Origin of the sequence: Streptomyces sp. CA-250714 (assembly GCF_050936705.1) — a bacterium.
In the GTDB taxonomy this organism is placed as follows: Bacteria; Actinomycetota; Actinomycetes; order Streptomycetales; family Streptomycetaceae; genus Streptomyces.
Genome location: NZ_JBNJMI010000001.1, coordinates 1,991,790 through 2,049,460, shown reverse-complemented (window position 1 = coordinate 2,049,460; position 57,671 = coordinate 1,991,790). Strand labels below are relative to the sequence as shown.

The window sequence follows — 57,671 nt, the reverse complement described above, 5'->3', positions numbered from 1 at the left end:
GGGCCGCCATGGACATGAAGTTGATAATAAACCGCGTGAACGGTTTCTAACAGGTCGAGGGTGTGGGTGCCCAACAGCCCACGACTGAAGGCAGGTTGCCACTCCGGGTAGGTGAATGGCCACCCAGGGGAGCGGTTATTGGCCGCTACGTGAACGCACCGTGAGGGGCGGGTGCCTTCGGCTGCCCCCGGCGCCCTTTCGAACACCTTTCGGGATACCTAAAAACAAACCCGCCGCTTGGTATGTTTTTGACAGTCCGCAGAAACGAGGGGAGCCGTAACGTGGACGTGCAGCAGTGGAACGACTTCTGCCTGGTGGGGAACGACTTCCGCCTGGCGACGGCGCACGAGGGCGACACCGGCGCGATGAGCGGAGCTCATGCGGCAGTCCGTACCCGGACCAGAGGGCTCCGCTCGTGAGCCGGCGATCGGCGATCGCGGCGCGGCGCGACAGGGAACCGGACGAACGGCCTGTCGGCCCGCTGGCCGCAGTCGCCCTCGATGAGCTGCTGGCCTCCGACTCCCCCCGTCTCAACGGCGAGGACACCGCGCACATCAGAGCGCTGGCCGCACTGGAAGCCCCGTTGCCGCCGATCCTGGTGCACCGCGGGACCATGCGCATCATCGACGGTATGCACCGGATGCGCGCGGCCCGGCTGCGTGGCGAGAACCGGATCCAGGTGGAGTTCTTCGAGGGTGGCGAGGACGAAGTGTTCGCGCTGTCCGTGAAGCTCAACATCACCCACGGGCTGCCGCTCTCCCAGGCCGACCGCAAGGCCGCGGCGAAGCGCATCATCGAGGCCCACCCGTACTGGTCGGACCGGCGGATCGCCGCCAACGCGGGGCTCGCCGCGAGCACCGTCGCAACCATCAGACGCCGTTCAACCGGCCGGAACGCACAGTTGAACGTCCGCGTCGGCCGCGACGGACGGGTCCGGCCCCTCCACGCGACCGAGGGGCGGCTGCGGGCCAGCAAGATACTGGCCGCCAACCCCGAAGCATCCCTGCGGCAGATCGCGGAGGAGGCCGGGATCGCAACGGCCACCGCCAAGGACGTACGTGACCGGATACGGCAGGGACAGGACCCGGTCCCGCCCCGGCTCCAGGCCGCGGCACTCGCGCGTCGCGGAGCGGTGGCGTCCGTGACCGCCGACCAGGGCGGGAGCGCCGGAACGACGGCGGGTGCGGGAGCCGGGGCCGCCGCGGGTACGGGCACAGCCACGGGGTCGGCTCCCAGGCTCGGCCTCGGGCCGGGCGCGGGCGCTGTCGCCGATGCGATGGCCCGGCTCGGTGCCGGAGTTGCTGCTCCCCGTACGTCTCCCGCGGCCCTGGACGCCGTACTGGCCAACATGCGCCGGGACCCCGCCCTGCGTACGGACGCCGGGCGGCTGCTGCTGCAACTGCTCAGCGCACACGCCATCGGTGACGAGGTGACATGGCAGCGGCTGGCGCGCAGCGTTCCGGTACACCGCGCGGAGACCCTGGCACAGGCAGCACGCCGGTGCGCCGACCACTGGTTGCGCTTCGCCAAGTGGGTCGAGACGAGGAGCCCGTGACCACCTCGAACAGGGGCGGTGTCCACCTCGGACGGGAGGCGGTGACCACACCGGAGGGGAGCCCGTGACTACGCGAGCGGCAGCCGGCGGCCCTCACGGGCGGATCCGGCCGGCTCTCGTCCGTGACCACGGGGAGCGGCAGTCGGTGGCCCCCACGGGCGGATCCGGTCGGCCGGCGCTGTGCGGCCGTGGCCCGGCCCACGTATCCCCTGGCCGGATATCACTCCGGTAAGTGCGGCCAATTGCGGCGCGGTGATTGACAGATTCCGTAAAGAATTCCGCGCGCCCGTCACCTCCGGCGTTGCCGCAATTCCCGGTGCACTGCCCGCTGTTCAACCCGGAGAACGGCAGTACAACTGGTGGCCCCGGGCCTTGCGTCGTTACGCTCGATTTCCGTCGAGGGCGGCTGCGAAATTCTCCGGAGGCGGCGACCCGGCTCGATCACTGACCGATCCCTTCACTAAGGATGTGCGTGCCTTGTTCGTTCCCGAGCAGTACCGTGAGCCGGACGGCTCATGGATGGTCGATTTGATCCGGCGGAATCCGCTGGCGCTGCTGTCGGCCAACGGGCCCGCGGACGGCCCTCCGTACGCCACTCATCTGCCCGCACTCGCCGACCCGGAGTGGGAGGGCGAGTGGGGCCAGGACCTGTCCGGCGGGCGCCTGATCGGCCATATGAACAGGGCCAACCCGCACTGGGAAGCGCTGCGTTCCGGAGCCAGGGTCGTGCTCGTCTTCACCGGGCCGCACGCCTACGTCTCACCCACCCTGTACGGGACCACGCCGGCCGCGCCGACCTGGGACTTCACCTCCGTGCATGTCCAGGGCGTGCTGCGGAAGATCGAGCCCGCGGAGGCGGGCGCGCGGACCCTGGAGGTGTGCAAGGCGACGGTGCGGGCCCTGGAGGGGGAGTTCGGCGCCGGCTGGGACATGACCGAGTCGGTCGACTACTTCCGCCGGATCGTGCCCGCCGTGGGCGCCTTCGGCATCGAAGTGCTCCGCGCCGACGGCATGTTCAAGCTCAGCCAGGAGCAGCGGCCCGACATCCGGGAGCGGGTCCGGCGGGACTTCGCGGAGCGCGACTCGACCCGGCACCGCGAGACAGCAGCGCTGATGAGCCGGCTCGCTTCGGCCGGCGCCTGCCCCGTACCACAGGGAAACGGCCACAAGGTCAGGGAAAACGGCCGAGTGGCCGAGGAAAACGACCACGCGGCGGAGGCCGCGGCGGCGGACGGTATGCACTGACGGCACGAACAGCACACCAACGGTTCTCAATACCTCAGGACGGGGAGACCTTTCATGAAGCAACACGACGATTACGCGGTCGTGGGCGTCGGATTCGGGCCGTCAAATCTGTCCCTCGCCGTGGCGCTGGACGAGCACAACAAGGCCGGCGGAAATCACCTCTCCGCCACATTCGTCGAGCGTCAGCCCGCGTTCGGATGGCATCGCAACATGCTGCTCCCGTCGGCGAAGATGCAGGTCTCCTTTCTCAAGGACCTGGCCACGTTCCGCAATCCGACCTCCCGGCACAGCTTCGTCTCCTATCTGCACGAGGCGGGGCGACTGGCGCAGTTCGTGAACAACCAGGACTTCTTCCCGACGCGGCAGGAGTTCCACGACTATCTGGAGTGGGCCGGTTCCCACTTCGCGGACCGCGTCCGCTACAACGCCGAGGTGACGGCCTTCCGGCTGCCCCCGCGCCGGCGTGGTGGGCCGGCGGACACGGTGCAGGTGGAGGTGCGTGACAAGGGCGAGGGTGGTGGCGCACGGCTGCTCAGCGGTCGCAACGTCGTCGTCTCCACCGGCCTGGTGCCCAAGATGCCGCCGGGCATCGACCGGGACGAACGCGTCTGGCACAGCTCAGAGTTCCTGGGCCGGTTCCGTACGGTGGACCCGGTGACCGTCCGCCGGGTCGCGGTGGTCGGCGGCGGACAGAGCGCGGCGGAGATCGTCCGGTACGTCTACGACGAGCTGCCGCATGCGGAGGTCTCGGCGGTGCTGCCGTCGTACGGCTACGCGATCGCGGACGACACCCCGTTCGCCAACCAGATCTTCGACGCCGACGCAGTGGACGACTACTACCACGGCAGCGACCGCGCGCGGGACGCCTTCTGGCGCTACCACCGCAACACCAACTACGGCGTCGCGGACACCGACACCATCAAGGACCTCTACCAGCGCGTCTACGCCGACGAGGTGGCCGGCAACACGCGGCTGTCCTTCCGCAACCTCTCCAGGATCGACGCCGTCAAGCAGATCGGCGACGAGGTGCGGGCCACCGTCTTCTCGGCGCGCAGCGGTGAGACGTACGAGCTCGATGTGGACGTGCTGATCTTCGCCACCGGTTACGACCCGATGGACCCCGCGGACTTCCTCGGCGATCTGGCGGAGCACTGTCTGCGCGACGACAGCGGCAGGCTCCGCGTCGGCCGGGACTACCGCGTCCTGACCAGCCCCGAGGTGACCGCCGGAATCTATCTGCAGGGCGGCACCGAGCACACCCACGGGCTGGCGTCCTCGCTGCTGTCCAACATCGCCATCCGCAGCGGCGAGATCGTCGACTCCATCGCCGCGCGTCGGCCTGTGGTACAGCGCAGCGCCGCCTGACGCTCCAGCGGCCTGGGGGCACCTCCCGGCCGGAGGCTGGGGGACTCCCCTGACGCGGGGCCCGGCAGTGGCCTGTACGGCCGCTGCGGGGCCCCGTTGTCGTGTCCGGGCCCGGGTACGGGGGCCGGGGGCTGGTTGGCCTGACGTATCCGCCCGCGCCTGCCAGGCGTACGCGGCGCACGGCGCACAGCAGCTCCGCACAGGCCGTGTGGGCCGCGCGAGCGGTGCGGGGCCGTGCGGGCCGCGTCTCGCCGTGCGAGCCGCGCAAGCCGCGTCGAGTCGTGCGAGCCAGCCCGAGCCGCGCAAGCCGTGCGGGGCCTCGCTGAGCCGTGCGAGCCGCGAGAACTGTGGGGCCGATGTGAGCAGTTGAAAACCCGCGCGTCGGTTTGTTCTGCGCTTCGTGCGGGGCCTCGTCAAGTGCTCGAAGCGGGGCAGGGTGATCCAGTGCGGTGGCGGACGGCTCTGCGAGTTGTCTTTCCTTAGTGCGGCCGGGAGATCAATTGGATCTCTGATATATGGCTTAAGCTGCGCATTCTTTGATCGTTTACGCTCGCCCCCGGTATCCCGCGCATCGATTCCGCATGGCGGCGGCGCGTCCGGGCCTTGATCCAGGGGCAGTTGAGCGAGCGGCGAGTGGCGTCCTCTTGGTGTCAGGGGCTCGGAAACAAACCCGACCACTGGTATGTTTCTTTTCAAGCGCCAGGGCCCCAGGCCCACGCGCTGCCCCGCGCTGTTTTCAGCGGACCGTGGGCACAACGGGGAGGAGATGGTCTGCCGTGAACGTTCTTGCTTCCTGCGCCGGAACAGGCGCCCATGAACGGCGCTGCCCCGCGTAGCAGGGCCTTCCGTTTCAGGTACCGAGACCCGCAGCCGCAGCATTCTCCAAGCGAGCCCCGGGTTTTCCGCACGCCTGCGTATTCAGGAGCTGCACCACAAGTCTGCCCTGATGAACCCGAGCTGCTATGAAATTCGGAGTGCACATGACCTCGCAAGTGGCGAACCGGCACAACACAGCGAGCACAGCGAACAAAGCAATGAACAAGGAGGTGCAGCTGCTGAGATGGCCCGTGCAGCGGGAACTCCGCGAGGAATGCCGAAAACGCGGCGTGCCCCGCATTCTCGTCGTAGAAGCTGGCCTGGAGGCCCCCGTCTGCGAGGACATCTACGAGGACTGGGTGCGCGCCCCCGTCACCTCGCCGGACCTGAAGGCACGCGCTGACGCGCTCGCCCAGCGCTACTACCGCAACCGCTCGCCGCAACTGGACGAGAACGGTGTGCTGTGGTTCGCCTCCCGCTCCGTGACGCTCTCCCCGAAGCAGGCCGAACTGCTGGTGCTGCTGGTGGCCAGGTTCGGCAAGGTCGTCCCCAGAGAGGCGCTGCGCTTCCAACTCGGCCAGGACGAGGGCCCGATGACCCGCAACGCCCTGGACCTGCACATGATGCGCATTCGGCACCGGATCAGCGCCATCGGCCTGACCGTGCGAACCGTCTGGGGCCGGGGCTACGTCCTGGACGCCCACCCCCAGCTGGCGTCGTGAGCACCCCGATGACGAAGCCGCCCGGCACACCCCGCATCCCGGACTGTCCGCTGGCCAGGGCCGCCGGTTTCATCGGCGACTGGTCCACCCTCGAACTGCTCCATGAGGTGTTCGACGGGCATACGCACGTCGAGGAGATCCGCGGCAACCTGCGCACCGACGCCGACGTGCTCGCCGCCCGGCTCGACGCACTCGTCGCCCGTGGCGTGCTGAAACGTCCCGCCGGGCGGCGGGACCACTACGAGCCCACCCCGCTCGGCCACTCCCTGCGGCCCGTGCTGCTGACCCTGGCGGCCTGGGGCAACCGTGAACTGGCGGCAGCGGAACGGGGCATGATCCTGGTCGACACCCGCACCGGCGAGGAGGTCGAACCGGTCGTGGTCGACCGGGCGACGGGTCGGCGCGTCGACACCGAGGCGTACGCCTTCGCACCCGGCCCCGCCGCGAGCGGGGCGATGCGCGCCCGCTTCGGCAGGCGGAGCGACTGAGTCCGAACGTCGTCTTGCGGCCGTCGGCCATTCCGCCGGGATCGCCGCGATCGCCGTACCGCCGGAATTTCCGCCTCTCCCAGCTTCCGGCCGGGAGGTATCCCCGGCTGCTCGCCGTCGCGGCGGGCTCGTTCTGGGAGCTTCACCGGGCCCGCTGCGACGGAGCCTGTCGGTGGCTTCGGCCCAAGGCCCTGATTCTCGCTTTCCGGTCTCTGTCGTAGCCGTTCGGCAGCTCGGGTGGCGGCGGGAGACTGGGCGAACTGCGCGCTATTCGAGTCTTTCCTGCGAGAGGAATGGTTGTCGTGAATTCTCTGGGCCTTTCGTCGGCGCAGCAAGGAATGTGGCTGGCTCAGAAACTCGCCCCCGGAGCTTCCAACAATGTGGCGGCGCTCTGGCAGCTGGAGGGCGGTATCGACACCTCGGTCATGGGCGCCACGTTCGACAGGGTCTTCGGCGAGGTCGGCACCCTGCTCGTCAACTTCCACGAGGACGAGCAGGGCCGGGTACGGCAGACCGTCCGCGACGGGCTGGGGGAGTGGGAGCCCACCTTCGCCGACGTCAGCGGTGAGGCGAACCCGGAAGCCGCGGCGCACGCGCTGGTGTCCGAGCTGGTCGGCCGCCCCTTCGACCTCTCCCGGGATGCGCTCTTCCGCGCCGGGGCCGTGAGGGTCGGCTCCCGCACGATGGTCTTCCTGATCTTCCATCACATCGTGACCGACGCCTTCGGCCTGATCACCCTCATCTCGCAGCGGCTCGGCCAGGTCTACACCGCGCTGCTGCGCGACGAGCCGGTGCCGGACTGGCAGGTCTCCTCGGCGCAGCGCGTCCACGAAAAAGACGTCGCCTACCGGGAGTCGGCACGGTTCGCCAAGGACGCCGCGTTCTGGCGCGACTATCTGGCCGAGGCACCCGACCCGGTACGCCTGCCCGGCACCGGAGACCGGACGGGCACCGGGACCGGCACCAGCCCTGACGTCCGGGCCGGCACCGGCGACCGGCCGGCCGGGGACGAGCCGGGAGCCGCGGACGGCCCGGTGAACTGGGGCCGGGTCTCCCGCTCGCTCGGCATGGTGAACCACACCGTGACCGTCCCCCGCGCCGAGGCCGACGCGCTGGAGCGCGCCGCCGAGGCCGCGGACATGACCATGCCGAGCCTGCTCACCTCGACCGCCGCCGTTTTCTTCCGCCACACCTGCGACCTGGCTGAGCTCCTCTTCTCCGTGACGGTCAACCACCGCTTCGGCGCCGAGAAGACCACCCCCGGACTGATGTCGAACGTGCTGCCGCTGCGCGTGGACGTCCCCATGACGGCGCGGCTGGCCGAGGTGTCCGCCGCCGTCGCCGCCGCGAAGAGCACCGTCTTCCGGCATGCGGCCCACCAGGTCTCCGAGATCCAGAGCGGCACCGGAATGACCGGCACCAACCGCAGCCCCTTCGGGGTCATCCTCAACGTCATCCCCTTTGTCCAGGCGGTCGACTTCGCGGGCTGCCGGGCCCACTTCGTCGGCGGGTCCTTCGGCATCGTCGACGAGCTGATGATCTCGACGTACCAGGACGGCCGCGCCGACAGCGACCTCTACATCCGCTTCGACGCCCCCGCAGCCCTCTACAGCCCCACCGAACTCGCCGGGCTCGTCGAACGCTTCGTCGACTACCTCCGCGCCGTCGCTGCCGACCCGCAGCGACGCGTCGGCAGCCTCGACGTCCTCGCCCCCGCCGAACGTGACCGACTGCTGCACGACTTCAACTCCGCCACGGCCCCCGTCCCGCACACCACCATCCCCGAACTGTTCGAGCAGCACGCCGAGCGCACCCCCGACGCCGTAGCCGTCGTCTTCGACGGCGTCCCGCACACCTACCGGGACGTCAACACACGCGCCAACCGGCTCGCCCACCAGCTCATCCGGCGAGGCATCGGCCCCGAGGACCTGGTGGCCGTGGCACTGCCGCGCTCCGCCGAGCTCGTCATCGCGCTGCTCGCCGTCCTCAAGTCCGGCGCCGGCTATCTGCCCGTCGACCCCGAACACTCCAGTGGCCGCCTGGCGTTCGTCCTCGCCGACGGCGCCCCGCAGCTCGTCGTCACCGACGAGGCCACCCGCGCACTGCTGCCCGACTCCGACACCCCGCCCATCCCGCACCTGGACCTGACCGCCGTCGAAGCGGCGACCGACGGCCGCGACGACAACCCCCGCAACGCCGACCGGGTACGTCCGCTCCACCCGTCCAACACGGCGTACGTCATCTACACCTCAGGGTCCACCGGCACGCCAAAGGGCGTCACCATCCCGCACCGCAACGTCGTCTCACTGCTCACCGGAACCGACGAGTGGTGCCGTTTCGGGCCCGACGACGTGTGGTCCATGTGTCACTCGCAGGCGTTCGACTTCTCCGTATGGGAGCTGTGGGGCCCGCTGACCACCGGCGGCCGGGTGGTGGTCGTCCCCTGGGATGTGGTCCGGTCACCGGAGGCGCTGTGGCAGCTTCTGATGGACGAGCGCGTCACCGTCCTCAACCAGACACCCACCGCGTTCTACGAGCTGTCGGCCTCCCACGACCCCGGCCGGCGCACCGAGGCCGCGCTGCGCATGGTGGTCTTCGGCGGCGAGGCCCTCGACCCCTCCCGGCTGCACGGCTGGTACCCGCGGGACTTCGCACAGGCCCCAGCGCTGGTCAATATGTTCGGCATCACCGAGACGACGGTGCACGTCACCCATCTGACGCTGACCGGTCCCCCCGACGAGCCCGGCGCGAGCCCCATCGGCGCCCCGATCGGCAACTGGCGCGTCTACGTACTCGGCCCCGGCCTCAACCCCGTGCCTCGCGGAGTGGTCGGTGAGCTGTACGTCGCGGGTGACGGTGTGGCCCGCGGCTACCACGGACGCGCCGGGCTGTCCGCCGAGCGCTTCGTCGCCGACCCGTTCGGACCCGCCGGTACCCGTATGTACCGCACCGGCGACCTGGCCTGCTGGAACAGCGCGGGCGAGCTTGAGTACCGGGGCCGCGCCGACCACCAGGTCAAGATCCGCGGCTTCCGTATCGAACCCGGCGAGATCGAGGCCGTGGTCGCCGCACACCCCGGCATCGCCCAGGCCGCCGTCCTCCCCCGGCAGGTCCCGGGCGCGGGCGGCGGAAAGCAGCTCGTCGCCTATGTCGTTCCCGTCGGAGCCGAGAGCGGCACCGAGGGCATGGGCGACATCGACCTCAACGCCGGTGCTTCCGTCGCCGAGCTGCGCGGATATGTCATGGACCGGCTGCCGGAGTACATGGTGCCGTCAGCGTTCGTCGTCCTCGACCGGCTGCCCATGACCGCCAACGGAAAGCTGGACCGCCGCGCCCTGCCGGAGCCGGAGTTCTCGGGCGGTGAGTACCGGGCGCCGGGTGATCCGGTTGAGGCGGCTTTGGCAGGCGTGTTTGCCGAGGTGCTGGGGTTGGAGCGGGTCGGTGTCGACGACGATTTCTTCGCGGTCGGCGGTGACAGCATTCGTTCGATTCAGGTGGTGTCGCGGGCGCGTGCGGTGGGTGTGGAGGTCTCGCCGCGGCAGGTGTTCGAGTGCCGGACCGTCGCGGAGCTGGCCGAGGCGGCGCGGGTGGGTGAGGGTGGGGGCGGCAGTACGGCCCTCGCCGAACTGGAGGGCGGCGGCGTCGGCCCGATGCCGGAGTTGCCGGTCGCCACCCATGTACGCGAACTCGGCCCCGGATATGAGCGGTTCGCGCAGTGGTTGGCGTTCGAACTCCCCGCAGGCATCGACCGCCCCGGCCTCGCCGCCACCCTCGAGGCCGTACTGGACCACCACGACATGCTGCGCGCCCGGCTGACGTACGGGCAGGACGGCGAGGCGTCGGACGGCGTTCCGGCGCTGGATGTCCTCCCGCCGGGAAGCGTGCAGGCCGACACCTTGATCGAGCACGTCAGGTGCGACGGCTCCTGGGACGCGGACTTCTGGGAGCACCGAGTACCGCCGCTGGTCGAGGACGCGGTACGGCGGCTGGATCCGGCCGCGGGTGTGATGCTCCGGCTGGTGTGGTTCGAGCCGGATGATGCGGCTGCGGCGGGCCGGTTGCTGGTGGTGGCTCATCACCTGGTGGTCGATGGTGTGTCGTGGCGGGTGCTGGGTCCGGATCTGGCTGCCGCCTGGGAGCGGGTGCGGGAGGGCCGGACTCCTGTATTGGAGCCGGTGGGGACCTCGGTGCGGCGTTGGGCGCATGCGCTGAAGGAGGAGTCGGCGCGTCCGGAGCGGGTGGCGGAGCTGCCGTTCTGGGAGGGCGTGCTGGAGGGCCCGGATCCGGTGGTGGGTTCACGGGAGTTGGAGCCGTCGGTGGATGTGACGTCCACGGTTGAGACGGTGCGCGCTCAGCTGCCGGTGGATGTGACGGCGTCGGTGCTGGGCGCTGTGCCTGCGGCGTTTCGTGGTGGTGTGAACGATGTGCTGTTGGCGGGGTTGTCGTTGGCGGTGGCGCGGTGGCGGGAGCGGCGCGGCATCGAGGCGTCGTCCTCGTTGTTGCTGCGGCTGGAGGGGCATGGCCGTGAGGAAGAGGTCGTGCCTGGGGCGGATCTGTCGCGGACGGTGGGCTGGTTCACCAGCATGTATCCGGTGCGGCTGGATCTTGCCGGGGTGGATGTCGGTGAGGCGTTTGCCGGGGGTGTGGCTGCCGGGCGTGCGGTGAAGGCGGTCAAGGAGCAGCTGCTGGCGGTCCCGGACAAGGGGATCGGCTTCGGAATGCTGCGGTATTTGAACGACGGGACGCGGGCGGTGCTTGCGGGTCGTTCGACCGGGCAGATCGGTTTCAATTATCTGGGCCGTTTCTCCGGCACCGATATGCCCGAGCATCTGCGTGGCCTCGGTTTCCATCCCGCACCCGAAGCCGGCGAACTCACCGCCGTGCCTGCCCCCGAGATGCCCGCCATGGTGGCGCTCGACGTCAATTCCGTCGTCACCGACAACGGCCGCGGCGAACAGCTGACGACCCTCTTCTCCTTCCCGTCCGGGCTATTGGCTGCGGATGAGGTGGAGGAGTTGGCGGGGTTGTGGGTGGAGGCGCTGACGGGTCTTGCCCGGCACGTCACCGAGGCCCCGGACGCGGGTGGTCTGACGCCCTCGGATGTGCCGTTGGTGGGTGTGTCGCAGGGTGAGATCGAGGCGTGGGAGGCCCAGTACGCCGGGTTGGTGGATATCTGGCCGCAGTCGACGTTGCAGGCTGGGTTGTTGTTCCACAGCAAGCTGGTGGATTCCGCTGGCGGTGCGGGTTTTGACGCGTATCAGATGCAGTTGGTGTTCCATCTGGCCGGGCGTGTGGATGCGGAGCGGATGAGGGTTGCCGGTCAGGCGCTGTTGGACCGGTATGCGAATCTGCGCACGGCTTTTGTGGAGGATGCGCGGGGCAATCCGGTGCAGTTGGTCGTCGAGGGTGTTGAGCTGCCGTGGGAGTTCGTGGACTTCACCGGTCTGCCGGAGGCGGAGCGTGCCGAGTCCTTCGAGCGGTTCCTGACAGCGGACCATGGTCGGCATTTCGATCCGGGGTGTCCGCCGATGGTGCGGATGTCGTTGGTGGCGTTGGAGGCGGAGCGGTTCGAGCTGGTGTTGACGGCGCATCATGCGCTGTTCGACGGCTGGTCGCTTCCGGTGCTGTTCAAGGACCTGCTGCGGCTGTACGCCGCACACGGTGACGCCTCCGGTCTGCCGCGCGTGCGGGGCTATCGGGACTTCCTGGCCTGGCTGGAGCGACAGGACCGGGAAGAGACCGTCCGGGCATGGGCTGCCGAACTCGACGGCATCGAAGAACCCACCCTCCTCGCCCCCGAGAGCGCAGGAAGCGAGAGTGAGAGTGCGGGTGAGGCGGTGGGCATCGGTCAGGCCGATGTTCCGCTCACGCCGCAGGAGGCACGGGCGCTCACTCGTCGTGCGGCGGAGTTGGGTGTCACCGTCAACACGCTGGTGCAGGGCACCTGGGCGGTGCTGCTCGGCCAGCTCACGGGGCGGCAGGATGTGGTGTTCGGTGCCACGGTCTCCGGGCGTCCCCCGTCGCTGCCGGACGTGGACTCCATGGTCGGCCTGTTCATCAACACCCTGCCCGTCCGGGTGCGCTACGACGCGGGCGACACCCTCGCCGACGTACTCCAGCGCACCCAGGAACACCAGGCAGGACTCCTCGACCACCACTATCTGGGCCTGGCCGAGATCCAGCAGAGCACGGGCCTGTCCAGCCTCTTCGACACGCTCGTCGTCTTCGAGTCCTACCCCATCGACCGCGCCGGACTGAACGACGCCAACACGGAAGCCGGCATCTCCATCAGCGGCGTCCGCCCGATGACGACCACCCATTACCCGCTCACCCTCCTGGCCACGGCCGACCCCCACCTGCGCCTGACGTTCCAGTACCAGCAGCACCTCCTCGACCAGGCCGCCGTGGAGTCACTCGGCGCCCGTCTGGTGCAGGTGCTGCGAGCCCTGGTGACGGATCCGTCGTTGCGGGTGGGTGCGGTGGATGTGTTGTCGGTGGAGGAGCGTGCGTGGCTGGCTGAGCGTCATGCGCCGTCGGCTGGTCATGTCGAGCCTGGTGTGTCGTTGGTGGGGTTGTTCGAGGAGTGGGTTGGGCGGTCGCCGGGTGCGGTGGCTGTGGTGTGTGGGGGTTCGCGGTTGTCGTTCGGGGAGGTGAATGCGCGGGCGAATCGGCTGGCTCGGGTGCTGGCCGGTCGTGGTGTGGGCGCTGGTGATGTGGTGGCGTTGGCGGTGTCGCGTACCGCTGATCTGCCGGTGGCGTTGCTGGGGGTGTTGAAGTCGGGGGCGGCGTATGTGCCGATCGACCCGGCGTATCCCAGCGGCCGGCTTGCGCAGATTCTCCGGGAGGCGGACCCGGCACTGATCCTCACCGACAGCGAAGCCTCTGGCGTACTGCCGGAGACGACGCAGTCCGCGACGACAGCCCCCCGCCTGCTGCTGGATCGCGGTGCGGTCTTCGAGGAGGGGGACGGCTCCGATCTGAGCGATGCGGAGCGCAGGGGTGCGGTGTCGGCGGGGGATCTGGCGTATGTGATGTTCACGTCGGGGTCGACGGGTGTGCCCAAGGGTGTGGGTATCACGCAGGGCAATGTGGCGGTGTGTCTGCCGGGTCTGGTCGAGGCTGTGGGTGGGAGTGGTGTGCCATGGCGGATGTTGGCGGGTACGTCGGTGAACTTCGATGTGTCGGTGTTCGAGCTGTTCGCCACATGGTCGACCGGGGGTTCGGTCGAGGTCGTGCGGGATGTGCTGGCGTTGGCCGAGCGGGAGCGCTGGGATGTGGACGTCATCAGCACGGTGCCCTCAGCCTTCGCCGAACTTCTCGACCAGGTGGCACAGCGGATCACCCCGCGCAGTCTGGTGTTCGCCGGGGAGCCGCTGCCCGACACACTGCTGCGCCGGGTACGCGCGGCCTTCCCCGGCGTTCGCATCGTCAACGCCTACGGCCAGAGCGAGTCGTTCTACGCCACCACCTGGACCGCTGTCGAGGAAGCTGATCTGCCCGCCACCCCGGCAGCTCCGCTGGGCCGCCCGCTGAGCGGGGTGCGTACCTATGTGCTTGGTGCGGGGTTGGTGCCGGTTCCGCCGGGTGTGGTGGGGGAGTTGTATGTGGCGGGTGCGGGGATTGGCCGGGGCTACCACGGCCGGCCCGCACTGACAGCCGAGCGGTTTGTCGCGGATCCGTTGGGTCCGGCTGGTGCGCGGATGTACCGCACGGGCGACCTGGCCCGGTGGAACGCGGACGGTGAGCTGGAGTACGTGGGTCGGGCCGATACGCAGGTCAAGATCCGTGGTTTCCGTATCGAGCCTGCCGAGACCGAGGCGGCGCTGCTCGCCCACCCGGGCGTGGCGCAGGCAGCGGTCATCGCCCGGGACCTGCCCGGCAGCCCCAACGGCGGCAAGCAACTCGTCGCCTACGTCGTACCCACGCAACCGTCCGCGCCGGACTCCGACGCCGACACCCTCGGCCCCGGCGCTCTCCGGTCCTGGGCAGCGCAGCGTCTGCCGGAGTTCATGGTGCCGTCGGCGTTCGTCACCCTCGACCGGCTGCCACTCGCGCCCAACGGAAAGCTGGACCGCAAGGCGTTGCCCGAGCCGGAGTTCTCCGGGGAGACGTATCGCGCCCCGCGCACGCCCGGCGAGGAGCAGCTGGCGACGCTGTTCGCCGAGGTTCTCGGCCTGGAGAAGGTCGGGATCGACGACAACTTCTTCCACCTCGGCGGCCATTCACTGCGCGCCACCCGGCTCGTCAGCCTCATCCGCACGGCCCTCGGTACGGACATCCCGATCCGTGCCGTCTTTCAGCACCCGACCATCGCCGAACTCGCTCGCAGGCTGGAGGACTCGGCGGCTACCGGCCGCCCCCGACCCCGTCCTCGTCTGCGCCGGATGACTCAGGAGTAGCCCGCATGATCCCCTTGTCGTTTGCTCAGCGTCGGCTGTGGTTCATTCACCGCTTCGATGGCCCGTCGGCCACCTACAACATCCCCCTCGTCCTACGGCTGACCGGGGACCTCGACACCGAGGCGCTGCGGGCCGCCGTGCGGGACGTGGTGATACGGCACGAGAGCCTGCGCACCCTGATCGCCGAGGACCCCGACGGGGTGCCGTACCAGCAGGTCGTACCGGTCGAGGAGCTGGTCTTCGAGGTGCCGGTCGTCGAGGTGACGCCGGACGGGGCGGGGGCCGCCGTGGCGGAGGCAGCCGCGCACGCCTTCGACCTGGGCGCGGAGATCCCCTTCCGCGCCCGGCTCTTCCGTAGCGCCCCCGATGTGCACACCCTCGCGCTGGTGCTGCACCACATAGCGGGCGACGGCGAGTCGGCGGGGCCGCTGGCCAGGGACATCTCGGCCGCGTACGCCGTACGACGAGAAGGCACGGGCGGCGCGGGTGGTGCGGTCTGCGCTGGCGGTGGCCCGTGTGAGCCGGACTGGCCGGAACTGCCCGTCCGGTACATCGACTACACCCTCTGGCAGCAGGAACTGCTCGGCGACGAGGACGACCCCGACAGCCTGCTGGCGCAGCAGTTCGCGTACTGGCGGGACGAGCTGGCCGACGTACCGCAGCCGATGCCGCTGCCCACCGACCGGCCCCGCCCGCCGGTCGCCGGCTACCACGGTGACACGGTGACGTTCACGCTCGACGCGGAGCTGTGCGCCACCGTCGAGAAGCTGGCCCGCGAGCGGAACGCCACCATGCCGATGGTGCTGCAGGCGGCGCTCGCCGTTCTCCTCGGGCAGCTCGGCAGCGGTGACGACATCACCATGGGCTCACCGATCGCAGGGCGTACCGATGAAGCCCTGGCCGACATGGTCGGCTTCTTCCTCAACACCTGGGTGCTCCGCATCGATCTGACCGGCAACCCCACGTTCGACCAGGTGCTCGACCGGGTTCGGGACAAGGCGCTGACCGCCTACGACAACCAGGACGCGCCCTTCGAACGCCTGGTGGAGCTGCTCAACCCGGACCGCTCGACCGCGTACCACCCGCTCTTCCAGGTGATGTTCGCCTGGCAGAAGGAGTGGCCCTCCTTCGCGCTGCCCGGCCTGGAGGTGTCGCTGGAGCAGGTGGGCACCGCCACGGCCAAGTTCGACCTGTCCTTCAACCTCTCCGAGCTCACCGCCGCCGAGGACGGCGCCCGCACGGTGCACGGCACCGTCGAATACGCCACCGACCTGTTCGAACGCACCACAGCCCAGGCACTTGCCGAACGGTACGTACGCGTACTGCGCCAGCTCGTCACCCGGCCCGGCCGGCCGCTGAGCACGCTGCGCGTCCTCGACCCGGACGAGGAGCGCGCGGTGCTGGAGTTTGGTGGTGGTGAGTGTCGGGTGTTGCGGGATGGTTCGTTGGCGGGTGGTTTTGAGGAGCAGGTGGGGCGGACGCCGGGTGGGACGGCGTTGGTGTTCGAGGGTGTGGAGGTGTCGTATGAGGAGTTGAATGCGCGGGCGAATCGGTTGGCGCATTGGTTGTTGGAGCGGGGTGCTGGGGCGGAGTCGTTTGTCGGGGTGCGGTTGCCGCGTTCGGTTGATTTGTTGGTGGCGTTGTTGGGGGTGTTGAAGTCGGGGTCGGCGTATGTGCCGATTGAGGTGGATCAGCCGGTGGAGCGGGTGGAGTACATCGTTGCTGATGCGTCTCCGGTGTTGGTGTTGGAGGAGTTGCCGGATACGTCGGGGTATTCGGAGGCGGATCCGGGTGTGGAGGTGTTGCCGGATCATGCGGCGTATGCGATTTATACGTCGGGGTCTACTGGTGGTCCTAAGGGTGTGGTGGTGTCCAATCGGTCGATTATGAATCGGTTGGAGTGGGGTCATGGTGAGTATGGGCTGGATGCTTCGCATCGGATGGTGTTGAAGACGTCTGTTGGTTTTGATGTGTCGGTTCCGGAGATTTTCTGGCCGTTGTTGGTGGGTGCGACGTTGGTGATCGCGCGGCCGGATGGTCATCGTGATCCGGCGTATCTGGCCCGGCTGATCCAGGAACAGCAGATCACCGAGATCAACTTCGCCCCCTCCATGCTGGCGGCATTTCTGGCGGAGCCCCAGGCCGCCGAGTGCACCGGTCTCCGCCGGGTGGAGGCGGCAGGCGAAGGTCTGCCGGTGGAGCTGGCGAACAACTTCCTGCGGGTATTGCCTGGCGTCGAGTTGCACAATTTGTATGGTCCGACGGAGGCGGCGGTGGAGGTGTCGCATTGGCGGCATCGGGAGGAGCCGGGTGCCAGTAGTGTGCCGATCGGCAGGCCGGTGTGGAATACGCGGCTGTATGTGCTGGATTCCGCGCTGCGTCCGGTGCCGGCGGGTGTGCCGGGTGAGTTGTATCTGGCTGGTGTGCAGTTGGCGCGCGGCTATTTGGGGCGGCATGGTCTGACGGCTGAGCGGTTTGTGGCTGATCCGTTCGGGCCGCCCGGGGCACGGATGTACCGCAGTGGCGACCTGGTCACCTGGCGAGCGGACGGGGCGATCGACTACATCGGGCGCGCCGACTTCCAGGTCAAGGTGCGTGGATTCCGTATCGAACCCGGCGAGATCGAGGCCGCACTGCTGGCGCACCCTGGCGTCGCACAGGCCATTGTCGTCGCCCGCCAGGCCCGAGGTGAGGGCGGCGGGAAACAGCTCGTCGCGTATGTCGTCCCGGCGACGACGGACACCGCGGAGGCTATAGACCCCGCAGGCAGCGAGCGTGTTGCCTCCGCGACCCCCGCTGAGCTGCGGGCTTTCCTGTCCGGGCGGCTGCCGGAATATATGGTGCCGGCGGCATTCGTCGTCATGGACGAACTGCCGGTCAACGCCAGCGGCAAAGTCGACCGCAAGGCGCTGCCCGAGCCGGAATTCTCAGGCGGTGAGTACCGGGCTCCCGGCAATCCGGTCGAGGCGGCTTTGGCAGGCGTGTTTGCCGAGGTGCTGGGGTTGGAGCGGGTTGGTGTCGATGACGATTTCTTCGCGGTCGGCGGTGACAGCATTCGTTCGATTCAGGTGGTGTCGCGGGCGCGTGCGGTGGGTGTGGAGGTCTCGCCGCGGCAGGTGTTCGAGTGCCGGACTGTCGCGGAGCTGGCTGAGGCGGCGCGGGTGGGTGAGGGTGGGGGCGGCGGTCCGGCCCTCGCCGAACTGGAAGGCGGCGGCGTCGGCACCGTCCCCCTGCTGCCCGCGGCCCGCTATCTGAAAGAGCTGGGCGGCAACTCCGACCGCTTCGCCCAATGGCTCGCCCTGGAACTCCCGCCGGGCATCGACCGCGAGGGGCTCGTGGCGACGGTGCGGGCTGTGGTCGACCATCACGATGTGCTGCGGTCCCGGCTGGTGGACGGGGTGGAGGGCGCGGATGGCGTAGACGGTGCCGACGGCCCGGGCGAGGGTCCTGTGCTGGAGGTGGCTGCGCCGGGCAGTGTGGATGTGGACGGGCTGCTCCGTCGCGTCCCGTGTGCCGGTGGGCTCGACACGGCGGCGTGGGGGCGGCTGCTGTCCGCCGAGCTGGATGGGGCCTTGGCCGGGCTGGATCCGGCTGCCGGTGTGATGCTCCGGCTGGTGTGGTTCGAGCCGGATGATGGCGACGCGGCGGGCCGGTTGCTGGTGGTCGCGCATCACCTGGTGGTCGATGGTGTGTCGTGGCGGGTGCTGGGTCCGGATCTGGCTGCTGCGTGGGAGCGGGTGCGGGAGGGCGAGCGCCCTGATCTCGCGCCGGTTGCCACTTCGGTGCGGCGTTGGGCGCATGCCTTGGTGGAGGAGGCCCACCGTCCGGAACGGGTGGCTGAGCTGCCGTTCTGGGAGGGCGTGCTGGAGGGCCCGGATCCGCTGCTGGGTGCCCGGGAGTTGGACCGGGGCGTCGATGTGACCTCCACTGTGGCGACCGTGCGGGTGCGGGTGCCGGTGGATGTGACGGCGTCGGTGCTGGGTGCTGTGCCTGCGGCGTTTCGTGGTGGTGTGAACGATGTGCTGCTGGCGGGGTTGTCGTTGGCGGTGGCGCGGTGGCGGGAGCGGCGTGGTGTTGAGGCGTCGTCTTCGTTGTTGCTGCGGCTTGAGGGGCATGGCCGTGAGGAAGAGGTCGTGCCCGGGGCGGATCTGTCGCGGACGGTGGGCTGGTTCACCAGCATGTATCCGGTGCGGCTGGATCTTGCCGGGGTGGATGTCGGTGAGGCGTTTGCCGGGGGTGTGGCTGCCGGGCGTGCGGTGAAGGCGGTCAAGGAGCAGTTGCTGGCGGTCCCGGACAAGGGCATCGGCTTCGGCCTGCTGCGGTATTTGAACGACGGGACGCGGGCGGTGCTTGCGGGTCGTTCGACCGGGCAGATCGGCTTCAATTATCTGGGCCGTTTCTCCGGTACCGATATGCCCGAGCATCTGCGTGGCCTCGGTTTCCATCCCGCACCCGAAGCCGGCGAACTAACCGCCGCCCCGGACTCCGACATGCCCGTCATGGCTGCCCTGGACATCAACTCCCTCGTCACCGACAGCGGTGACGGTGAAGAACTCACCGCCCAGTTCGCCTTCGCCACAGGTGTGTTCTCGCACGCCGAGGTGGAGGAATTGGCGGGGTTGTGGGTGGAGGCGCTGTCGGGTCTTGCCCGGCATGTCACCGAGGCCCCGGACGCGGGTGGTCTGACGCCTTCGGATGTGCCGTTGGTGGGTGTGTCGCAGGGTGAGATCGAGCAGTGGGAGGCCCAGTACGACGGGTTGGTGGATATCTGGCCGCAGTCGACGTTGCAGGCCGGGTTGTTGTTCCACAGCAAGCTGGTGGATTCCGCCGGTGGTGCGGGATTCGATGCGTATCAGATGCAGTTGGTCTTCCATCTGGCTGGCCGTGTGGATGCGGAGCGGATGCGTGTTGCGGGCCAGGCGTTGCTGGACCGGTATGCGAATCTGCGGACGGCTTTTGTGGAGGATGCGCGGGGCAATCCGGTGCAGTTGGTCGTCGAGGGTGTTGAGCTGCCGTGGGAGTTCGTGGACCTCACAACCGTTCCGGACCAGGCACGAACCGAGCAGTTCGAGCGGTTCCTGACCACTGACCATGGTCGGCATTTCGACCCAGAGCGTCCGCCGATGGTGCGGATGTCATTGGTGGCGTTGGAGGCGGAGCGGTTCGAGCTGGTGTTGACGGCGCATCATGCGCTGTTCGACGGCTGGTCGCTTCCCGTGCTGTTCAAGGACCTGCTGCGGCTGTACGCCGCACACGGTGACGCCTCTGGTCTGCCGCGGGTGCGGGGGTATCGGGACTTTCTGGCCTGGCTGGAGCGGCAGGACCGGGAGGAGACCGTCCAGGCATGGGCTGCCGAACTCGACGGCGTCGAAGAGCCCACCCTCCTCGCACCGCGTACCGTTTCGCATGCCGGGGCCACCGGTATCGGGACCGTGGGCGTCGACGTGTCGGACGAGACCTCCCGCCTGCTGACGCGTCGTGCGGCGGAGTTGGGTGTCACCGTCAACACACTGGTGCAGGGCACCTGGGCGGTGCTGCTCGGCCAGCTCACCGGGCGGCAGGATGTGGTGTTCGGTGCCACGGTCTCCGGGCGTCCCCCGTCGCTGCCGGACGTGGACTCCATGGTCGGCCTGTTCATCAATACCCTGCCCGTCCGGGTGACTTACGAGGCAGGCGACACCCTCGCCGACGTACTCCAGCGCACCCAGGAACACCAGGCTGGACTCCTGGACCACCACTATCTGGGCTTGGCGGAGATCCAGCAGAGCACGGGCCTGTCCAGCCTCTTCGACACGCTCGTCGTCTTCGAGTCCTACCCCATCGACCGCGCCGGACTGGACGACGCCAATGCCGAGGCGGGAGTGCGGCTGGCCGGGCTGCGGCACTTCTCCGGCACCCACTATCCGCTGATGGTGATGGCCGAGGCCGATCCGCACCCCAACCTGTCCCTCCAGTACCAGGAACACATCTTCGACCAGGCGACGATCGCGGAGATGGCAGCCCGCTTCGGCCGCGTACTGGAGCAACTGGCCGCGGACCCGCAACTCACCATCGGCGACGTGGACATCCTCGCGCCGGCCGAACGTCACCGCCTGTTGGAGTTTGGTGGTGGTGAGTGTCGGGTGTTGCGGGATGGTTCGTTGGCGGGTGGTTTTGAGGAGCAGGTGGGGCGGACGCCGGGTGGGACGGCGTTGGTGTTCGAGGGTGTGGGGGTTTCGTATGGGGAGTTGAATGCGCGGGCGAATCGGTTGGCGCATTGGTTGTTGGAGCGGGGTGCCGGGGCGGAGTCGTTTGTCGGGGTGCGGTTGCCGCGGTCGGTTGATTTGTTGGTGGCGTTGTTGGGGGTGTTGAAGTCGGGGTCGGCGTATGTGCCGATTGAGGTGGATCAGCCGGTGGAGCGGGTGGAGTACATCGTTGCTGATGCGTCTCCGGTGTTGGTGCTGGAGGAGTTGCCGGATACGTCGGGGTATTCGGAGGGGGATCCAGGTGTGGAGGTGTTGCCGGATCATGCGGCGTATGCGATTTATACGTCGGGGTCTACTGGTGGTCCTAAGGGTGTGGTGGTGTCCAATCGGTCGATTATGAATCGGTTGGAGTGGGGTCATGGTGAGTATGGGCTGGATGCTTCGCATCGGGTGATGTTGAAGACGTCTGTGGGTTTTGATGTGTCGGTTCCGGAGATTTTCTGGCCGTTGTTGGTGGGTGCGACGTTGGTGATCGCGCGGCCGGATGGTCATCGTGATCCGGCGTATCTGGCCCGGCTGATCCAGGAACAGCAGATCACCGAGATCAACTTCGCCCCCTCCATGCTGGCCGCGTTCCTCGCCGAACCGGCCGCGGCAAATTGCACGAGCCTGCGCCGTGTTGAAGCGGCCGGAGAAGCAATTCCCGTCGAACTCGCCAATCAGTTCCTGCGGGTGTTGCCTGGCGTCGAGTTGCACAATTTGTATGGGCCGACGGAGGCGGCGGTGGAGGTGTCGCATTGGCGGCATCGGGAGGAGCCGGGTGCCAGTAGTGTGCCGATTGGCAGGCCGGTGTGGAATACGCGGCTGTATGTGCTGGATTCCGCGCTGCGTCCGGTGCCGGCGGGTGTGCCGGGTGAGTTGTATCTGGCTGGTGTGCAGTTGGCGCGGGGTTATTTGGGGCGGCATGGTCTGACGGCTGAGCGGTTTGTGGCTGATCCGTTCGGGCCGCCCGGGGCACGGATGTATCGCAGTGGCGACCTGGTCACCTGGCGGGCGGATGGGGCGATCGACTACATCGGGCGCGCCGACTTCCAGGTCAAGGTGCGGGGATTCCGTATCGAACCCGGCGAGATCGAAGCCGCACTGCTGGCGCACCCCGGCGTCGCACAGGCCACCGTCGTCGCCCGCCAGGCCCCCGGCGCGGGGGACGGGAAACAGCTCGTCGCCTACCTCGTTCCCAGCGGCAGCGGCAGCGGCAGCGGCAGCGGCAGCGGCAGCGGCAACGCTGGCTCTCCCGGGCCGCCGGCTCCCGCCCAGCTCTCCGTGGCCGAAGTGCGCGCATTCCTCTCCGGACGACTCCCGGAGTACATGGTCCCGGCCGCATTCGTCGTCATGGACGAACTCCCCGTCAACGCCAGCGGCAAGGTCGACCGCAAGGCGCTGCCCGAGCCCGAGTTCGGGGGTGGCGAGTACCGGGCGCCGCGCAATGCCACGGAGGAGACCCTGGCCGGGATCTTCGCCGAGGTGCTGGGGCTGGAGCGGATCGGCATCGACGACAACTTCTTCGACGTGGGCGGCCACTCCCTGCGCGCCACCCGGCTGATCGGTCTCGTCCGCAGCGCGTTCGGTGCGGAGATCCCCATCCGGCTCGTCTTCGAGTCGCCGACCGTGGCAGAACTGGCCGTCCATCTCACGAGCGGATCGCCGACGCGCGCGCCGCTGCGGCGCGCCACCGAGCGACCCGAACGGGTACCGCTCTCCTACGCACAGCGCCGCCTGTGGTTCATCCACCGGTTCGAGGGCCCCTCGGCGACGTACAACATCCCGCTCGCCCTACGGCTGACCGGACGGCTGGACATCGAGGCGCTGCGGGCCGCGTTCCGCGACGTCGTCCAGCGGCACGAGACCTTGCGCACCCTGATCGAGGAGGACGCCGAAGGGACGCCGTTCCAGCGTGTCGTCCCCGTCGACGAGCTGTCCCTGGACGTTCCGCTGACGGTCGTCACCCCTGATGAGGAGCCAGCGGCCGTCGAGGCGGCACTCACCCATCCGTTCGACCTCTCCTCGGAGCTGCCCGTGCGGGCCTCCGTGCTGCGCCGCGCCGGCACGGACCAGTACGTCCTCGTGCTGCTGCTGCACCACTTCGCGGGTGACGGCGAGTCCACAGCACCGCTGGCCAGGGACCTCTCCACGGCCTATACGGCACGCCTCGCGGGACACGCCCCCGACTGGGCGGAACTCCCCGTGCAGTACGTGGACTACACGCTGTGGCAGCAGGAGCTGCTGGGCGAGGAGGACGATCCCGACAGCCTGCTCGCGCAGCAGCTGGCGTACTGGCGCGACGAGCTGGCCGAAGTACCGCAGCCCATGCCGCTGCCCACCGACCGGCCGCGTCCGCCCGTCGCGAGCCGCCGCGGCGGCGCCCTGGCCCTGCGGCTCGACGCACGGCTGTTGACAGCCGTCGAGGAGCTGGCCCGGGAGCGCGGGGTGACCGTGCCCATGGTGTTGCAGTCGGCGCTCGCGGTACTGCTCGGCCGGATGGGCAGCGGCGACGACATCACCCTCGGCTCGCCCATCGCGGGCCGTACGGACGAGGGCCTCGCCGACCTCATCGGCTTCTTCGTCAACACCTGGGTGCTGCGCGTCGACCTGTCGGGCAACCCCACGTTCGAGGACGTACTGGACCAGGTACGCGACCGCGCACTGGCCGCGTACGACCATCAGGACGCACCCTTCGAACGCCTGGTGGAGCTGCTCAACCCGGACCGCTCGACCGCGTACCACCCGCTCTTCCAGGTGATGTTCGCCTGGCAGAACTTCAACCGCAGTGACGTCCGGCTGCCCGGCCTGGACGTGGCCTTCCAGCCGCACACCACCCGGACCGCGAAGTTCGACTTGTTCTTCAACCTCGCCGACCTGCCCGGTCCCGAGGGGCGGGAAGTGCACGGCATCGTCGAGTACGCCACCGATCTGTTCGACCACAGCACTGTCGAAACCCTCGTCGCGCGCTTCGTACGGGCGCTGGAGGTGTTGATCGCGGACCCGTTGTCGCGGGTGGGTGCGGTGGATGTGTTGTCGGTGGGGGAGCGTGCGTGGCTGGCTGAGCGTCATGCGCCGTCGGCTGGTGGTGATGGGTCTGGTGTGTCGTTGGTGGGGTTGTTCGAGGAGTGGGTTGGGCGGTCGCCGGGTGCGGTGGCTGTGGTGTGTGGGGGTTCGCGGTTGTCGTTCGGGGAGGTGAATGCGCGGGCGAATCGGTTGGCGCGGGTGTTGGCCGGTCGTGGTGTGGGTGCTGGTGATGTGGTGGCGTTGGCGGTGTCGCGGGCTGTTGATCTGCCGGTGGCGTTGTTGGGGGTGTTGAAGTCGGGGGCGGCGTATGTGCCGATCGATCCGGCGTATCCCAGCGGTCGGCTGGCGCAGATTCTCCGTGAGGCGGATCCGGCATTGATCCTCACCGACAGCGAGGCGGCTGGTGTGCTGCCGGACTCTGGCGCGGAGCGGTTGTACGTGGATCGCGGTGCGGTTTTCGAGGAGGGGGATGGCTCCGATCTGAGTGATGCGGAGCGCAGGTATCCGGTGTCGGCGGGGGGTCTGGCGTATGTGATGTTCACGTCCGGGTCGACGGGTGTGCCCAAGGGTGTGGGTATCACGCAGGGCAATGTGGCGGTGTGTCTGCCCGGTCTGGTCGATGCGGTGGGTGGGGGTGTGCCGTGGCGGATGTTGGCGGGTACGTCGGTGAACTTCGATGTGTCGGTGTTCGAGTTGTTCGCCACGTGGTCGACGGGTGGTTCGGTCGAGGTGGTGCGGGATGTGCTGGCGTTGGCCGAGCGGGAGCGCTGGGATGTGGACGTCATCAGCACGGTGCCCTCAGCCTTCGCCGAACTCCTCGACCAGGTCGCTGAGAAGACGCAGGTCAGGGCAGTGGTGTTCGCAGGCGAACCACTTCCTGCCGCCCTCGTCGAACGTGCTCGGGCCGCGCTGCCCGGCGTACGTATCGTCAATGCCTACGGCCAGAGCGAGTCGTACTACGCCACTGCCTACGCCCTGTCTCCCGACCGGGAACTGCCGTCCTCCGGCAGCGCGCCCATCGGGACCCCGCTGGACGGTGTGCGTACCTATGTGCTTGGTGCGGGGTTGGTGCCGGTTCCGCCGGGTGTGGTGGGGGAGTTGTATGTGGCGGGTGCGGGGATTGGCCGGGGCTACCACGGCCGGCCGGGGCTGACGGCTGAGCGGTTTGTTGCGGATCCGTTGGGTGCGGCTGGTGCGCGGATGTACCGCACGGGCGATCTGGCCCGCTGGAACGCGGACGGTGAGCTGGAGTACGTGGGTCGGGCCGATACGCAGGTCAAGATCCGTGGTTTCCGTATCGAGCCTGCCGAGACCGAGGCGGCGCTGCTCGCCCACCCGGGCGTGGCGCAGGCAGCGGTCATCGCCCGCGACCTGCCCGGCAGCACCAACGGCGGCAAACAACTCGTCGCCTACGTGGTGCCTGTGACAGCCGAAACCACTGACCGGGACGAAACCGATGACCGGGACGACAGCAGCGCCGAGAACGGTGGCGGCAGCAGCGGCAGCGACACTCCCGCCGACATCGACATCAACGCCGGGCTGTCCCCGTCCCAGCTGCGGTCGTTCCTCTCCACGCGCCTGCCCGAGTACATGGTGCCCGGAGCCCTCATGGTCCTGGACCGGCTGCCACTCGCGCCCAACGGAAAGCTGGACCGCAAGGCGCTGCCCGAGCCGGAGTTCTCGGGCGGCGAGTACCGGGCGCCGGGCAATCCGGTGGAGGTCGCCTTGGCGGGTGTGTTCGCCGAGGTACTGGGGGTGGAGCGGGTCGGTGTCGACGACGACTTCTTCGCGGTCGGCGGCGACAGCATCCGTTCCATCCAGGTCGTCTCGCGGGCCCGCGCAGCCGGCGTGGAGGTGACCCCTCGGCAGGTCTTCGAGGCCCGCACCGTCGCAGCACTCGCCGAGGTCGCCCAGGCCGCCGACGGCACCGGGAAGCCGGTGCTCGCCGAGCTCGACGGAGGTGGCGTCGGCGGCGCGCCCCTGCTGCCCATCGCCGACTTCGTACGGGAGTCGTCCACCAGCTCCGCCTTCGACCACTTCGCCCAGTGGATGGCGTTCACGCTGCCTGCCGGGATCGACCGCGAGGGGCTTGTGGCGACGGTGCGCGCTGTGGTGGACCACCACGATGTGCTGCGGTCCCGGCTGGTGGACGGGGTGGACGGGGTGGACGGCGTAGACGGCGCGGGCGAGGGGCCTGTGCTGGAGGTCGCTGCGCCGGGCAGCGTGGATGTGGACGCGCTGCTCCGTCGGATCCCGTGTGCTGGTGGGCACGACGCGGCGTCATGGGCGCGGATGCTCTCGGCCGAACTGGACTCGGCTCTGCTGCGCCTCGACCCGGCCGCGGGTGTGATGCTCCAACTGGTGTGGTTCGAGCCGGATGACGCCGACGCGGCGGGCCGGTTGCTGGTGGTTGCCCATCACCTGGTGGTGGACGGTGTGTCGTGGCGGGTGCTGGGTCCGGATCTCGCTGCGGCGTGGGAGCGGGTGCGGGAGGGCGAGAGCCCTGACCTCCCGCCCGTCGCTACTTCCGCACGGCGCTGGGCCCACGCCCTGGTGGAGGAAGCGCGCCATCCCGACCGAGTTGCCGAACTGCCCTTCTGGGAGGGCGTGCTGGAGGGCCCCGATCCGCTGCTGGGTGCCCGGGAGTTGGACCGAGCCGTCGATGTGACCTCCACCGTGGAGACCGTACGGGTGCGGGTACCGGTGGATGTGACGGCATCCGTGCTGGGCGCTGTGCCTGCGGCGTTCCGTGGTGGTGTGAACGATGTGCTGCTGGCGGGGTTGTCGTTGGCGGTGGCGCGGTGGCGGGAGCGGCGTGGTGTTGAGGCGTCGTCTTCGTTGTTGCTGCGGCTGGAGGGGCACGGCCGTGAGGAAGAGGTCGTGCCCGGGGCGGATCTGTCCCGCACGGTGGGCTGGTTCACCAGCATGTATCCGGTGCGGCTCGACCTCGCCGGAGTGGATGTCGGTGAGGCCCTGGTCGGCGGTACGGCTGCCGGGCGGGCCGTGAAGGCGGTCAAGGAGCAGTTGCTGGCGGTCCCGGACAAGGGCATCGGCTTCGGTCTGCTGCGCCACCTCAACGCAGAGACGCGTACGCGACTGGCGGACCGCCCCACTGGGCAGATCGGCTTCAACTACCTGGGCCGTTTCTCCGGCACCGATATGCCCGAGCATCTGCGCGGCCTCGGCTTCGGCCCAGCCCCGGAGACCGGCGAACTCGCCCCGTCCCCCGGTACAGAACTACCCGTGCTGTCCACCCTGGACGTGAGCGCCGTCGTCATGGACGGCGCCGAGGGCCCACAGCTGGGTACGGCGTTCTCCTTCCCGTCCGGGCTATTGGCCGCGGATGAGGTGGAGGAGTTGGCGGGGTTGTGGGTGGAGGCGTTGTCGGGTCTTGCCCGGCATGTCACCGAGGCCCCGGAAACAGGTCGTCTGACGCCCTCCGATGTGCCGTTGGTGGGTGTGTCGCAGGGTGAGATCGAGGTGTGGGAGGCCCAGTACGAACGGCTGGTGGATATCTGGCCGCAGTCGACGTTGCAGGCCGGGTTGTTGTTCCACAGCAAGCTGGTGGATTCCGCCGGCGGTGCGGGATTCGATGCGTATCAGATGCAGTTGGTCTTCCATCTGGCCGGACGTGTGGATGCGGAGCGGATGCGTGTTGCCGGTCAGGCGCTGCTGGACCGGTATGCGAATCTGCGCACGGCTTTCGTGGAGGACGCGCGGGGCAATCCGGTGCAGCTGGTGATCGAAGGGGTCGAGCTGCCGTGGGAGTTCGTGGACCTCACGGCCGTTCCGGACCAGGAACGTACGGAGCAGTTCGAGCGCTTCCTCACAGCTGACCATGGTCGGCATTTCGATCCGGAGTGTCCGCCGATGGTGCGGATGTCGTTGGTGGCGTTGGAGGCCGAGCGGTTCGAGTTGGTGTTGACGGCGCATCATGCGCTGTTCGACGGCTGGTCGCTTCCGGTGCTGTTCAAGGATCTGCTGCGGCTGTACGCCGCGCACGGTGACGCGTCCGGGCTGCCGCGGGTGCGGGGGTATCGGGACTTTCTGGCCTGGCTGGAGCGGCAGGATCGGGAGGAGACCGTCCAGGCGTGGGCTGCCGAACTCGACGGCGTCGAAGAACCCACCCTCCTCGCACCCGGGAATGCGGGAAGCGAGAGTGAGGGTGCGGGTGAGGCGGTGGGCATCGGTCAGGCCGATGTCCCGCTGGCACCGGAGGAGGCACGGGCGCTCACTCGTCGTGCGGCGGAGTTGGGTGTCACCGTCAACACGCTGGTGCAGGGCACCTGGGCGGTGCTGCTCGGCCAGCTCACCGGGCGGCAGGATGTGGTGTTCGGTGCCACGGTCTCCGGACGTCCCCCGTCGCTGCCGGACGTGGACTCCATGGTGGGCCTGTTCATCAACACCCTGCCGGTCCGCGTGCGTTACGACGCGGGCGACACCCTCGCCGACGTACTCCAGCGCACCCAGGAACACCAAGCCGGACTCCTCGACCACCACTACTGTCCCCTGACCGACATCCAGCAGAGCACCGGACTGGCCAACCTCTTCGACACGCTGATCGTCTTCGAGTCGTATCCCGTCGACCGGGTGGGCCTCGACGACGCCAACGCGGCGGCAGGGGTGCGCCTCACCGGGCTGCGTCCGTTCTCGGGCACCCACTACCCGGTGATGCTGATGGCCGGCGCGGACCCGCATCCCACCCTCTCCCTCCAGTACCAGCGGCACCTCTTCGAGCGGGACACCATCGAAACGGTGGCCGCCCGCTTCGGCCGCGTACTGACGCGGTTGGCGCAGGACCCGCACACCCGGGTCGGCGCCGTCGACATCCTGGAGCCGGGCGAGCGGGAGAAGGTCCTGCACGGCCTCAACGACACTGCGGAGCAGGTCCCGGACCGCACCGTCGCGGAGCTGTTCGAAGAGCAGGCGCGGCGTGCCCCGGACGCTCCCGCCGTGGTCCGCGACGGCGTGACGCTGACATACGGCGAGGTCAACGCACGGGCCAACCGGCTCGCGCGGCACCTGGTGCGGCAGGGAGTGGGGCCCGACACGGTGGTGGCGGTTGTGCTGCCGCGGGTGCCGGACCTTCCGGTCGCGCTCCTCGGCGTCCTCAAGACGGGGGCTGCCTATGTGCCGATCGACCCGGCCTACCCCAGCAGCCGGCTCACGCACATCCTCCGCGACGCGGACCCGGCACTGATCCTCACGGACAGCGAGGCAGCCACCGTGCTGCCGGAAGCGCCGGAGACGGCGGAGACGCCGGGATCGCCGGATACACCGGGGGCCGGGGCGACAGCTGTGCCCCGCCTGCTGCTGGACCGCAGCGCGGTCCTCGAAGAGGGGAGCACCACCGGCGCGGCCGACGGCGACCTCACGGACAGCGACCGTATCCGCCCGCTGAGGACCGGCCATCCGGCGTACCTCGTCTATACGTCGGGCTCCACCGGGCTGCCAAAGGGCGTGGGTATCACGCACCGGAACCTGGTCAATGGGCTGGCGGCGCTGGTGCGTTCGGTGGGGCTGCCCACCGGCTGGCGCATGCTGGCCAGTACGTCCATCGGTTTCGATGTGGCTGCCTTCGAGCTGTTCGCGCCGCTCACCACGGGTGGAAGTGTCGAACTCATCCGGGACGTACTGGCGTTGAGCGAGCGGGAGCACTGGGACGTGGACGTCATCAGCTCCGTACCGTCCGCGTTCGCCGAACTCCTCGACCAGCTCGCCTGCCGGGTGTCGGTCAAGAGCCTGGTCTTCGCGGGCGAGGCGCTCACCACGCCGTTGGTGGAGCGGCTGCGGGAGGCCTGGCCCGACGTGCGGATCGTCAACGGGTACGGCCCCAGCGAGACGTTCTACGTCACCACGCACGAGATGCCGGCGGGCACCCCGCTGGGCCCGGTCGTCCCGATCGGCAGGCCGATGCACAACCTCCGTGCCTATGTGCTGGGTCCCGGTCTCGCGCCGGTGCCGCAGGGGGTCGTCGGCGAGCTGTACATGGCGGGCACCGGGGTGGGCTGCGGCTACCGCAACCGTCCCGGTCCGACCGCCGAGCGGTTCCTCGCCGACCCGTTCGGCCCCCCTGGTACGCGGATGTACCGCACGGGCGATCTGGCCCGGTGGAACGCCGACGGTGAGCTGGAGTACATCGGGCGTGCCGACACCCAGGTCAAGATCCGAGGCTTCCGCATCGAACCGGGGGAGGTGGAAGCGGCCGTGGCGGCCCACGCCGGCGTCGCACAGGCCGCCGTCGTCGCCCGTGACACGCCCGGCGGCGGCCCCCAGCTCGTCGCCTACGTCGTACCGGCTGTTCCCGAGTTGTCCGTCGCCGAACTGCGGGGCTTCGTCGCGCAGCGGCTGCCCGAGTACATGGTGCCTGCCGCCTTCGTCGTGCTGGACAGCTTCCCGCTGTCCCCGAACGGCAAGCTGGACCGCAGGGCGCTGCCCGCCCCCGAGTTCGGCGGCGTCGGCTACCGCGCGCCCCGTACCCCGCAGGAGGCGGCGCTGGCCGCGCTGTTCGGTGAGGTGCTGGGGGTGGAGAAGGTCGGCATCGACGACAGCTTCTTCGAGCTGGGCGGACACTCCCTGCGCGCCACCCGGCTGCTCAGCCGGATCCGCACCGAGCTCGGCGTGAGTCTCCCGATCCGCTCGATCTTCAAGAACCCCACGGTCGCCCGGCTCGCCACCGTGTTCGCCACCGCGCAGACGCCGGAGAGCGCGACGGCGTACACCGACCCGTTCGGGGTGGTGCTGACCCTCAGGGGCGAGGGCGGCGAGAAGCCGTTGTGGTGGATCCATCCGGGCGGCGGACTCGCCTGGTGCTACCTGGAGTTCACCGACCATCTGCCCCAGGACCGGCCGGTGTACGGGATCCAGGCCCGCGGCTTCGACGGTTCCGCGGTACCGGCCTCGGCCGAGGAGATGGTCGGCGACTACGTCGAACAGATCCGCGCCGTCCAGCCGGAGGGGCCCTACCATCTGCTGGGCTGGTCTCTCGGCGGCACCCTCGCCCAGGCCATGGCCGCCGAACTGCGCAGGCAGGGGCACGAGGTGGCGCTGCTCGCCCTGCTGGACTGTGTGACGAGCGACTACTTCGCCCGCAACGGTGCGGCCGACGAGGCGTACATCCGGGACTTCCTCGCCGACCGGGTCAGCCATATCACCGGGGAGGACGACGACTCCTTCCTCGATGTGGCCGCCCGGCTGCTGGTCGACCATGTGGCGCTGGTGGCGGAGTACGACTCGCCTCCCTTCGACGGCGACGCGCTGTTCTTCAACGCGACACGCAACCCGGACGACTCGTACGCGCCCCAGTGGCGGCGGCTGCTCAGCGGCACCGTCCACGAGTACGACATCGACTGCGCTCACCAGGACATGTACCACCCGGGCCCGGCGGCCGAGATCGGCCGGATCGTCAGCTCCGCGCTCGGCCGGGAGAGCTCCGGCACCGACCGCTGACCTCCGACTGCCCAAATCCGGCCAGTGGACCGGAGCGGCGCCCGGCCGAGCACTCGGCCGGGCGCCGCGGCCCCCTTCGTCAATCTGTCGAGCCCGCCCACCACGCGGCGGCGGCTGACGACACTCCAACCAGTACCGAACAACCAGTACCGAGCACCAAGTACCGAACGACCGGCGCCGGGCAGCCGGCACCGGGCCATACATACCGACCGGACAGTACCGACGAGCAGACCTGCCCACCACGAGCACCGAGGAGCAGCCGTGAGCACCAATCCGTTCGACAACGAGGAAGGCACCTTCTACGTCCTCGTCAACGACGAGGAACAGCACTCGCTGTGGCCCACGTTCGCGGAGGTGCCCGCCGGCTGGCGGGTCGTCTTCGGGGAGGACGAGCGCGCCAAGTGCCTGGAGTACATCGAGGAGCACTGGAGCGATCTGCGTCCCAAGAGCCTCCGGGAAGCGATGGCCGGCTGATGAGCCTCAAAATCGTCGCCGACCGGGGAGCCTGCATCGGGTCGGGCCTGTGCGCGCTCAACGCACCCGAGATCTTCGACCAGCACGACGAGGACGGCACCGTGCACGTCCTCGTCGAGCAACCGCCCGCCGACCAGCACGCCCTCGTCGACCAGGCGATACAGAGCTGTCCCGCGCACGCGCTCGACACCGTCGAGCAGCCCGTCACGTGAAGGAGCCCGCCATGACCGGCACATGCCCGGCGTCGATCTCGTACCCCATCACGGCGCCCCGACCCAACGCGGCCGATCCGCCCGCGATCCTGCGCGAGCTGCGGGACGAGGATCCGCTGCGGCCGATGACCTTCGCGGAGGGCCGCCAGGGCTGGCTCGCCACCGGCTACTCCGCCGTACGCACCGTCCTGGCCGATCCCCGGTTCAGCGCCAAGCAGGAACTGATGGTCCTGCCGGTCGACGCGCCGGGCGCCACCAAGGGTGTGCCGGCGGAGCCCGGCGCCTTCATCCGGATGGACCCGCCCGAGCACACCCGCTACCGCAGCAAGCTCATCGCCGAGTTCACCGTCCGCCGGATGAATCAGCTGGAGCCGCGGATCGCCAAGGTCACCCACGAGGCGCTGGACGCGATGGAGGTCGCGGGCCCGCCCGTCGACCTCATCCAGGCGTTCGCGCTGCCCATCCCCTCCCTGGTGATGTGCGACCTGTTCGGCATCCCCGCGGAGAACCGGGCCGACTTCGAGCGGGCGATGGCGATCACCGACAGCTTCGAGTCGACCCGCGAGGAGGTGCAGAACGCCTTCGCCACGATGCTCGGCTACTTCCCGCCGCTCATCGAGAGCAAGCGCAAGAACCCCACGGACGATCTCTTCAGCGGCATCGCCAACGACAGCGACTTCACCGTCGAGGAGCTGACCAACATCGGTCTGACGCTGTTCGCGGGCGGCTTCGAGAGCACCACCCACATGATCGGCCTGGGCGTGTACTCGCTGCTGACCAACCCCCCGCAGGCCGACGCGCTGCGCAAGGACCCGAAACTGGTGGACGGCGCGGTGGAGGAGCTGCTGCGCTATCTGAGCATCGTGCACCGCGGGCCGATCCGGGTGGCCCTGGAGGACGTGGAGGTCGAGGGCCGGCTCATCGAGAAGGGCCAGCCGGTCATGATGTCCTTCCCCGCGGCCAACCGCGACCCCGACAAGTACGAGGACCCCGAGAGCCTGGACGTGACGCGGTCCGCGCGCGGCCACCTCGCCTTCGGGCACGGTGTGCACCAGTGCATCGGCCAGCAGCTCGCCCGGGTGGAGATGCGCATCGCGTTCGCCGCGCTCTTCGAGCGCTTCCCCACGCTGCGCCTCGACATCGCGCCCGAGGACGTGGCCATGAAGGACCAGCTGTTCTCCACCATCCACGGCCTCCAGAAGCTGCCCGTGGCCTGGTGAAGGCGCTCCTCGCGAGCAGCGAGAGGGGGTGGCGGAGGCTCGGCCTCCGCCACCCCCTTCGGGTGTGCCCGACGGTTCACCCGCGGGTCACAGCCGGACCGGCAGACTCAGCAACTGGTAGGCGCCCGGCATCTGCTGCCTGCGCAGCGTCTCCCGCGGCGCCGCCAGTGCCAGGCCCTGCTCCTTGACGATCAGACGGTCGAAGACGACCTCGCCGGTCATCTTGGCCAGTGCCGCGCCCAGGCAGTAGTGCGGCCCGTGCCCGAAGGCCACATGGCCGTCGCCGGGACCCGTCTCCCGCCGCAGATCGATCCGCTCCGGCTCCGGGAACCTGCGCGGATCCCCGTTGGCAGCGGCCAGCGCCGCCATCACGGCCTCGCCCTGCCGCACCCGTACGCCGGCGATCTCCACGTCCTCGGTCGCGTACATCGGTGCGACCAGGTGCACGGAGCCGCCCACCCGCAGCATCTCCCGTACCGCGTTGGGCACCAGCTCCGGGTCGGCGCGCAGCAGTTCGAGCTGGTCGGGGTTGTCCAGGAAGGCGAGCACCGCGTTGGCGACGAAGTGCGCCGTGGGGTTGTGCCCGGCGTGGATGAGCAGCAGCACCATGTTCACCATCTCGGTGTCGGTGAGCCGCCCGCCGTCGTCGTCGCTGGTCCTGATCATCCGCGAGATCATGTCGTCACCGGGCTCGGCCCTGCGCCGCGCGATGAGCGCCTTGGTGTACTCGACCATCTCCGGGACGCAGGTGACGAGCAGCGACGGGTCGCCGACGTTGAAATCGTGGATCCACCGGTGGAACCGCGGCCAGTCGCTCTCCTCGACTCCTATCAGGTCGCAGACCACGTTCCCGGCCAGCGGGAAGGCCACGTCCTCGATCAGGTCGAAGCGCTCCCGGCCTGCGACGTTCTCCAGAATGTTGTCCAGTATCCGGGCGACCCGCTCCCGGCGTTCGCTGACCCGGCGGACGGTGAAGGACGGGGTGACCAGGGTGCGCAGCCTGGCGTGGTTCTTGCCGTCCATGATGACCATGCCTTCGAAGTAGTCGCGGTACTCCTCGGGCAGACCGTAGGTCTCGATCATCTGGTCGGTGATGCTCGGGCCTTCCATACCGGGAACGCTGCGGCGGTCCCGCACCAGGCGTGGATCGTTGAGCACGGCCTTGACGTCCTCGTGCCGGGTGACGAGCCAGATGACCGCGTCGACGCCGGGATAGACGATGGGGGAGACCGGCTCCTGTTCCCGCAGCTCCCCGTACCGGCCGAAGGGGTCCTCCACCAGGGAGGGGTCCATGATGTCAAACTTCGTGGTGGACATGAGCGCCCTTTCCGTATCAGACGACTCTGCTTCCGGGCTGTGCACGCCAGGTGGAGGTCAGCGGACCGCGGCCTTGGTGTTGTAGAGACGTTTGGACCAGAGGTAACCGACCAGCGCGATACCGGCGCACCAGGCGACGGACTGCCAGGCGCTGGAGCCGATCTCGCCGCCCAGTAGCAGTCCGCGCATGGTCTCGGTGACCGGGGTGAAGGGCTGGTACTCGGCGATCCAGCGCACCCCGGTCGGCATCGAGTCGGTGGGCACGAACGCGCTGGAGAGGAACGGCAGGAACTGCAACGGCATCGTCGCGGTGTTGGCGCCGGCCGGGTTCTTGGTGAGCAGCCCGAAGGCGACGACCAGCCAGGTGAGCGCGAACGTCAGCATCGCGAAGACCCCGACGGCCGCGGCCCATTCGACGGCGGTGGCGTTCGGGTCGAAGCCCATCAGGAACGCCACGCCGGTGACCAGCACCACGCTGATCAGGGCACGGACGACGCTGCCGATGACCTGCCCGGTCAGCACCGAGGAGCGGGCGATCGCCATGGTGCGGAACCGGTCGACGATGCCCTCGGTCATGTCGAGGCAGATGGAGACCGCCGTCGAACCCGAGCCGAAAGCACCGGTCATCAGGATGATGCCGGGCGCGACGTAGTCGATGTAGTCGCCGCTGCCGCCGGACATCACGCCCTCGCCGAGGGACTTGCCGAACAGCCCCACGAACATCAGCAGCATGACCACCGGCATACCGATGGAGGCGATCAGGAAGGACGGATTGCGCATGGTGTGCCGCAGATCGCGGCGGAGCATGGTGCTGGAGTCTCTCAGGGTCATCGTCATGGCGCTCATCGCACGGTCTCCTTCTGCGGAGCGGGGCGGCTGGTCAGGGTCAGGAAGACGTCGTCGAGGTCGGGGGTGTGCACGGTCACGGCGGCCACCTCGACGGAGCGCACCTCCAGGTCGTCGAGCACACTCTTGAGAGCGCGGACACTGCCGTCGGTGGGCACCTTGAGAGCCAGCGCCTCGTCGTCCCTGACGCCCTGCCCGAGCGCGGCGTACGCCTGGTCGAGCCAGTAACGGTCGGCGAACTGGAGCCGGATGTGCCCGCCCGCCACCAGCCGCTTCAGCTCGTCGGCTGTGCCTTCGGCGACGAGCTTCCCCTGGTCCAGCACGGCGATACGGTCGGCGAGTTCATCGGCCTCCTCCAGATACTGGGTCGTCAGGAAGAGGGTGACGCCCTCCTCGCTCACCAGCCGCTGGATGGTCTCCCACATCGTGCGGCGGCTGCGCGGGTCCAGGCCCGTGGTGGGCTCGTCCAGGAACAGGATGCGCGGCCGGCCGACCAGGCCCATCGCCAGGTCGAGACGGCGCCGCATACCACCGGAGTAGAAGGCGGGCAGCTTTCCGGCCGCCTCCACCAGATCGAACTGCTCCAGCAACTCCCGGGCGCGCTGCTTGCCCTGGCGGCGGCTCAGATGGCACAGGTCGCCCATCAGGCGCAGGTTCTCCTCGCCGGTGAGCATGTTGTCCACCGCGGAGAACTGGCCGGTCACCCCGATCGTGGCGCGCACCGCGTTCGGCTGGCGGGCCACGTCGTGCCCGGCGATGGTGAGGGTGCCGCCGTCGAAGGGGACCAGCGTGGAGAGGATCTGCACGGTCGTCGTCTTGCCTGCTCCGTTGGAGCCCAGCAGGGAGAAGATCGAGCCGGCCGGAACGTGCAGATCGATACCGTCGAGGACGACCTTGGAGCCGAACGCTTTACGCAGTCCGGCCACGGAGATCGCGGCTTCGGATGGGGGCATGGTGGTCTCTCTCTCGTGTAGTGGCTTGATGCGGTACCTGTCGGGGTGCGCTGGGCGCGGTGCCCGCGCGGGCGCGTAGGTGACCCGGCATGGAAGCGGCGGCTCAGCAGGGCCGGTTCAGGAGCGGTGGATCACGATGTCGCCGGAGAGCGACCTGGCCTCCACCTTCACGGTCTCCTCGCCCTGCTCGGGTCCGTCCGTGGTGGCCAGCGCGTTGTGCACGCTGCCGGTCTGCGAGTGCAGGTCCAGCCACGCCGGGACGCTGTCGCGGATGCCGATCTTCAGCTGCCCGGTGGAGGTCTCAGCGGCGACCGAGCCGCGCGCCACCTCGCCGAGCACGATGTTTCCGGTGACGGCCTTGGCCTGGACGTCGGCGTGTGCCACGGCCAGTGCGATGTCGCCGCTGGCCGCGTTCAGCCGCAGCTCGCCGGTGACGTTGCCGACGCGCAGATCCCCGGAGGAGCTCTTGACGCAGCCGGAGCCGTCGATCTCGTGGATGTGCACGTCGCCCGAGCCGAGTTCGACGTCGATCCGGCCGGTCACCCGGTTGACGGTGACATCGCCGCTGGCCGTGTCCAGATCGAGCGGCCCGGTCACATCCAGATCGATGTCGCCAGAGGCGCTGCGGCACCGGAGCTCGCCCAGCCGGCCCTTGCTGCGCAGATCCAGGGACGAGCTGCGGATCTCCAGGTCGGAGCCGTCGGGCAGTTCGACGACGATGTCGAGCATGCCGCTCTGGCTGCCGCGCTGCCTGGGTGCCTTGACCTTCAGCTTGCCGTTCGCGTATTCGACCCTGGTCTGTTCCACGGCCTGGACGTCGCTCTTCTTCTCCGGGTCGCTGGGCTGTACCTCCACGGAGGTCTCGCCGCGCCCCGTGGTCAGCAGGCGGAGCGTGCCGGCGGGCAGGTGGACGGCGGCCGAGATCGGCTCGGGTGTCTCGTAGCTGGGCATGGGGGTTCCCGTTCGTCTCTGGTCGTGGGCGGTGCGGTGCGTGGCCGGGGCTAGCGCACCCAGCCGGTGAAGCGCTGATTGACGCGTCGCCCCCGCGGCTGGGCGCGGGTGAGTTCGTCCTGCGCCACGGCCCCTGCGACCGCCCGCACCAGCCAGGCGTTGATGGAGAGGCCACCGTGCCCGGCGGCCTGGTCCACCCGGGACTTGAGGCTGTTGGGCAGTCGCAGGGTGATGCGGGACGTACCGCTGTCGTCGGCCTCCGGTGCCGGCGGCCACGAGGAAGCCACTGGCACCGGAGGCAGCTTGATGGCGCCGACGGCATCATGGATGGCGCCGTCGGTTGCCGGTGTGCCCGTGGCTTGCGCCACGAAGAACTCCGGATCGCGTCCGCGCAGTCGCACCCCGACGGATCCAGGGTGCAGCTCCCGGCTGATCTCCTCAGCGGCGGTGGTCAGCGCGTCCAGCAGGGCCAGCCGTGCCGCCGACTCCAGTGGCGCGACGAGCCGTTCGGCAAGGGCTGCCGGCTCCTCGGCGCCCGTCCCCGCCACGGCGATGAGCTCGCGCCGGAGACTGTCGACGTACGGCGTGATGTCCATGACGCCACTATGGCGTCATCGTGGTGTCACGTCAAGCTGAATGGTGTCATCCCAGGTCGGGAGTGGTGTCATGGTGACGTCACCCGTGTTGCGCGAGTCGGCTGGTGCGGCGTGAGGCGCCGCCGGTGACGCTCGACGGCGCGCCGTTTCCGGCCCCAGGTGCGGCGAACGTACCGTTCCGCGCGCCGGCCCACCTCGCTGTTGTCCGCTCTCTTTCAGCCCGGTGCGCAACGCGGCGCACAACCGGGTGCGAAGCCCCGCGTGGTCCCGTACCCGAGCCCGTTCCCCCTGCTTTCGCGGTCCTTCGGAACTTTCCGGGATCTTTTCGCGCGCCGGATGCGCGCCGGGTCCGGTGCAAGAGTTCCAGGCGAAACAGATGTCCGTTCGCCGGTGCGTTTCGGCTCCCCACAGAAGCGAGGAACAATGGTCAAGAATGTGGTCATCGTCGGTGGCGGAACAGCGGGTTGGATGACGGCGTCCTATCTGCGTGCGGCTTTCGAGGACCGCATCTCCGTGACGCTCGTCGAGTCCAAGAATGTGCCGACGATCGGCGTCGGCGAGGCGACGTTCAGCACTGTCCGCCACTTCTTCGCCTATCTCGGGCTGGACGAACGCGAGTGGATGCCCGAGTGCCAGGCCACCTACAAGCTGGCGATCCGGTTCGAGAACTGGCGCAAGCCGGGCAGCCACTTCTACCACCCCTTCGAGCGGCCCCGCGTCGTCGAGGGCGTATCGCTGGCCGACTGGTGGCTCCACAAACGCCCCAGCGACCGCTTCGACCTGGACACCTCGGTGATCGCCGCGCTCTGCGACGCCAAGAGCTCGCCGCGCAGCCTTGGCGGTGCCCTCCTCGCGCGTGACGTACTGGAGGGCGGCGCGCAGGAGCCCACCGGCCGCTCCACCCTGACCGAGCAGAACACCCAGTTCCCGTACGCCTACCACTTCGACGCCGCGATGCTCGCCCAGTACCTCACCAAGTGGGCCACACAGCGGGGCGTGCGGCACGTCCTCGACGATGTGAAGGACATCCACGTCGACGAACGCGGCTGGATCACCAACGTGCTGACCAAGGAGCACGGTGAGATCGCCGGCGACCTCTTCATCGACTGCACAGGCTTCCGCGGGATGCTGCTCAACAAGACCCTCGGCGTGCCGTTCCAGTCGTACCAGGACACCCTCCCCAACGACAGCGCCGTCGCGCTGCGCGTCCCCGCCGACATGGCGACGCGCGGCATCAGCCCGTACACCACCGCCACCGCGCAGGACGCCGGCTGGATCTGGACCATTCCGCTGTTCGGCCGCATCGGCACCGGCTATGTCTACGCCCGCGACTACTGCTCCCCCGAGGAGGCCGAGCGCACGCTGCGCTCCCATGTGGGCCCGGCGGCCGAGGGCCTGGAGGCCAACCACATCCGGATGCGCATCGGCCGCAGTGAACGGTCGTGGGTGAACAACTGCGTCGCCATCGGTCTGTCCAGCGGTTTCGTGGAGCCGCTCGAATCGACCGGCATCTTCTTCATCCAGAACGCCGTCGAGCAGCTGACCAAGCACTTCCCCGGCGGCCGGAACGACGACGGGCTGCGCGCCTCCTACAACCGGCAGGTCGCCGGGGTGATGGACGGCGTACGGGAGTTCCTCGTCCTGCACTACTACGCGGCCAAGCGCGCCGACAACCAGTACTGGAAGGACACCAAGAACCGGCCGATGCCCGACAGCCTGGCCGAGCGCATCGAGCAGTGGAAGGTGAAGCTGCCCGACAGCAACACCGTCTTCCCCCGCTACCACGGGTTCGAGCCGTACTCGTACACGGCCATGCTGCTCGGCCTCGGCGGCATCGAGACCGCACCCTCCCCGTCGCTGGCCCTGCTGGACGACACCGCCGCGGACGCCGAGTTCGCCCTCGTCAAGGCTCAGGCCGAGGCGGAGGTGCGCAGGCTGCCCAGCCAGTACGAGTACTTCGCGCACCTGAAGCGACTGAGCCCGCAGGAGCGGCTGGCGCCACTGGCGGCCTGACCCGGCGACAGCCCCGGGCCGCCGGCCCCCGGCCGCACCTCCCGGGGGACGGCAATCCCCGGGCCGCGGGCCCCGGCCGCACATCCCGGGGACGGCAGCCCCGGGCCCGCGGGTCCCGGCGCACGGCCGGGGCCCGCGACCCGTACCCCTCGGAGAATCCGCCCCCTGACTCCCCGCCACGGCCCCGCGTGGCCCGACCGAAGGTGAAGGGTTGACGATGTCGGAGCGCGTGCTCAACACCGCCGGGCCGGCGCTTCCCGCCGTCCCGGCGGCGGATCCGGCGGCATTCCGCTCGCTGATGGCCGCCCACCCCGCCGGGGTGGCCGTGGTGACGGCGACGGATCTGGACGGCAGCCCCTGGGGCATGACGTGTTCGTCCGTCTCCAGCGTCGCGCTCGACCCGCCGACGCTGCTGGTGTGTCTGCGCCGCGCCAGCCCCACCCTGGACGCGGTGCTGCGCTCGGGGACGTTCGCGGTGAACCTGCTGCACGACGGCGCACGCGCCGCCGCCGACCTGTTCGCCTCCGGCGACCCCGACCGGTTCGACCGCGTCGTTTGGCGTTTGGGCGCCGGGAGTTCGGGGCCTCATCTGACCGACAGCGCGCACTCCGTGGCCGACTGCCGGGTGTCGGGCACCGTCGGCGTGGGCGATCACACCGTGATCTTCGGCGAGGTGCAGCACATCGAGGGACCGCACGAGGAAACGCCCAGGCCGCTCCTCTACGGGCTGCGGCAGTACTGGTCCCTGCAATCCGCTGTGGTCGGGGACGACGGGGCCGGTCGTGCGCGGCGCCGCTGAGCATCGGCCGGCACCCCACCGCCGACCGACGGGAAGTTGCCTGTGACCGAGACACAACTCGCCGTCCTGCTGGCCGATGTGGCACTGGTCCTCGTCGTGGCCCGGACGCTGGGGGCGCTGGCCAGACGGCTGGGCCAACCCGCCGTCATCGGGGAGATCCTCGGGGGCATTCTGCTGGGACCCAGCCTGTTCGGCGGGGCACTGGCCACGACGCTCTTCCCCGCGGACGTCCGGCCCCACCTCACCACCCTCGCGGATCTGGGGCTGGTGCTGTTCATGTTCCTCGTCGGCCTCGAGTTCGACTTCGGACGGCTGCGCGGCTCCGGACGGATCGCGGGCGCCACCGCGCTGGGCTCCACCCTGCTGCCCTTCGCGCTGGGCCTCGCGCTCAGTGTCCATCTGCTGCGTACGCACAAGCCCGAACACGCCGGGAACCAGGTGGGCTTCGCGCTGTTCGTGGGCATCGCCGTCTCCGTCACCGCGTTCCCGGTCCTGGCCCGGATCATCAGCGACCGCGGTATGCAGGGTTCCCGCACCGCCGCGCTCGCCCTGTCGGCCGCCGCGGTCTGCGACCTGGCCGCCTGGAGCGCGCTCGCCGCCGTGCAGAGCCTGGCGGACGGGGGTCAGCACTGGCAGGTGGTGCTTGTGGTGCCGTACACCGTTGTGCTGATCGGGGTGGGCCGTCCGCTGCTGCGGCGGCTGCTCGCTCGCGCGCGGCCCGGCAGCCCGCTGCCGGGGAGCGTGCTGACGGTGGCGTTCGTCGGTGTGCTGGTCTCGGCCGCCTTCACCCAGCTGATCGGCCTGCACTTCGTGATCGGCGCCTTCCTGTTCGGCCTCGTCATGCCGCGGCCCGAGCAACCGGCCACCCGCGCCGCGATGTTGGAGCGCACCCACGGAATGGCCGCGCTGCTGCTGCCGGTCTACTTCGTCGTCGCCGGGCTGAAAGTTGACCTCGCCCGGTTGGACACCTCGGATCTCGTGGACCTCGCCCTGGTCCTGCTGGTGGCGGTCACCGGGAAGTTCGCGGGCACCTGGCTCGCGGCCCGCTCCCAGGGGCTGCCGTCCCGCGAGTCGGCGGTGCTGGCCACGCTGATGAACACCCGTGGCCTGACCGAACTCATCGCGCTCGGCGTCGGTTTGCAGGCCGGCCTGATCGACGAGCGGCTCTACGCGGTCTTCGTCGTCATGGCGATCGTCACCACGGCCATGGCCGGCCCGCTGCTGCGCCGGCTGCTGGGCCCTGGCGACCCCGGACCGTCGGCCGAACCGCCGGCCACGGGCACGACAGCCACCGCCGCTACGACCACTACCGCGACGGCCACCGCCACGACGGCCGCCGCCGTGAACCGGGTCGGGACCGCGGACCGACAGGCGGGCACCGGCACCGGCACGGGCACCGGCACCGGAAAGTCACTCGGCCGTCCCTGAGCCGGAGCAGCCGCAACAGCAACAACGACGGCGGGGGGCCGCGACAACGAGGAGGGGGCGCCGGACCGTGGTCCGGCGCCCCCTCCCGTAGCCCGTTGCCCGCGCCGCCGGCTCAGGCCGCGGCAGGCCCGGTCAGCCGGGCACGCAGCTCCGCCTTGTCGACCTTGCCGACGGGGGTGCGGGGCAGCTCGTCGACGACGATCAGCTTGTCGGGGATCTTGTACGTGGCGAGCCCGCACTCCCGCAGATGCGCTTTGACGGCCGCCGGTGAGACCTCCTCGCGCACCAGCACGAACGCGTGGCTGCGCTCACCCAGCCGCTGGTCGGGCACTCCGACCAGCGCGGCGTCCCGGATCGCCGGGTGGGCCAGCAGATACTCCTCGACCTCCTCGGCCGGGATCTTCTCGCCGCTGCGGTTGATGATGTCCTTGATCCGGCCGACCAGCACCAGATTGCCGTCCGGCCGAAGCCGGGCCAGATCACCGGTGCGGAAGAAGCCGTCGGCGGTGAACGCCTCCGCGTTCTTCTCCGCAGCCCGGTAGTAGCCGCGGATCGTGTACGGGCCGCGGGTCTGCAGCTCTCCCTCCTCGCCCACCGGGAGCGTCCGCCCCTCGGCGTCGGCGATCCGCACCTCGTCGTGCGGACTCAGCGCCCGGCCCTCGGAGTTGACGACGGCCTCGTACGGATCGTCCAGCCGGGTGTGGGTCAGCAGCCCCTCGCCGATGCCGTACCACTGGCTGAGCCGGCACTCCAGCAGCTTGATGGCCTGCTCGGCCTGGGTCGGGTCCACCTTGGAACTGCCCACCTGCAGCGTGACGCCGGACAGGTCGGCGCCGGACTTCTGCGCCGTGTCCATCCAGAGCCGCAGCACCGGCGGCACCACGGTGCTCAGCGTGACGCCCTCCCGGCCGACCAGATCGAACACCTCCGACGGGCGCACGCTCGTCGTCAGCACGGCCCGGCCGCCCACCAGCAACGTGCCCAGGACGCCGGGGCAGCCGAGCGCGGCGTTGTGCGCGGCCGGATTGACCGCGAGGTACACCGTGTGCCCGCCCGCCCGCACGGCTTCAGCGGTGGCCCGCATCTGGTACGCGTAGTCGTCGTGGGTGCGCGGGATCAGCTTCGGCAGCCCCGTGGTGCCGCCGGAGAGCAGGAACATCGCGGGCTCGGCGGGGTCCACGTACGGGAAGTCGCGGTTGCCGGAGCCGATGGCGTCCAGCGCGGTGAACTCCGCGGCGTCCCCCGCGACGAACACCTCGCGCAGCGCGGCCTGTTCGGCGCTCACCTCCCGTGCGAGCTCCCGGTAGTCGAAGCCCGCCGACCGGTCCACGACCACATAGGCGACGGCCTGCGAGTGCCGCGCCAGATGGCTGATCTCGTTCCGCCGGTGGCCGGGCAGGGCCAGCACCGGGATCGCGCCGATCCGGAAGAGCGCGTACATCACCACGACGAATTCCGTGATGTTGGGCAGCTGGACGACGACGCGGTCCAGCGGGCCGATGCCCCGGTCCAGGAACCCGCCCGCCAGCGCGTCGCCCCTGGCCGACAGCTGCGCGTACGTCAGGCGCTCCTGGCCGCACACCACCGCGACGCGGTCGCCGTGCTGTTCGCACGCCTCGTGCAGCAGGTCACCGAGCGGTCTGCCCTGCCAGTAGCCCTCGCGCCGATAACGCGCGGCGAGATCTTCTGGCCAGGGGATGCATCCTTCAAGCATGGTGGCCTTTCCCGTTGGCAGTTGTAAGACATGTTGCGGCTCTCTGTGGGAGAGTTGTTGAAAAAGCAGCGTCGCGCGCCCGGGACGAGCAAAAGGGCGGCTCGACAGATCGGGGAAAGACGCTGCCGGGCAACGAGCTGTCCGCTCTCTTTCGCACGCCACAAGGCCGATGGAACCGACTCGTAACGTGGCGCGTATTGAGCCGCTTATCGGGCGACGGGGAAGGACGAGTGGAACGTTGAAAACTGTTCCGGAAGCATTCGAATCCATCGTTGTGCGGGCGGGTGACGCGCCGGCGGTCGTTTTCGGCGATCAGACGCTCGGTTACGGAGAACTCAACGCACGGGCCAACCGGCTCGCACGCGCACTGATCGGCAAAGGCGTCGGTCCGGACGCGCTCGTGGCCGTCGCCGTGCCGCGCTCGCCCGAACTCGTCGTCGTCCTGCTCGCCGTGCTCAAGGCCGGCGGCGCCTATCTGCCGCTCGACCCGGAGTACCCGGCCGACCGGCTCACCCACATGCTCACCGACGCCCGGCCGGTGCTCGCCGTCCGCACCGCGGACACCGCGCTGCCCGAGGGCACCGACGTGCCCGAAGTCGTCGTGGACGAGCCCGGGTTCGCCGCGGCGTGCGAACTGCTGCCCGAGGGCGATGTGGCCCAGGACGAGCGGCCGGCCCGGCTGCTCCCGCAGCACCTCATGTACGTCATCTACACCTCAGGCTCGACCGGCGTGCCCAAGGGCGTGGCCGTCTCGCACACCGGGGTCTCGGACATGATCGCCACCCAGGCGTCGCTGTTCGGGGTGCGGCCAGGGGAGCGCGTCATCCAGTGGGCCTCGATGAGCTTCGACGCGGGCTTCTACGACGTGGCCCTCGCACTGCTGCACGGTGCCACGCTGGTGCTGGCACCCCGGGAGGAGCTGCTGCCGGGGGAGCCGCTGCGCGAGACGCTGCTCAAGCACGACATCACCCATGCCGTGCTGCCCCCGGTCGCGCTGAGCGTGACCGACGGGTCCGGACTGCTCCAGGGCGGCACCATCATGTCCACCGGCGACGCCTGCACCCCGGCACTGGTGCGCGAGTGGTCGCAGGGGCGGCGGATGTTCAACGGCTACGGGCCCACCGAGGTGACCGTCGGCGCCTCCATCGGCGGCCCGGTCACCGACGCGCTCGACGTCAGCATCGGCACCCCCTGGGTCGGCGGCCGGGTGTACGTATTGGACGACCGGCTGTGCCCCGCGGCGGAAGGCGAGGAGGGCGAGCTGTATCTGGCGGGCAGCGGACTGGCGCGCGGCTATCTGAACCGCCCCGGCGTCACGGCGAGCCGGTTCGTCGCGGACCCCTTCGGCCCGCCCGGCTCCCTGATGTACCGCTCAGGCGACCGCGGTCTGCGGCGTGCCGACGGCGAGCTGTACTTCGCCGGGCGTGCCGACGACCAGGTCAAGGTGCGGGGGTTCCGCGTGGAGCTGGGGGAGGTGGAGGCGCGGCTGGCCGGCCATCCGGCGGTGGATGTCGCGGTGGCCGTGGTGGCGGGCGGGCTCGCCGACGCGCGCATCGTCGGCTACGTCACGACCCGCGACGGAGCCGAGGTCACCGAGGCCGAACTGCGCGCCCACGTCGCCCGCTCGCTGCCCGGCCACATGGTGCCCGCACGGGTGACGGTCCTGGCCGAGTTCCCGACCACCCCCAACGGCAAGGCCGACCGGGAGCGGCTGCGCGCGGAGGCGACGGCAGCACTGCAGGCCGAGCCGGCCGGGTCCGCCGAGCCCGGACCGGCACCCGCCGAGGCGACCTCCTTCGAGGAGGCCCTGTGCAGCATGGTCACCGAGATCCTGGCCCGCCCGTCGGTGACCCCGCAGGACAACTTCTTCGAACTGGGCGGCCAGTCCGTCCTCGCCGTCCAGCTGGGCAGCCGGATCCGCAAGGAACTGCGGGTCAACATCCCCATGCGTACCGTCCTGGAGGCCGCCACGCTGGGCCATCTGGCGCGCAGCCTGGAGGAGGCGAAGGCGGCCGCACGCTGACATAGCAGAGCCGCGGCAACGCCGCCGCACCGGAGAGGGGCCCGTGCACAGCACGGGCCCCTCTCCTGCGCCTCGCTCAGCGCATTCCCCAGCGCATCCCTCAGCGCGGCGCGAACCGCATCAGCGCGGCGTGAACCGCATCGGCAGACTGCTGTAGCCGAAAAGGAAGTTGGAGTAGATCCGCACCGGCTCACCCGCCGGCTCCAGGTCGCGCACGTGCGCCACCAGCGCCTCAAGCAGGCCGCGCAGCTCCGCCCGGCCCAGATAGGCGCCCACGCAGTAGTGCGGCCCGTGGCCGAAGGAGATGTGCCGGTTCGGATGCCGGGCGGGGTCGAAGGTGTGAGGCGCCTCGAAGACGGTCTCGTCGTTGTTGGCCGAGGTGTTCCACAGCGACACGATGTCGCCCGCCCGTACCCGCTTGCCGCCGAGCTCCAGATCGCGGGTGGCGGTGCGGGCGAAGTGCATGGCGGGCGTCGCCCAGCGCAGCACCTCCTCGACGGCGCTCGCCACCTTCACCTCGCCCGACTGGAGGGCCCGCCACCGCTCCTCGTTCCGGGAGAACGCCAGCACCGCGGTGATGGCCGACATCCGCGACGACTCGTCACCGCCGAGAATCAGGCTGTAGCAGTTGAGGGCCACCTCCTCCAGCGTCAGCTGACGGCCCTCAACCTCCGCGCGGGCGATCATGCTGATCACGTCGTCGCCGGGCTGCTCCAGCCGTTCCTGCGCGAGCCCCATGAAGTACAGGACGATCTCGTTACGGGCGCTGACCGAGTCCAGCTCCTCGCCCTCGGGCTCCTCGGACGAGAGGGCGCGCTTGTTCCACTCCAACAGGTCCTTGCGGTCGCCGTCGGGGATGGAGAGCAGATCGCAGATGGTGTGCATCGGGATCTGCTCGGCCAGTTCGGTCGCGAAGTCGAACGGCCCCAGCTCGGTGACCGACCGTACGAGATGCGCGGTGCGCTCGGCGACCTTCGTGGCCACGTCCCGCAGCACCCGCGGGGAGAAGGCCCGCAGCATCACGTTGCGCAGCTCCCGGTGCCGGGGGCGGTCGGTGACGGCGAGCATCTTGCCGCCCGCGGAGTCCTCGCCGTTCAGCAGGACGTCCAGGACGGTGCCGCGCCCCGAGCACAGCGACTCCGCGTCGTTGTAGGCGGCCTGCACATCCGCGTGCCCGGCGACCACCCAGAACCCGGGCTGTCCGGGCGCGGGGGACTCGTGCCAGTAGACCGGCTCCTGCTCGCGGACCGTCCGCCAGAACGCGTACGGGTCGTGCCGTACGAATGTCGCGGGGTCGGTGAGATCGAGGGAGTGGATCTTTTCGACGGGCGGGCTCATCCGGGTCTCCTAGCCAACTCGGGGAATAGCGCAGCGAACGCACACCTCCCGCCAGGGGAGAGAAAGAGCGTCACACCCGGATGCGGCCCGGCCACATGTCTCTTGCCGAGCTCTTTCAGAAGAACGGCCTTGTTGAACGAGACGCGAAAGATTGACAGGCCCCGCGCAATTGCCGTGGGACGGTGAGGCCGTTGGGAAACCCGTGGGCTCGGAAACAATGGGGATCAGACATGGGCGGAAGTCGCCAACCCGGCTGGATACGGCCGTTGAACAATGTAGGGAACCCGGCATCGCGCGTGGTGTGCCTGCCGCATTCCGGTGGATCGGCGGGGAGTTACAGCGCCTGGGTGTCGGCGATGCCCCCGGACGTACAGCTGCTGGCCGTGCAGTATCCGGGGCGGGGCGACCGGCTCTCCCAGCCGCCCGTCGGCAGTATCGCCGAGATGAGCGCGGCCGTCGCCGCCGAGCTGCTCAGGTTCGAGCCCGTGCCCTACGCCCTGTTCGGGCACAGTCTTGGTGCCCTCGTCGCGTACGAGACGGCGCTGACGATGCGCGACAGCGGCTTTCCGCCCGGCCATCTGTTCGTCTCCGGCTCAGCGGCGCCGGGGCAGGAGCGCAGCGGGCTCACCCATCTGGCCGGGGACGAGGAGCTGTGGACCTCCGTGTGCGAACTGGGCGGTATCGACCCGGCGATCGCCGAGAACGCCGAGATGCGCAAGCTGCTGCTGCCCGCGCTGCGCTCCGACGTACGGGCCAGCGAGACCTACCGGCCCGCATCGTCCGCCGAGCCGCTGCCGTGCCCGCTGCGCTGCTACTACAGCCCCGAGGACCCGCTCACCCAGAACGCCGACATGACTGCCTGGGCGGCCAGGACCACGGCACGGTTCACCACCCGCCGGCGCCCCGGCGGCCACTTCCATCTGTGGCTGGACACCGACGAACTGGTGGGCGACATCCTCGGCGTCATGCCGCGACGCGAGACGCTGACCGCATGAGCGTCGAGGGGCTCTCCGTCCTCGTCACCGGCGCCGGCACCGGCATCGGACGGAGCATCGCGCTGTGCGCGGCCCGCGAGGGCGCCTTCGTCACCGCTGTGGGACGGCGCGCCGAACCGCTGCGGGAGGTCGCCGACAAGTCGCCGGAGACGATCGAGGCGGTGCCGGCGGATGTGACGGCGGACGGTGCGCCGGAGCGGATCGTCGCCGCCGCGCTGGCACGCTTCGGCCGGCTGGACGCCGTCGTCAACAACGCCGGGCTGGCCCGCTTCGGACGGCTCGCCGACACCGGCCTCGACGAGTTGGACGCCATGCTGGCCGTCAACGTCCGCGCCCCCGCAGCGCTGATCCGCGCCGCGCTGCCGCATCTGGAGCCGGGCCGGGGCTCCGTCGTCAACGTCACCTCTGTCGCCGGGACGCTCGCCATGCCGGGCCGTGCCTACTACGGAGCAGGCAAGGCGGCGCTCAACAGTCTGACCCGCTCCCTGGCCCGTGAACTCGCGCCCGCGGTACGGGTCAACGCCGTCCTGCCGGGCCCGGTGGACACCCCCCTGTGGCACGGCGCCGGAATGACCGAGGACGAACAGCAGTCGCTGCGCGCCGGACTGCTGGCGGACACCCCCATGGGCCGGTTCGGCGAGGGCGATGAAATCGCCGGCTGGGTGTGCCGTCTGATCGATCCCGAGCAGTCCGGGTGGGTGACCGGAGCCCTGATCCCGGTCGACGGCGGCCGCACCGCATAACCGCGACAACCACTCCTGGCCGAGCCGCGACAGCTACGACAGCCACGACAAGACTCCCGAACAGACCGCCTACCAGACACGCGAGGTGGCACGTGACCGTGCAAACAGCGGGGACCGAACAGCTGAGCCGTGCACCGATGGCCACGACGATCCCGTCGTCGTGCCTCCAGGACATCTACCGAGCGGCCGAGGCGAAGGAGCACGCCGACAGCACCTCGGAAACCCCCGGCAACGGGGTCGTCAAACTGCACGTCGGTGACCCCTACTTCGACCCTCCGGAGGAGGTCGCCGAGGCGTTCACCGAGGCCGTGCGGCGGGGGGAGACCAAGTACTCGGGCGTGGAGGGCCTGCCCGCGCTGCGCGAGGCCCTGGTCGAGAAGCTGCGCACCGACAACGGCCTGGACACCGAGGTCTCCCGGGTACTCGTCTCACCCGGCTCCTGCCAGGGGCTGGCCGCGCTGCTCCAGTCGCTGGCCGCGCCCGGTGCCGAGATACTGCTGCCCGAGCTGCACTGGCCGGTCCATCTCCAGCAGAGCCTGCTGGCCGGACTGCGCCCGGTCTTCTACCCGCTGGGCCCCGACTTCCTGCCCGACCCGGAGGCGCTGGCCGCCGCTGCGGGCCCGCGCACCCGGATCCTGCTGCTCAACTCGCCCGCCAACCCCACCGGCGCGGTGATGGACGCGGCACTCACCCGGACCCTGCTCGACCTGGCGCGCGCCAACAGCTGGCAGGTCATCAGCGACGAGGCGTACGAGCACTATGTCTTCGACGGCGAACATCTGTCGGTCGCGTCGCTGGAGCGGGACGTCCCGGTTGCCGAGCGCATCGTGCACAGCACCTTCAGTTTCTCCAAGAGCGTCGCCATGACCGGCTACCGGCTCGGTTACGTCGCCGCTGCCACCGAGGAGGCCGCCGACGCGCTCAAGGTCGTCCAGGAGGCCAGCATCATCGGGACCTCCACCCCGGCCCAGTACGCGGGCATCGCCGCGATCCGGTCCCGGGCCGGCATCGCCGAGCTCAACCGCAAGCGGGTGCGCGCCAACCGGGACGCGGTGCTGCCCCAGCTCGTCGAGGAGGGGCTGCTGAGCCGGCTGCCCGCCGGGGGCTGGTACGCGCTGGCCGACATCGGCCGCACCGGCATGGACGCGGAGACCTTCGCCACCCGGCTGCTGGACGCCACCGGGGTGGCGGTGGTGGCGGGCAACGGATTCGCCTGGCACCCCAGGCTGGACGGTACGGGCAGCATCGAGTCTTCCCGCTACGCGCCGTGGGCGCGGCATCTGATCCGTATCGCGTTCTGTGTGGAGCCGGAGGCCCTCGACCGGGGCGTCCGGCTCTTTCTCGACTTCGTCCGCGACCACGCAGTGGAGTGACCCCATGACCACGCTGACCTACCGGGACTATCTGCGCATCGACAACCTGCTCTCGATCCAGGTTCCGCGCACTCCCGACACGGCGCGCACGGAAGTCGTTCTGGCCGAGCACTTCTTCATCGTCGCGCATCAGACCTGCGAGCTGTGGCTCAAGCAGATCATCGCCGACCTCGGCGCCGCCGCCGAGGCGCTGTCCCCCGAACCGGCGCCGGGCGAGGGCGGATTGGAGACCGGGGACGCGGAACTGAGCGCCGAGTTCCTGGAGCGCGCCAGCGATCTGCTGTTCGTGCTGCACGCGCAACTCGTAGCGCTGGAGAAGCTGCCGCTGCGGCTGTTCGCGGAGTTCCGCCCCTATCTGGACACCGCGAGCGGCGCCGAGTCGGCGCAGTTCAAGGCCCTCAGCCAGTTGCTCGGGAACGACATCGACCCCGGGAGGCTGTACGAGGCGTTCCGTACGGCGACCGAGAGCGCGGGCACCTCCGTGGCCGAGGTGTGCCGTCTCGGGTCGCGCGCTGGTGTCTTCCACCGGATCGCGGAGCTGCTGCTGGACATCGGCAACGGCTACTGGCGATGGAAGGTCGCACATCTGGGTCTGATGTCGCGGTCGCTCGGCCAGCAGGCCGGTACCGGCGGTTCGAGTGGCGCCATGTATCTGGCCGGGCGGCTCACCATGCCCTTCGGTGAGCTGCGTCGGCTGCGTGGCGAGGTGCACGACGAGTTCGCCGCCAACTTCCAGGCGCAGAACGCGGCTTGACGCCAGCGGATACACAGGTCGGGCCGGGGCGGGAGCGCCCCGGCCCGACCGTTTTCTTTCAGCGCCCTGTCCCTTCCACCGACCGGATTCCGGCTGCGGCACCAGCGATGACGAGGCAAAACCGCTGTAGCGGTTTGATAATGGCACCACCATGGTGCCAAGTAGGGCCATCCCGCGCTACATTGGCGTCATCGTCCCTGCCCGTACCGAGCCGACAGGAGTGCCTGACCGTGGCTACCCTCCTCTACAAACTGGGCCGACTGGCCTTCCGCCGACGGGGGTTGATGACGCTCCTGTGGGTGCTGATCCTCGGCGGCGCCGGCTTCGCCGCCTCCAGCGCACCGACTCCGCCCGTCGACACCTTCTCCATGCCGGGAACCGAATCCCAGCGGGCCTTCGACGTGCTGGAGAAGAAGTTCCCCGACGCCCAGGCCGAGGGAGCCACCGCACGGGTCGTGCTGCGTGCTACCGACGGGAAGAAGATCACCCAAGGCGCACAGCGTGAGACGGTCGACGAACTCGTCAAGGACCTCTCCGACGCGCCCCAGGTGGTCGGCGTCTCCAACCCGTTCCAGGCACACGCCGTCAGCAAGGACCGGACCACCGCGTACGCGGTCGCGACCTACAAGGTGCCCGGCACCAAGGTGTCCGACAAGGCGCACGAGGCACTCACCGACGCGACCGAACGGGCCCGCGACAGCGGTCTGACGGTCGAGACGGGCGGCGACGCGGTGGAGATCGAGTCCACCATGGGCGGCGCAGCCGAAGGCGTCGGCATCCTGGTCTCCGCGCTCGTCCTCTTCCTCACCTTCGGCTCGCTGATCGCCGCGGGCATGCCGCTGCTGACCGCCGTGATCGGCGTCGGAATCGGCATTTCCGCCATCACCGCGCTGGGCAGCACCCTCGGACTGTCCTCGACCACCACGACGCTGGCCATGATGATCGGCCTGGCCGTCGGAATCGACTACGCGCTCTTCATCGTCTCCCGCTACCGAGCGGAGGTCATGGAGGGCCGCGAGCGCCAGGACGCGGCAGGCCGCGCCGTCGGCACGGCGGGATCCGCCGTGGTCTTCGCGGGCCTCACCGTCATCGTCGCCCTCGCCGGGCTGTCGGTCGTCAACATCCCGCTGCTCACCAAGATGGGCCTCACGGCCGCCGGCACCGTCGCGATCGCCGTCCTCATCGCCGTCACGCTCGTGCCGGCCCTCCTCGGCTTCGCCCCCGTCAGGGTGCTGCGCCGCAGGGACCGCAAGCAGTTCTCCGGCAAGCCGCTCTCGGCCCGCCAGCAGCGCAAGGCGGCGAAGCTGGCCGCCAAGCAGAAGCCCAACGCCGGTGCCCGCTGGGCCGGTTACGTACTGCGCCACCCCGTGGCCGTACTGCTCGTGGGCATCGTGGGGCTCGGCACGGTCGCCGTACCGGCGGCAAGCCTCCAGCTCGGCCTCCCCGGCGAGGGCACCATGGCGCCCGACACCACGCAGCGCAAGGCGTACGACATGCTCTCGGACTCCTTCGGACCCGGTTTCAACGGGCCGCTGATGGTGACCGTCGAGCACGCCGACGCCAAGGCGGCCGCCGGAAAGGTACGCACGCAGTTCACCGGTGAGAAGGGCGTCGAGTCGGTCAGCCCGGCCACCGCCAACAAGAGCGGCGACACCGCCATCATCAACGTCATCCCGTCCACCGGGCCCACCTCCGACAAGACCGAGGAACTGGTCAGAGCGCTCCGCGGCGACGCGGACCGGCTGCAGGCCGAAACCGACGCCGAGATCCTGGTGACCGGCCAGACAGCGCTGTTCATCGACTACTCCAAGACGCTCGACGACGCGCTGCTGCCCTACCTCGGAATCGTCGTCGGACTGGCGTTCCTGCTGCTGATGCTGGTCTTCCGCTCAGTACTCGTCCCGCTCAAGGCGGCGCTCGGCTTCCTGCTCTCGGTGACCGCCGCGCTCGGTGCCGTCGTCGCGGTCTTCCAGTGGGGCTGGCTGGCCGATCTGTTCGGCGTCGACCAACCCGGGCCGATCATGAGCAATATGCCGATCTTCATGATCGGCGTGGTCTTCGGTCTGGCCATGGACTACGAGGTGTTCCTCGTGACCCGGATGCGTGAGGCGTACGTGCAGGGGGCGGCCACCGACGAGGCGGTGGTGACGGGCTTCCGGCACGGAGGCCGGGTCGTCGCCGCCGCGGCGCTGATCATGACCAGCGTCTTCTCCGGCTTCATCATGGAGCAGGACGACATGATCAAGCTGATCGGCTTCAGCCTGGCCGTCGCCGTCCTCTTCGACGCGTTCGTCGTCCGCATGGCAATCGTCCCCGCGCTCTTCGCCCTGCTGGGCAAGTCCGCCTGGTGGCTCCCCAAGTGGCTGGGCGTACTGCTGCCCAACATGGACGTCGAGGGCGAGAAACTCCACGCACCCGCGCCCGAGGCAACGGCCCCACCCCGGCAACGGGAACACGCGTCGCAGCCTCGCTGACCTGACACGACAAGGCCCTCACGACCCGAAGGTCGTGAGGGCCTTGGTGCGGGTGGCCTCAGCGAGGGGCCGGGTTGTCGAGGGTGAGGGCGGTGCACCGTACGCCGCCTCCGCCCTTGCGGAGTTCGGTGGTGTCCAGCTCCACCACGGTCAGGCCGCGCTCGCGCAGGGTTGCCGCCAGTCGGGGGGCGCCCTGGGTCATCGTCACCGTTGTGCCGTCGCTGACGAGGTTGAGCGCGAACGCGCGGGCATCGGCGGCGTCCACCTCGATGAGCTCCAGGCCCAGCTCGCGCAGCCGGCTCCGGCTCCCGGCCTCCAGCGCCTCGGGGTGATAGGCGAGGGTGCGCTCGTCGATGACGGCGACGGCCAGATCCAGGTCGTACCACTCCTCGCCGGCGGTCCGCAGCAGGACCGTCTCATGGCCGAACAGCTCGGCGAGGAAGCCATGCATCCGCTCGTCCGTGCGCTGCCCGTACCCGGCCAGCAGAAAGCGGCCGCAAGCCAGCGCGTCGCCCTGCCCGCTGAACGCGTACGGCGCGTCGAATACCTCGAACTCGTTCTCCTTGAGCCAGGAGCGGAAGTACCGGATCTCCTCCAGCCGGGCGGCCGGCGGATCGCCCAGAACCGCGCGCCCGTCGCAGACGAACGCCCCGTTGGCCGTGTAGACCATGTCCGGGCACTCGGGGGCCGACTCCATGGCCCGTACGGTGCGTCCGGCCGCCCGGTGCGCCGCGGCTATCGCCTCGTGCTCGGCGACGGCGGCCTCGGTATCGGGCTGACAACTGCGGTCCATGTAGGGGTTGATCTCGTAGCTGATGCGGAAATGCACGGCGTCGGACATCAGCAGATCGCGATTCATAGAGAGTCTCCAGAAGTCGGGAAGCGGACCGTGATGCGGAACAACGACAGCGGGAGACGTCAGCGAATGTGCGGCGAACTGAGCTCGCGTGTGTGTGCAGAAAGGCGTGCGGGAAACGAATTCCGGGCCGCCGAGAACCCCGCCGGTCAGTTGTGTACAAACTGCACGATGGCAGAGCACAGGGCCGCCGCTGAGCAGCCGCAAAAGAAAGCTGCCAGCTTTCGCGGGGCGGGCGGGGTGCGAATTCTCGGTGCCGTGAGAAGTCGTTGCGCGTGCCGTGTGGAGTCGTTGCGCCACAACGGCGGCACCATGGCGCACAGCGGCTGGGCGCGACAGCCGGCAGCCGACCCGACCGATGCGGACGGTGGCCGAAACAGGGCCTTCCGCCAGGCGGGACGACGAGCGATACCGCGTGCCCATACCGCGTTGACCAGCGGTTTTCCTTGCGGAGGGCGAGGTGCGGGCAGCCGGTGGACCGGGTGCCGGGATCCGGTTGTGCCATAATGCAGCCATGGAAATGCGGCCGTATGTAGACGAACTCTGCGACGAGTTCCTGGCTGCCGCCGCCGGTGGTGGGGAGGAGGCCCGGGCGCTCGCCGAGCGGCTCGTCGGGCCGCTCGAGTCGGCCACCCGGCTCACTCTGCTGAAGGCGCTCTCGGCGGCTGCCGACGAGATCACCCGTGACCTCGCGCCCGGCTCCGTCGACGTACGGCTGCGCGGGCTCGACCCCAACTTCGTCGTCACCCCGCCCCCCGCCGACGAGTCGTACGGCGACGAGGGCGACGGCGGCTACGAACTCGTGGCGGACAGCGCCCCGGTTCCGCGCCCCGCCGAGACCGCGGGCGGCGAAGCCGGCGGCGGCACCGCGCGCATCAACTTCCGCCCCCCGGAGCACCTCAAGGTCCTCATCGACGAGGCCGCAGGCAAGCAGGGGCTCTCGGTCAACGCCTGGCTGGTCCGTGCCTGCAACGCCGTGCTGGCGTCCGAGAGCCGTCGCACCGAAAGGCGCGCCCCCCGAGGGGAGCAGCGCTACTCCGGCTGGGTCCGCTGACCCGACAAGGACACTCACCGCGTCACAGCGCCGCGCGTGCGGATGCGCTGTGCCCCCTCAGGAGAGTAGGGCCATGCCCGCGTACGACACCCCTGAACCGATCTCCGTCACGCTCGAACTGCCCGTCGGCGATGTACGGATCATCGCGAGCGACCGTACCGACACCGTCGTCACGGTGGTGCCGAGCGACCCGGACAGGGAATCCGACGTGAAGGCGGCCGAGCGGGTGCGCGTCGAATACTCGGGTGGCAGGCTGCTGATCAAGGGAGCCAAGCAGTACCGGCCGTTCGGCGAGAGCGGTTCGAGTGATGTGCGTGTCGAGCTCCCCGCCGGCTCGCAGTTGCGCGGCGCCGTGACCGCGGCCGCGCTGCGCTGCGAAGGGCGGCTCGGCACCTGCCGGTTCAAGTCGGGCCTCGGCGACATCGAGTTGGAGGAGACCGACGCGCTGGACTTGGACGCCCGCAGCGGCAACGTCACCGTGGGCCGGGTCAACGGGCATGCGGAGGTCGTCCTGGTCAGCGGCAGGACAAGGCTGGCCGAGGTCGACGGCTCCTCGGTGATCAAGAACACCAACGGGGACATCCGGATCGGTCTCGCCCGCGACGACGCCTGGCTGACCTGCGCCAACGGCGCCATCTCCGTCGACCGGGCGCTCGGCTCCGTGGCCGCCAAGTCCGCCAACGGCACCATCAGGGTGGGCGAGGTGGTGCGCGGCTCCATCAGCGTCGAGACCGGCGTCGGTGAGCTGGAGATCGGTATCCGCGAGGGCACCGCCGCGCGGCTCGACCTGCGCACCCGGCGCGGCTCCGTCCGCAACTCCCTCCCCTCGGCCCAGGGTCCGCAGTCCGCCGACGAAACCGCCGAGGTACGCGCACGTACGTCGATGGGGGACATCGTGATCCGCCGGGCGTGAGGGCTGTAGTCGAGGACTGGCGCCATCGAGCGCAACGTCCCGCTGCGGGCCCCTTTTCCAGCGTTTTCTATCGCCCCTTCACATCGCGCCGACCGCTTCCTGCGCGGCGTTCTTTCCTCGTGGCACCGCCTCTGACCAGGGATTTCCCCGCCGCCTGACAGGTATGGCTTCACGAGGAGCCATAATTGTGCCATGATGGCGCCGTACCGATGAGCTGCGGCCCTGCGGGTGATCGCCCCCCGTCGTTCACCCGTGGGGTCGCTTGCGGCTCGGCTGTGCGGCCGGCTGCGCGGCGGCTCCGGGAACCTCCTTGCCGGACGGTGCCCGGGGCCGCTGTTCCGGTCTGCGGCGCCCGTCCTTCGCCACCGGGCGCCGTCCGCCGCCGCCCCGCGCCTGAGACGTCCCCTGGCTCCCGGCCGCACCGTTGACCCAAGGAGTTCGGTCATGAGTGACCCGGCGCCCACGTACGCGGATCAGCCGCCGACCGCGAGCGAAGGCGCCGGAACAGCAAGAGTGCCGCTCGGCGCCTGGCTCAGCCTGCTCGCCGTGACACTCGGAATCACTGCGGTGCAGATCGACAGTACGGCCGTCGCAGTGGCGAACCCCGCGATCGCCACCGACCTGGCCGCCACCCCCGAGCAGATCCGCTGGGTGACCACCGGATATCTGCTGGCACTGTCGGCCCTGCTCGTTCCGGCCGGCACGGTGGCCGACAGGATCGGCCGCAAGAAGGCCTTCCTCATCGGGGCCTGCGGACTCTCTCTCGCCTCGCTGCTGTGCGGCATGTCCGGCTCGGTGGAGATGCTGATCGGCGCCCGTATCGCGCAGGCGGTCTTCGCATCGCTGCTCGGCGCCGCCGGGCTGGCCGTACTCAAGGAGACCTTCCCACCGCGCCGACTCCCCGCCGTGCTCGGCGTCTTCGGCGCCGTCACCGCCGTCGCCATAGCGGGTGGCCCGCTGCTCGGCGGTGTGCTCGTGGAGTACGCGAGCTGGTCCTGGGTCTTCTATCTCAATCTGCCGCTCGGCATCCTCGGCGCGCTGCTCGGCGGCACAGCCGCCAAGGAGTCCGCGCGGCAGCGCCCCGGGCCCCTCGATCTTCTCGGCGCGCTCACGCTCACCGCGGCGATGGTCAGCACGGTGTGGGGCATCACCGGTGCGCAGGACGGTGGTTGGAGCTCCGGGAGGACGCTCGGATCTGTCTCGGTCGGTGTCGTACTGCTCGCCGTCTTCGTCCTGATCGAGGCCAGGAGCGAGCACGCCATGGTCGCCCCCGGTCGGTGCAAGGACCGCTCTGTCCCGGTCGGTCTGCTGCTGACGCTCGTGACGACGTTCGTC

Annotated in this window: 31 protein-coding genes (1 of these 31 only partly in view); 23 read left to right on the top strand and 8 right to left on the bottom strand. The window is 69.6% G+C overall.

Features of this window, described 5'->3' with window-relative positions; translation table 11 throughout:
• Positions 1-281 precede the first annotated feature (281 nt).
• The 11 genes from ACQEU8_RS09020 to ACQEU8_RS08970 all read left to right on the top strand — a co-directional run bounded on the left by ACQEU8_RS09020 (position 282) and on the right by ACQEU8_RS08970 (position 33,196).
• Positions 282-419 carry a hypothetical protein gene (locus ACQEU8_RS09020; RefSeq protein ID WP_433098667.1) on the top strand — a complete coding sequence of 46 codons (138 nt, stop codon included), beginning with the start codon at positions 282-284 and terminating at the stop codon, positions 417-419.
• Positions 416-1,555 (top strand): hypothetical protein, encoded by a 1,140-nt coding sequence (locus ACQEU8_RS09015; protein ID WP_433098666.1) that lies wholly within the window; start codon positions 416-418, stop codon positions 1,553-1,555. Before ACQEU8_RS09020 ends, ACQEU8_RS09015 begins: the two co-directional genes overlap by 4 nt.
• A 468-nt stretch (positions 1,556-2,023) precedes the next feature.
• Positions 2,024-2,800: an FMN-binding negative transcriptional regulator gene (locus ACQEU8_RS09010; protein ID WP_433098664.1), complete on the top strand. Its 777-nt coding sequence runs from the start codon at positions 2,024-2,026 to the stop codon at positions 2,798-2,800.
• Between the two features lie 54 nt (positions 2,801-2,854).
• The gene (locus tag ACQEU8_RS09005) at positions 2,855-4,165 is read left to right on the top strand and encodes a lysine N(6)-hydroxylase/L-ornithine N(5)-oxygenase family protein (RefSeq protein ID WP_433098662.1); all 1,311 of its coding nucleotides are present in this window, start codon (positions 2,855-2,857) and stop codon (positions 4,163-4,165) included.
• A 980-nt stretch (positions 4,166-5,145) separates the two neighbouring features.
• Positions 5,146-5,703, top strand: coding sequence for a winged helix-turn-helix domain-containing protein (locus ACQEU8_RS09000; RefSeq protein ID WP_433098660.1), 558 nt, complete (start codon positions 5,146-5,148; stop codon positions 5,701-5,703).
• Between the two features lie 8 nt (positions 5,704-5,711).
• Positions 5,712-6,191 (top strand): winged helix-turn-helix transcriptional regulator, encoded by a 480-nt coding sequence (locus tag ACQEU8_RS08995; RefSeq protein WP_433098658.1) that lies wholly within the window; start codon positions 5,712-5,714, stop codon positions 6,189-6,191.
• 302 nt (positions 6,192-6,493) lie between these two features.
• Positions 6,494-14,590, top strand: coding sequence for an amino acid adenylation domain-containing protein (locus tag ACQEU8_RS08990; protein ID WP_433098656.1), 8,097 nt, complete (start codon positions 6,494-6,496; stop codon positions 14,588-14,590).
• A 5-nt stretch (positions 14,591-14,595) separates the two neighbouring features.
• Positions 14,596-31,290, top strand: coding sequence for an amino acid adenylation domain-containing protein (locus ACQEU8_RS08985; RefSeq protein ID WP_433098654.1), 16,695 nt, complete (start codon positions 14,596-14,598; stop codon positions 31,288-31,290).
• A 261-nt stretch (positions 31,291-31,551) separates the two neighbouring features.
• Positions 31,552-31,764, top strand: a complete 213-nt coding sequence (locus tag ACQEU8_RS08980; RefSeq protein ID WP_433098652.1) for an MbtH family protein — start codon at positions 31,552-31,554, stop codon at positions 31,762-31,764.
• Positions 31,764-31,976 carry a ferredoxin gene (locus ACQEU8_RS08975; RefSeq protein ID WP_433098650.1) on the top strand — a complete coding sequence of 71 codons (213 nt, stop codon included), beginning with the start codon at positions 31,764-31,766 and terminating at the stop codon, positions 31,974-31,976. Before ACQEU8_RS08980 ends, ACQEU8_RS08975 begins: the two co-directional genes overlap by 1 nt.
• A gap of 11 nt (positions 31,977-31,987) precedes the next feature.
• Positions 31,988-33,196 (top strand): cytochrome P450, encoded by a 1,209-nt coding sequence (locus ACQEU8_RS08970; protein WP_433098648.1) that lies wholly within the window; start codon positions 31,988-31,990, stop codon positions 33,194-33,196.
• A gap of 87 nt (positions 33,197-33,283) precedes the next feature.
• Here the strand turns inward: ACQEU8_RS08970 and ACQEU8_RS08965 are convergent, their stop codons facing one another.
• The 5 genes from ACQEU8_RS08965 to ACQEU8_RS08945 form a co-directional block, all read right to left on the bottom strand.
• Positions 33,284-34,513, bottom strand: a complete 1,230-nt coding sequence (locus ACQEU8_RS08965) for a cytochrome P450 family protein (protein WP_433098646.1) — start codon at positions 34,511-34,513, stop codon at positions 33,284-33,286.
• Between the two features lie 57 nt (positions 34,514-34,570).
• Entirely contained in the window at positions 34,571-35,359 is a 789-nt protein-coding gene (locus ACQEU8_RS08960) for an ABC transporter permease (RefSeq protein WP_433098644.1), read from the bottom strand.
• Positions 35,356-36,312 carry an ATP-binding cassette domain-containing protein gene (locus ACQEU8_RS08955; protein ID WP_433098642.1) on the bottom strand — a complete coding sequence of 319 codons (957 nt, stop codon included), beginning with the start codon at positions 36,310-36,312 and terminating at the stop codon, positions 35,356-35,358. Before ACQEU8_RS08955 ends, ACQEU8_RS08960 begins: the two co-directional genes overlap by 4 nt.
• Before the next feature lie 117 nt (positions 36,313-36,429).
• Positions 36,430-37,263 carry a DUF4097 family beta strand repeat-containing protein gene (locus ACQEU8_RS08950; protein WP_433098640.1) on the bottom strand — a complete coding sequence of 278 codons (834 nt, stop codon included), beginning with the start codon at positions 37,261-37,263 and terminating at the stop codon, positions 36,430-36,432.
• A 50-nt stretch (positions 37,264-37,313) separates the two neighbouring features.
• Positions 37,314-37,859: a hypothetical protein gene (locus ACQEU8_RS08945; RefSeq protein WP_433098638.1), complete on the bottom strand. Its 546-nt coding sequence runs from the start codon at positions 37,857-37,859 to the stop codon at positions 37,314-37,316.
• A gap of 423 nt (positions 37,860-38,282) precedes the next feature.
• Between ACQEU8_RS08945 and ACQEU8_RS08940 the strand changes: the two genes are divergently transcribed.
• The 3 genes from ACQEU8_RS08940 to ACQEU8_RS08930 all read left to right on the top strand — a co-directional run bounded on the left by ACQEU8_RS08940 (position 38,283) and on the right by ACQEU8_RS08930 (position 42,099).
• Positions 38,283-39,872 (top strand): tryptophan halogenase family protein, encoded by a 1,590-nt coding sequence (locus ACQEU8_RS08940; RefSeq protein WP_433098636.1) that lies wholly within the window; start codon positions 38,283-38,285, stop codon positions 39,870-39,872.
• 217 nt (positions 39,873-40,089) lie between these two features.
• A complete protein-coding gene (locus ACQEU8_RS08935) occupies positions 40,090-40,671 on the top strand; it encodes a flavin reductase family protein (RefSeq protein WP_433098634.1) in 582 nt (193 codons plus the stop codon).
• Positions 40,672-40,713: 42 nt separating this feature from the next.
• On the top strand, positions 40,714-42,099 hold the full coding sequence (locus ACQEU8_RS08930) for a cation:proton antiporter (RefSeq protein WP_433098632.1): 1,386 nt from the start codon (positions 40,714-40,716) through the stop codon (positions 42,097-42,099).
• Positions 42,100-42,211: 112 nt separating this feature from the next.
• Here ACQEU8_RS08930 and ACQEU8_RS08925 read toward each other — a convergent pair whose 3' ends face one another.
• Positions 42,212-43,813, bottom strand: a complete 1,602-nt coding sequence (locus ACQEU8_RS08925; RefSeq protein WP_433098630.1) for a (2,3-dihydroxybenzoyl)adenylate synthase — start codon at positions 43,811-43,813, stop codon at positions 42,212-42,214.
• Positions 43,814-44,051: 238 nt separating this feature from the next.
• On the opposite strand from ACQEU8_RS08925, the gene ACQEU8_RS08920 reads away from it, so the two are divergent.
• Complete coding sequence (locus ACQEU8_RS08920; protein ID WP_433098628.1) at positions 44,052-45,836, top strand: non-ribosomal peptide synthetase; 1,785 nt, start codon at positions 44,052-44,054, stop codon at positions 45,834-45,836.
• Positions 45,837-45,956: 120 nt separating this feature from the next.
• Here ACQEU8_RS08920 and ACQEU8_RS08915 read toward each other — a convergent pair whose 3' ends face one another.
• Positions 45,957-47,174 (bottom strand): cytochrome P450, encoded by a 1,218-nt coding sequence (locus tag ACQEU8_RS08915; RefSeq protein ID WP_433098626.1) that lies wholly within the window; start codon positions 47,172-47,174, stop codon positions 45,957-45,959.
• 230 nt (positions 47,175-47,404) lie between these two features.
• Between ACQEU8_RS08915 and ACQEU8_RS08910 the strand changes: the two genes are divergently transcribed.
• The 5 genes from ACQEU8_RS08910 to ACQEU8_RS08890 all read left to right on the top strand — a co-directional run bounded on the left by ACQEU8_RS08910 (position 47,405) and on the right by ACQEU8_RS08890 (position 53,513).
• Entirely contained in the window at positions 47,405-48,169 is a 765-nt protein-coding gene (locus ACQEU8_RS08910) for a thioesterase II family protein (protein WP_433098624.1), read from the top strand.
• Entirely contained in the window at positions 48,166-48,912 is a 747-nt protein-coding gene (locus ACQEU8_RS08905) for an SDR family NAD(P)-dependent oxidoreductase (RefSeq protein WP_433098622.1), read from the top strand. Before ACQEU8_RS08910 ends, ACQEU8_RS08905 begins: the two co-directional genes overlap by 4 nt.
• Positions 48,913-49,004: 92 nt before the next feature.
• Positions 49,005-50,285: a pyridoxal phosphate-dependent aminotransferase gene (locus tag ACQEU8_RS08900; RefSeq protein ID WP_433098620.1), complete on the top strand. Its 1,281-nt coding sequence runs from the start codon at positions 49,005-49,007 to the stop codon at positions 50,283-50,285.
• Between the two features lie 4 nt (positions 50,286-50,289).
• On the top strand, positions 50,290-51,039 hold the full coding sequence (locus ACQEU8_RS08895; protein WP_433098618.1) for a tryptophan 2,3-dioxygenase family protein: 750 nt from the start codon (positions 50,290-50,292) through the stop codon (positions 51,037-51,039).
• Between the two features lie 230 nt (positions 51,040-51,269).
• Positions 51,270-53,513 carry an MMPL family transporter gene (locus tag ACQEU8_RS08890; protein ID WP_433098616.1) on the top strand — a complete coding sequence of 748 codons (2,244 nt, stop codon included), beginning with the start codon at positions 51,270-51,272 and terminating at the stop codon, positions 53,511-53,513.
• 58 nt (positions 53,514-53,571) lie between these two features.
• Here the strand turns inward: ACQEU8_RS08890 and ACQEU8_RS08885 are convergent, their stop codons facing one another.
• Positions 53,572-54,372, bottom strand: a complete 801-nt coding sequence (locus ACQEU8_RS08885) for a dimethylarginine dimethylaminohydrolase family protein (protein ID WP_433098614.1) — start codon at positions 54,370-54,372, stop codon at positions 53,572-53,574.
• A gap of 511 nt (positions 54,373-54,883) precedes the next feature.
• Here ACQEU8_RS08885 and ACQEU8_RS08880 point away from each other — a divergent pair.
• From ACQEU8_RS08880 to ACQEU8_RS08870, 3 genes are all read left to right on the top strand, one after another.
• The gene (locus tag ACQEU8_RS08880) at positions 54,884-55,423 is read left to right on the top strand and encodes a hypothetical protein (RefSeq protein ID WP_433098612.1); all 540 of its coding nucleotides are present in this window, start codon (positions 54,884-54,886) and stop codon (positions 55,421-55,423) included.
• Positions 55,424-55,496: 73 nt separating this feature from the next.
• Complete coding sequence (locus tag ACQEU8_RS08875; RefSeq protein ID WP_433098610.1) at positions 55,497-56,336, top strand: DUF4097 family beta strand repeat-containing protein; 840 nt, start codon at positions 55,497-55,499, stop codon at positions 56,334-56,336.
• A 444-nt stretch (positions 56,337-56,780) separates the two neighbouring features.
• Positions 56,781-57,671 carry the 5' portion of an MFS transporter gene (locus tag ACQEU8_RS08870; protein WP_433098608.1) on the top strand. Its footprint extends 801 nt past the window's final position, so only the first 891 of its 1,692 coding nucleotides appear in the window; it begins with the start codon at positions 56,781-56,783; its stop codon lies beyond the right edge, outside the window.

What these genes read in the sequence shown, in the direction of transcription:
- ACQEU8_RS09005 (WP_433098662.1), top strand. Translation starts at nt 2,855, where the DNA reads ATGAAGCAACACGACGATTACGCGGTCGTGGGCGTCGGATTCGGGCCG.
- ACQEU8_RS09000 (WP_433098660.1), top strand. Translation starts at nt 5,146, where the DNA reads ATGACCTCGCAAGTGGCGAACCGGCACAACACAGCGAGCACAGCGAAC.
- ACQEU8_RS08995 (WP_433098658.1), top strand. Translation starts at nt 5,712, where the DNA reads ATGACGAAGCCGCCCGGCACACCCCGCATCCCGGACTGTCCGCTGGCC.
- ACQEU8_RS08985 (WP_433098654.1), top strand. Translation starts at nt 14,596, where the DNA reads ATGATCCCCTTGTCGTTTGCTCAGCGTCGGCTGTGGTTCATTCACCGC.
- ACQEU8_RS08975 (WP_433098650.1), top strand. Translation starts at nt 31,764, where the DNA reads ATGAGCCTCAAAATCGTCGCCGACCGGGGAGCCTGCATCGGGTCGGGC.
- ACQEU8_RS08970 (WP_433098648.1), top strand. Translation starts at nt 31,988, where the DNA reads ATGACCGGCACATGCCCGGCGTCGATCTCGTACCCCATCACGGCGCCC.
- ACQEU8_RS08965 (WP_433098646.1), bottom strand. Translation starts at nt 34,513, where the DNA reads ATGTCCACCACGAAGTTTGACATCATGGACCCCTCCCTGGTGGAGGAC.
- ACQEU8_RS08960 (WP_433098644.1), bottom strand. Translation starts at nt 35,359, where the DNA reads ATGAGCGCCATGACGATGACCCTGAGAGACTCCAGCACCATGCTCCGC.
- ACQEU8_RS08955 (WP_433098642.1), bottom strand. Translation starts at nt 36,312, where the DNA reads ATGCCCCCATCCGAAGCCGCGATCTCCGTGGCCGGACTGCGTAAAGCG.
- ACQEU8_RS08950 (WP_433098640.1), bottom strand. Translation starts at nt 37,263, where the DNA reads ATGCCCAGCTACGAGACACCCGAGCCGATCTCGGCCGCCGTCCACCTG.
- ACQEU8_RS08945 (WP_433098638.1), bottom strand. Translation starts at nt 37,859, where the DNA reads ATGGACATCACGCCGTACGTCGACAGTCTCCGGCGCGAGCTCATCGCC.
- ACQEU8_RS08940 (WP_433098636.1), top strand. Translation starts at nt 38,283, where the DNA reads ATGGTCAAGAATGTGGTCATCGTCGGTGGCGGAACAGCGGGTTGGATG.
- ACQEU8_RS08935 (WP_433098634.1), top strand. Translation starts at nt 40,090, where the DNA reads ATGTCGGAGCGCGTGCTCAACACCGCCGGGCCGGCGCTTCCCGCCGTC.
- ACQEU8_RS08925 (WP_433098630.1), bottom strand. Translation starts at nt 43,813, where the DNA reads ATGCTTGAAGGATGCATCCCCTGGCCAGAAGATCTCGCCGCGCGTTAT.
- ACQEU8_RS08915 (WP_433098626.1), bottom strand. Translation starts at nt 47,174, where the DNA reads ATGAGCCCGCCCGTCGAAAAGATCCACTCCCTCGATCTCACCGACCCC.
- ACQEU8_RS08910 (WP_433098624.1), top strand. Translation starts at nt 47,405, where the DNA reads ATGGGCGGAAGTCGCCAACCCGGCTGGATACGGCCGTTGAACAATGTA.
- ACQEU8_RS08905 (WP_433098622.1), top strand. Translation starts at nt 48,166, where the DNA reads ATGAGCGTCGAGGGGCTCTCCGTCCTCGTCACCGGCGCCGGCACCGGC.
- ACQEU8_RS08895 (WP_433098618.1), top strand. Translation starts at nt 50,290, where the DNA reads ATGACCACGCTGACCTACCGGGACTATCTGCGCATCGACAACCTGCTC.
- ACQEU8_RS08885 (WP_433098614.1), bottom strand. Translation starts at nt 54,372, where the DNA reads ATGAATCGCGATCTGCTGATGTCCGACGCCGTGCATTTCCGCATCAGC.
- ACQEU8_RS08880 (WP_433098612.1), top strand. Translation starts at nt 54,884, where the DNA reads ATGGAAATGCGGCCGTATGTAGACGAACTCTGCGACGAGTTCCTGGCT.
- ACQEU8_RS08875 (WP_433098610.1), top strand. Translation starts at nt 55,497, where the DNA reads ATGCCCGCGTACGACACCCCTGAACCGATCTCCGTCACGCTCGAACTG.